General features: G+C 29.2%; 51 protein-coding genes and 4 tRNA genes. 11 read left to right on the top strand and 44 right to left on the bottom strand.

The window, feature by feature from the left end; genetic code table 11:
* Positions 1-31 precede the first annotated feature (31 nt).
* The 33 genes from uppS to ACTT9D_RS01805 form a co-directional block, all read right to left on the bottom strand.
* Complete coding sequence (gene uppS / locus ACTT9D_RS01965; protein ID WP_440930201.1) at positions 32-709, bottom strand: polyprenyl diphosphate synthase; 678 nt, start codon at positions 707-709, stop codon at positions 32-34.
* Complete coding sequence (gene frr / locus ACTT9D_RS01960) at positions 706-1,257, bottom strand: ribosome recycling factor (protein WP_440930200.1); 552 nt, start codon at positions 1,255-1,257, stop codon at positions 706-708. The genes uppS and frr overlap by 4 nt, the downstream gene beginning before the upstream one ends.
* Positions 1,257-2,108 carry a translation elongation factor Ts gene (gene tsf / locus ACTT9D_RS01955; protein WP_440930199.1) on the bottom strand — a complete coding sequence of 284 codons (852 nt, stop codon included), beginning with the start codon at positions 2,106-2,108 and terminating at the stop codon, positions 1,257-1,259. The genes frr and tsf overlap by 1 nt, the downstream gene beginning before the upstream one ends.
* Position 2,109: 1 nt before the next feature.
* Positions 2,110-2,913, bottom strand: coding sequence for a 30S ribosomal protein S2 (rpsB, locus tag ACTT9D_RS01950; protein WP_440930198.1), 804 nt, complete (start codon positions 2,911-2,913; stop codon positions 2,110-2,112).
* 126 nt (positions 2,914-3,039) lie between these two features.
* The gene (gene dnaE, locus ACTT9D_RS01945; RefSeq protein WP_440930197.1) at positions 3,040-6,459 is read right to left on the bottom strand and encodes a DNA polymerase III subunit alpha; all 3,420 of its coding nucleotides are present in this window, start codon (positions 6,457-6,459) and stop codon (positions 3,040-3,042) included.
* Entirely contained in the window at positions 6,446-7,129 is a 684-nt protein-coding gene (locus ACTT9D_RS01940) for an ABC transporter ATP-binding protein (protein ID WP_440930196.1), read from the bottom strand. The genes dnaE and ACTT9D_RS01940 overlap by 14 nt, the downstream gene beginning before the upstream one ends.
* Entirely contained in the window at positions 7,122-8,354 is a 1,233-nt protein-coding gene (locus ACTT9D_RS01935) for a lipoprotein-releasing ABC transporter permease subunit (protein ID WP_440930195.1), read from the bottom strand. The genes ACTT9D_RS01940 and ACTT9D_RS01935 overlap by 8 nt, the downstream gene beginning before the upstream one ends.
* Positions 8,351-9,685, bottom strand: a complete 1,335-nt coding sequence (gene proS, locus ACTT9D_RS01930; protein ID WP_440930194.1) for a proline--tRNA ligase — start codon at positions 9,683-9,685, stop codon at positions 8,351-8,353. The genes ACTT9D_RS01935 and proS overlap by 4 nt, the downstream gene beginning before the upstream one ends.
* A 1-nt stretch (position 9,686) precedes the next feature.
* A complete protein-coding gene (locus ACTT9D_RS01925; RefSeq protein WP_440930193.1) occupies positions 9,687-9,932 on the bottom strand; it encodes a DUF1467 family protein in 246 nt (81 codons plus the stop codon).
* Complete coding sequence (locus ACTT9D_RS01920; RefSeq protein ID WP_440930192.1) at positions 9,932-11,590, bottom strand: ribonuclease J; 1,659 nt, start codon at positions 11,588-11,590, stop codon at positions 9,932-9,934. Before ACTT9D_RS01920 ends, ACTT9D_RS01925 begins: the two co-directional genes overlap by 1 nt.
* Before the next feature lies 1 nt (position 11,591).
* Positions 11,592-12,332, bottom strand: coding sequence for a type III pantothenate kinase (locus tag ACTT9D_RS01915; RefSeq protein WP_440930191.1), 741 nt, complete (start codon positions 12,330-12,332; stop codon positions 11,592-11,594).
* Positions 12,316-12,867 carry a biotin--[acetyl-CoA-carboxylase] ligase gene (locus ACTT9D_RS01910; RefSeq protein WP_440930190.1) on the bottom strand — a complete coding sequence of 184 codons (552 nt, stop codon included), beginning with the start codon at positions 12,865-12,867 and terminating at the stop codon, positions 12,316-12,318. Before ACTT9D_RS01910 ends, ACTT9D_RS01915 begins: the two co-directional genes overlap by 17 nt.
* On the bottom strand, positions 12,867-14,285 hold the full coding sequence (nuoN, locus tag ACTT9D_RS01905; protein WP_440930189.1) for an NADH-quinone oxidoreductase subunit NuoN: 1,419 nt from the start codon (positions 14,283-14,285) through the stop codon (positions 12,867-12,869). Before nuoN ends, ACTT9D_RS01910 begins: the two co-directional genes overlap by 1 nt.
* Position 14,286: 1 nt before the next feature.
* A complete protein-coding gene (locus tag ACTT9D_RS01900) occupies positions 14,287-15,762 on the bottom strand; it encodes an NADH-quinone oxidoreductase subunit M (protein WP_440930188.1) in 1,476 nt (491 codons plus the stop codon).
* A 3-nt stretch (positions 15,763-15,765) separates the two neighbouring features.
* Entirely contained in the window at positions 15,766-17,676 is a 1,911-nt protein-coding gene (nuoL, locus tag ACTT9D_RS01895) for an NADH-quinone oxidoreductase subunit L (protein WP_440930187.1), read from the bottom strand.
* A 4-nt stretch (positions 17,677-17,680) separates the two neighbouring features.
* On the bottom strand, positions 17,681-17,992 hold the full coding sequence (gene nuoK / locus ACTT9D_RS01890; protein ID WP_014953148.1) for an NADH-quinone oxidoreductase subunit NuoK: 312 nt from the start codon (positions 17,990-17,992) through the stop codon (positions 17,681-17,683).
* Positions 17,985-18,617, bottom strand: a complete 633-nt coding sequence (locus ACTT9D_RS01885; protein WP_440930186.1) for an NADH-quinone oxidoreductase subunit J — start codon at positions 18,615-18,617, stop codon at positions 17,985-17,987. The genes nuoK and ACTT9D_RS01885 overlap by 8 nt, the downstream gene beginning before the upstream one ends.
* 1 nt (position 18,618) lies before the next feature.
* The gene (gene nuoI, locus ACTT9D_RS01880) at positions 18,619-19,104 is read right to left on the bottom strand and encodes an NADH-quinone oxidoreductase subunit NuoI (RefSeq protein WP_440930185.1); all 486 of its coding nucleotides are present in this window, start codon (positions 19,102-19,104) and stop codon (positions 18,619-18,621) included.
* Positions 19,105-19,106: 2 nt separating this feature from the next.
* Positions 19,107-20,105, bottom strand: coding sequence for an NADH-quinone oxidoreductase subunit NuoH (nuoH, locus tag ACTT9D_RS01875; protein ID WP_440930184.1), 999 nt, complete (start codon positions 20,103-20,105; stop codon positions 19,107-19,109).
* A 3-nt stretch (positions 20,106-20,108) separates the two neighbouring features.
* A complete protein-coding gene (nuoG, locus tag ACTT9D_RS01870; protein WP_440930183.1) occupies positions 20,109-22,148 on the bottom strand; it encodes an NADH-quinone oxidoreductase subunit NuoG in 2,040 nt (679 codons plus the stop codon).
* Positions 22,141-23,472, bottom strand: coding sequence for an NADH-quinone oxidoreductase subunit NuoF (nuoF, locus tag ACTT9D_RS01865; protein ID WP_440930182.1), 1,332 nt, complete (start codon positions 23,470-23,472; stop codon positions 22,141-22,143). The genes nuoG and nuoF overlap by 8 nt, the downstream gene beginning before the upstream one ends.
* Positions 23,465-24,073, bottom strand: coding sequence for an NADH-quinone oxidoreductase subunit NuoE (gene nuoE, locus ACTT9D_RS01860; protein WP_440930181.1), 609 nt, complete (start codon positions 24,071-24,073; stop codon positions 23,465-23,467). The genes nuoF and nuoE overlap by 8 nt, the downstream gene beginning before the upstream one ends.
* Positions 24,070-25,245 carry an NADH-quinone oxidoreductase subunit D gene (locus tag ACTT9D_RS01855; protein ID WP_440930180.1) on the bottom strand — a complete coding sequence of 392 codons (1,176 nt, stop codon included), beginning with the start codon at positions 25,243-25,245 and terminating at the stop codon, positions 24,070-24,072. The genes nuoE and ACTT9D_RS01855 overlap by 4 nt, the downstream gene beginning before the upstream one ends.
* The gene (locus ACTT9D_RS01850; RefSeq protein ID WP_440930179.1) at positions 25,229-25,834 is read right to left on the bottom strand and encodes an NADH-quinone oxidoreductase subunit C; all 606 of its coding nucleotides are present in this window, start codon (positions 25,832-25,834) and stop codon (positions 25,229-25,231) included. Before ACTT9D_RS01850 ends, ACTT9D_RS01855 begins: the two co-directional genes overlap by 17 nt.
* Complete coding sequence (locus ACTT9D_RS01845; protein ID WP_440930178.1) at positions 25,834-26,349, bottom strand: NuoB/complex I 20 kDa subunit family protein; 516 nt, start codon at positions 26,347-26,349, stop codon at positions 25,834-25,836. Before ACTT9D_RS01845 ends, ACTT9D_RS01850 begins: the two co-directional genes overlap by 1 nt.
* A 3-nt stretch (positions 26,350-26,352) precedes the next feature.
* Positions 26,353-26,721: an NADH-quinone oxidoreductase subunit A gene (locus ACTT9D_RS01840; RefSeq protein ID WP_014953138.1), complete on the bottom strand. Its 369-nt coding sequence runs from the start codon at positions 26,719-26,721 to the stop codon at positions 26,353-26,355.
* Positions 26,722-26,833: 112 nt separating this feature from the next.
* Positions 26,834-26,910: transfer RNA gene (locus ACTT9D_RS01835), tRNA-Asp, on the bottom strand.
* 13 nt (positions 26,911-26,923) lie between these two features.
* A tRNA-Val gene (locus ACTT9D_RS01830) sits at positions 26,924-26,999 on the bottom strand.
* A gap of 48 nt (positions 27,000-27,047) precedes the next feature.
* A complete protein-coding gene (gene lon / locus ACTT9D_RS01825; protein ID WP_440930177.1) occupies positions 27,048-29,426 on the bottom strand; it encodes an endopeptidase La in 2,379 nt (792 codons plus the stop codon).
* A 57-nt stretch (positions 29,427-29,483) separates the two neighbouring features.
* Positions 29,484-30,752: an ATP-dependent Clp protease ATP-binding subunit ClpX gene (gene clpX / locus ACTT9D_RS01820; RefSeq protein ID WP_440930176.1), complete on the bottom strand. Its 1,269-nt coding sequence runs from the start codon at positions 30,750-30,752 to the stop codon at positions 29,484-29,486.
* Between the two features lie 92 nt (positions 30,753-30,844).
* Positions 30,845-31,456: an ATP-dependent Clp endopeptidase proteolytic subunit ClpP gene (gene clpP / locus ACTT9D_RS01815; protein ID WP_440930175.1), complete on the bottom strand. Its 612-nt coding sequence runs from the start codon at positions 31,454-31,456 to the stop codon at positions 30,845-30,847.
* A 32-nt stretch (positions 31,457-31,488) separates the two neighbouring features.
* Entirely contained in the window at positions 31,489-32,937 is a 1,449-nt protein-coding gene (gene tig, locus ACTT9D_RS01810) for a trigger factor (RefSeq protein ID WP_440930174.1), read from the bottom strand.
* A gap of 10 nt (positions 32,938-32,947) precedes the next feature.
* A tRNA-Leu gene (locus ACTT9D_RS01805) sits at positions 32,948-33,032 on the bottom strand.
* 103 nt (positions 33,033-33,135) lie between these two features.
* Between ACTT9D_RS01805 and ACTT9D_RS01800 the strand changes: the two genes are divergently transcribed.
* From ACTT9D_RS01800 to ACTT9D_RS01790, 3 genes are read left to right on the top strand one after another with little or no spacing between them, the layout of a single operon-like run.
* Entirely contained in the window at positions 33,136-33,387 is a 252-nt protein-coding gene (locus ACTT9D_RS01800; RefSeq protein ID WP_014953133.1) for a DUF1289 domain-containing protein, read from the top strand.
* A complete protein-coding gene (locus tag ACTT9D_RS01795; protein WP_014953132.1) occupies positions 33,380-33,550 on the top strand; it encodes a hypothetical protein in 171 nt (56 codons plus the stop codon). The genes ACTT9D_RS01800 and ACTT9D_RS01795 overlap by 8 nt, the downstream gene beginning before the upstream one ends.
* Positions 33,551-33,593: 43 nt before the next feature.
* A complete protein-coding gene (locus tag ACTT9D_RS01790) occupies positions 33,594-33,968 on the top strand; it encodes a hypothetical protein (protein ID WP_440930173.1) in 375 nt (124 codons plus the stop codon).
* A gap of 126 nt (positions 33,969-34,094) precedes the next feature.
* On the opposite strand, the gene ACTT9D_RS01785 is transcribed toward ACTT9D_RS01790, so the two are convergent.
* Positions 34,095-34,652 (bottom strand): histidine phosphatase family protein, encoded by a 558-nt coding sequence (locus tag ACTT9D_RS01785; protein WP_440930172.1) that lies wholly within the window; start codon positions 34,650-34,652, stop codon positions 34,095-34,097.
* Positions 34,653-34,654: 2 nt separating this feature from the next.
* On the opposite strand from ACTT9D_RS01785, the gene ACTT9D_RS01780 reads away from it, so the two are divergent.
* Positions 34,655-35,335, top strand: coding sequence for a uracil-DNA glycosylase (locus tag ACTT9D_RS01780; protein WP_440930171.1), 681 nt, complete (start codon positions 34,655-34,657; stop codon positions 35,333-35,335).
* On the opposite strand, the gene ACTT9D_RS01775 is transcribed toward ACTT9D_RS01780, so the two are convergent.
* Positions 35,325-35,747, bottom strand: a complete 423-nt coding sequence (locus ACTT9D_RS01775) for a YbgC/FadM family acyl-CoA thioesterase (RefSeq protein ID WP_440930170.1) — start codon at positions 35,745-35,747, stop codon at positions 35,325-35,327. The two genes, ACTT9D_RS01780 and ACTT9D_RS01775, sit on opposite strands and share 11 nt — an antisense overlap.
* Positions 35,748-35,803: 56 nt before the next feature.
* On the opposite strand from ACTT9D_RS01775, the gene ACTT9D_RS01770 reads away from it, so the two are divergent.
* Positions 35,804-35,944 (top strand): hypothetical protein, encoded by a 141-nt coding sequence (locus tag ACTT9D_RS01770; protein ID WP_440930169.1) that lies wholly within the window; start codon positions 35,804-35,806, stop codon positions 35,942-35,944.
* A gap of 1 nt (position 35,945) precedes the next feature.
* Here the strand turns inward: ACTT9D_RS01770 and ACTT9D_RS01765 are convergent, their stop codons facing one another.
* The 6 genes from ACTT9D_RS01765 to ACTT9D_RS01740 form a co-directional block, all read right to left on the bottom strand.
* Positions 35,946-36,596: a DUF3047 domain-containing protein gene (locus tag ACTT9D_RS01765; protein WP_440930168.1), complete on the bottom strand. Its 651-nt coding sequence runs from the start codon at positions 36,594-36,596 to the stop codon at positions 35,946-35,948.
* A gap of 210 nt (positions 36,597-36,806) precedes the next feature.
* A complete protein-coding gene (locus ACTT9D_RS01760; protein ID WP_440930167.1) occupies positions 36,807-37,811 on the bottom strand; it encodes an alcohol dehydrogenase catalytic domain-containing protein in 1,005 nt (334 codons plus the stop codon).
* A gap of 1 nt (position 37,812) precedes the next feature.
* Positions 37,813-39,267, bottom strand: a complete 1,455-nt coding sequence (locus ACTT9D_RS01755; protein WP_440930166.1) for a cytosine permease — start codon at positions 39,265-39,267, stop codon at positions 37,813-37,815.
* 21 nt (positions 39,268-39,288) lie between these two features.
* Complete coding sequence (locus ACTT9D_RS01750) at positions 39,289-40,623, bottom strand: TRAP transporter large permease (RefSeq protein WP_440930165.1); 1,335 nt, start codon at positions 40,621-40,623, stop codon at positions 39,289-39,291.
* The gene (locus ACTT9D_RS01745; protein ID WP_440930164.1) at positions 40,624-41,238 is read right to left on the bottom strand and encodes a TRAP transporter small permease subunit; all 615 of its coding nucleotides are present in this window, start codon (positions 41,236-41,238) and stop codon (positions 40,624-40,626) included.
* A gap of 71 nt (positions 41,239-41,309) precedes the next feature.
* The gene (locus ACTT9D_RS01740; RefSeq protein ID WP_014953120.1) at positions 41,310-42,407 is read right to left on the bottom strand and encodes a TRAP transporter substrate-binding protein; all 1,098 of its coding nucleotides are present in this window, start codon (positions 42,405-42,407) and stop codon (positions 41,310-41,312) included.
* 151 nt (positions 42,408-42,558) lie between these two features.
* On the opposite strand from ACTT9D_RS01740, the gene ACTT9D_RS01735 reads away from it, so the two are divergent.
* Genes ACTT9D_RS01735 through ACTT9D_RS01710 form a run of 6 tightly spaced genes read left to right on the top strand, consistent with a single transcriptional unit; the run spans position 42,559 to position 47,844 of the window.
* On the top strand, positions 42,559-44,154 hold the full coding sequence (locus ACTT9D_RS01735) for a GMC family oxidoreductase (RefSeq protein WP_440930163.1): 1,596 nt from the start codon (positions 42,559-42,561) through the stop codon (positions 44,152-44,154).
* Positions 44,154-44,750 carry a TerC family protein gene (locus tag ACTT9D_RS01730; protein ID WP_440930162.1) on the top strand — a complete coding sequence of 199 codons (597 nt, stop codon included), beginning with the start codon at positions 44,154-44,156 and terminating at the stop codon, positions 44,748-44,750. Before ACTT9D_RS01735 ends, ACTT9D_RS01730 begins: the two co-directional genes overlap by 1 nt.
* On the top strand, positions 44,743-45,507 hold the full coding sequence (locus ACTT9D_RS01725) for an SDR family NAD(P)-dependent oxidoreductase (protein WP_440930161.1): 765 nt from the start codon (positions 44,743-44,745) through the stop codon (positions 45,505-45,507). Before ACTT9D_RS01730 ends, ACTT9D_RS01725 begins: the two co-directional genes overlap by 8 nt.
* Positions 45,507-46,271 carry an SDR family NAD(P)-dependent oxidoreductase gene (locus ACTT9D_RS01720; RefSeq protein ID WP_440930160.1) on the top strand — a complete coding sequence of 255 codons (765 nt, stop codon included), beginning with the start codon at positions 45,507-45,509 and terminating at the stop codon, positions 46,269-46,271. The genes ACTT9D_RS01725 and ACTT9D_RS01720 overlap by 1 nt, the downstream gene beginning before the upstream one ends.
* Positions 46,272-47,060 carry a M23 family metallopeptidase gene (locus tag ACTT9D_RS01715; protein WP_440930159.1) on the top strand — a complete coding sequence of 263 codons (789 nt, stop codon included), beginning with the start codon at positions 46,272-46,274 and terminating at the stop codon, positions 47,058-47,060. It begins immediately after the preceding gene.
* Between the two features lie 10 nt (positions 47,061-47,070).
* Positions 47,071-47,844 (top strand): fumarylacetoacetate hydrolase, encoded by a 774-nt coding sequence (locus ACTT9D_RS01710; RefSeq protein WP_440930158.1) that lies wholly within the window; start codon positions 47,071-47,073, stop codon positions 47,842-47,844.
* Here the strand turns inward: ACTT9D_RS01710 and ACTT9D_RS01705 are convergent, their stop codons facing one another.
* The 3 genes from ACTT9D_RS01705 to ACTT9D_RS01695 all read right to left on the bottom strand — a co-directional run bounded on the left by ACTT9D_RS01705 (position 47,845) and on the right by ACTT9D_RS01695 (position 49,280).
* Positions 47,845-48,408, bottom strand: a complete 564-nt coding sequence (locus ACTT9D_RS01705; protein ID WP_440930157.1) for a class I SAM-dependent methyltransferase — start codon at positions 48,406-48,408, stop codon at positions 47,845-47,847.
* Positions 48,409-48,415: 7 nt separating this feature from the next.
* Positions 48,416-49,186: an NAD kinase gene (locus tag ACTT9D_RS01700; protein WP_440930156.1), complete on the bottom strand. Its 771-nt coding sequence runs from the start codon at positions 49,184-49,186 to the stop codon at positions 48,416-48,418.
* An 8-nt stretch (positions 49,187-49,194) separates the two neighbouring features.
* Positions 49,195-49,280 (bottom strand) — tRNA-Leu (locus ACTT9D_RS01695).
* Positions 49,281-49,385: the final 105 nt, after the last annotated feature.

Here is a 49,385-nt window from a genome sequence, read left to right as displayed (position 1 = left end):
GTGATAAATCTTAAGCTAAATTCTTTACTCATTATATATTTCCAAAATTTCTTTTTAATTTTTTAAATTTTTCTAAAATTTTTTTAAAATCATGTTCTGTAAAGTCTGGCCATAATTTTTTTTCAAAAAAGATTTCAGTATATGCTATCTGCCACAATAAAAAATTACTTAGTCTTTTCGTGTCTCCTGTTCTGATTAATATATCAGGATCTGGTATATTTTTTGTAAACAAATTATTTTGAATATTTTCTTCTGAAATTTTTAATTTTTGATTATTCAATTTTGATACTGCGTTTATTATTTCGTTTTTTGATCCATAATTCAAAGCAAGATTTATTTGCATAACATTATTTTTGGAAGTTTTAGTCTCAGTTTTATTAAGTAGAAATTTTATACTTTTCGAAAAAGCTTTTTTGTCACCAATTATCTTGAGTTTTATCTTATTTTTAACCAAGATCTCAATTTTGTTTTTTAAGAAATTTTCAAGTAAACCGAATAAAAAATCAATTTCATTTTTTGGTCTTTTCCAATTTTCTGTCGAAAATGTATAAAGAGTTAAATGTCTAATTTTTTGTTTTACAGACTCTATAATTATTTTCTCAACAGTTTTTAATCCTGCTTTATGACCAGCATTTCTACTACTTTTATTTCTTAAACCCCATCTGCCATTTCCATCCATAATAATGGCAACATGATTAATTGGGTTCATATCGTCATTATTTCTTTTTCTTTAGCGGAGACTTTTTCATCAACAACTTTTATATGATTATCAGTTATTGTTTGTATATTTTTTTCATTAGATTTTTCCTCATCTTCACTAATCTCTTTTGACTTTAAAAGTTTTTTTAATTCCTCATTAGCTTCTCGACGAATATTTCTTATAGAAACTTTACATTTTTCACCCATTGATTTAATCATTTTTTTAAGCTCTGTTCTTCTTTCTTCATTAAGCTCAGGAACCGGCAATCTTACTAACTGACCATCAATTTGAGGATTTAAACCTAGTTCAGATTTTTTTATTGCTGCGTCAACCAATGGAACATTATTAACATCCCAAACTTGAATATTTATCATTCTTGGTTCAGGTGTAGTGATGCTCGCAAGTTGATTTATTGGCATTTGTTGACCATAAACATCAACTTTAACAAGATCTAGCATGGAAGCATTGGCTCTACCTGTTCTTAAAGACGCAAGTTCTTTTACAAAAACATCAATAGTTTTGTCCATTTTAGAACTGTACGATTTTTCTTCAAACATTATTCACCAATTTTTATTCTTGAAAATTCTTTTATCTTTAAATCAGCAATACCTAAATCTTTAATTACATCTTGAACTTTTTTCTTTGGTTCCATAACCCAAGCTTGAGTCAATAATGAATTTTCTTCTTTAAATTTGTTCATTTTACCAATACTAATTTTTTTTGCAATGTCATCAGGTTTTCCTGAATTTTTTAGTTCTTCGGTAACTAATTCTTGTTCTTTATCAATTATAGATTGATCCAACGAACTAGCGTCCAATGCTAAAGGATTTGATGCAGCAATATGCATTGATAATTGTTTTCCAAATGTTTTTAAAGAATCTGATTTATCAGTTGTTTCTAGAGAAACTAATACTGCAAGCTTTGACAAATTGTCCTTAACAACTGTATGTAAATAATGAAAATTAGTTGATCCACTATTATTGATAGTTTTTAACTTCCCAATAGTAATTTTTTCACCAATTTTAGCAACTAAGGCAACTAGGTTATCTGCAACTGTTTGGCCATTTTTCATTTGAGATGAATTTAATTCATCAATGTTCGAATTTTTATCATTATTCATCTCACTTAATTCTTTTACGAAATTTATGAAATCTTCATTTTTAGCAACAAAGTCTGTTTCACAATTAACCTCTATTGCTGATATTTTGTTTTCATCGCCAGAAACTGCAACAACACCTTCTTTTGCATCTCTAGACATTTTCTTTGAAGCTTTAGAAATTCCTTTAACTCTTAAAATTTCAACGGCTTTATCTAAATCTCCACCAGATTCTTTAATTGCTAAATTACAATCTTTAAATCCAGCACCAGTTGCTTCTCTAAGTTTTTTTACTTTTTCTATATCACTCATATTAGTTTAAGGTTTCCTTTTTATCTTTTGCAAACTTTTCGTTAAGCTTTTCTCTATCTAGCTCTTGTAAAGTTTTTTCATTTTTTTTTGTTTCTACTTTAGGTTTTTCTTGTACAGGTATTGAAGATTTTGCATTAATAATTGTTTCCTTAATTAGATTACAATACAAATCAATTGATCTTCTAGCATCATCATTACCTGGAATTGGGAAATCAATTCCATCAGGATTTGAATTACTATCTAATATCGCAATAATTGGAATTCCTAATTTAACTGACTCTTGAATTGCTAGAGATTCATAATTTGTATCAATTATAAACACAAGATCAGGAACTTTCTTCATCTCAGCAATACCACCTAAAGATCTTTGTAATTTATCTTTCATTACGCTCATTTTAAGTAATTCTTTTTTTGTAAATCCTCTGTTTTCAGATGTTAGATCTGTTTCTAATTTTTTTAGTTTTTTAATTGAATTTGATATAGTTCCCCAATTAGTTAGCATTCCACCCAGCCATCTATAATTTACGAAATATTGATCTGTTTCTTTTGCTACTTCTGCAATTGCTTCTGAAGCTTGTTTTTTAGTTGAAACAAATAAAATTTTTCCATTATTTGCTATGGTTGAATAAACTTTTTCTAAAGCAACTTTTGTAAGTTCTAGTGTTTGAGTAAGATCAATAATGTGTATTGAATCTCTTTTCCCAAAAATATATTTTTTCATTTTAGGGTTCCATCTTAAGGTTTTATGACCTAAGTGAACTCCAGCTTCTAATAATTGTTGTATTGATAAGTTAGGTATTTTCATATTTATTCCCGGTTAAGCCACCACAGTAATTGCCACTAAAGGACCGGAGGTGTAAAACCAAATACTGTGTGCGTATTGTTAATTTAGACTTTTATTACAATAAAATTCTTAATAAACAAGTATTTTTTAATTGATTTCTGCTTGAATTTGTTGATTTTTAATCAAATTTAAAGTTTTACGATCAAGCTTTCTTGGATTTTCTAGTTTAAAAAACATTTTGTTTTCACCATTATAAAATTCTATATTAACAATTGTTTTTCCATTTTCTGTTAATACATTTGAAATTTTTTCAAGTTGATTTGATGAAGTAATTTTAAATAAAACTTCTAAAATAGGTTTATTAATTAAATCTTTTAGGGAAGCAATTTTTTGTATATTAATTCGTTTTGTCTTGTTTTCATCATTTGAAATTGTTTTTACTAAAGTAAGCAATAACGAATTTCCTTCTTTTAGAATCTCTCTATTTAATTCTAAAGTATCTGAAAAAATGAATAATTCGAACACGCTATTTAAATCAGTTAATTTGATTACACCATAAGGTGTCCCTTTTGCGGTCTTTCTTTCTGTAAGCTTTAATAAGGTTGCTGAAATATTAGATTCTTTTGATAAATCATTATTTGAAAATTCCTGGTAATTAGTAATGTTATAATCATCAAATATATCCTTAAATTGATTTAAAGGATGATCGGAAATAAAAAAACCAACGGCTTCAAATTCTTTTGAAAGTCTCTCTTCAAATTTCCAATCATCAATTTTTAAAATTAACTCTTCATCATTTTTTGATAATTCATCTCCAAATAAATCAATTTGATTAGCAATCTTATTTTCATATAAATTTTTTGATTTAAGTATTAAATTTGGAATAGAATTAAATAAAGCTTGTCTATTATTATCCAAGCTATCAAAGGCACCTGCTTTAACAAGTCCTTCAAGTTGTAACTTATTTATATCTTTTGGGTCTACTCTATTTACAAAATCATTTATCGAAACAAACTTACCATTCATTTCTCTTTCCTTTACAATATTTGATATTGCTTCATATCCAACAGCTTTTATTGATCCTAATGCATAGTAAAATTTATCATCAATAGTTCTAAAATCAGCAAAACATTCATTTATGTCCGGACGAATAATTTCAACTTTCAGCCTTCTTAATTCTTCATAGAATTCACTTAATTTATTTTGGTTAGATAAATCCATTGTCATTGATGCAGCAATAAATTCTTTAGGAAAATATGTTTTTAAATATGCTGTTTGATAAGAAATAATGGCATAGGCAGCTGCATGACTTTTATTAAATCCATATTCAGCAAATGGTTCAATTTTTAAAAAAATACCAGCTGCAACATCTTTGCTTATCCCATTATTAACAGCTCCATTAATAAAATTCTGTTTTTGTTTTTCTAGTTCTGCTCTTTTCTTTTTTCCCATTGCTCTTCTCAAAATATCTGCTTGTCCGGCAGTAAAACCTGATAATTTTTGAGCAATTTGCATTACTTGTTCTTGATAGATGATAACACCGTAAGTTGGTTTTAAAATATCTTCTAATAATGGATGTAAATAATCTGGAGTCTGTCTTCCATGCTTACAATCATTATATGTTGGTATGTTGCTCATTGGACCAGGTCTATATAGAGCAACTAGCGCAATGATATCCTCAATATGATTTGGTTTCATTTGTAAAAGAGCTTCACGCATTCCAGCACTTTCAATCTGAAATAACCCAACAGTTTTACCAGAAGATAATGAATCAAATACTTTTTGGTCATCATATTTAATTTGATCAATACTAAAATTCTTATCAATTTTTTTAATAAGTTTTTGTGTATTGTTTATTACTGTAAGTGTCTTTAAACCTAAGAAATCAAACTTTACTAAACCAGCATTTTCTGCAGAATACATATCAAATTGTGTTGATGGCAAAAGTAAATCTGCAGAACTATCTTTATATAATGGAACTACATCAGTGAGTTTTCTATCTGCTATTACAACACCCGCAGCATGTGTTGCAACATTTCTATTTAATCCCTCAATTTGTAAAGAAATTTCTGCTAATTTTTTTACTCTCGGATCTTCTTTAATCATTTTTTGTAATCTCGGTTCTCCAGCGATACATTCGGATAAAGTTTGTGGTCTTGACGGATCAAATGGTATCATTTTTGAGATGCTATCTACAAAACCATAAGGTAAACCAAGAACACGACCAACATCTCTTATTGCCATTCTTGCTTTAAGTTTACCGAATGTGATTATATGTGCTACGCTGTTTTGATATTTTTCAGTAAGATATTTAAACACTAAGTCTCTTTTTTCCTCACAAAAATCTATATCAAAATCAGGCATTGAAATTCTATCAGGATTTAAAAATCTCTCAAAAATTAAATTAAACTTAATAGGATCAACATCAGTTATTGATAGACACCAGGCCACTAGTGAACCAGCACCTGAGCCCCTACCTGGACCAACTGGTATATCATTTTGTTTTGCCCATTTGATATAATCAGAGACAATTAAAAAATAACTAGAGTATTTCATTTCAATGATAATGCTTAGTTCATGATCTAGTCTATCTTTATAATTTAAATATTTTTCATCTTTATTTAGTTCATTTTCATTTTTTAAAAAAACTTCTTTAAATTTAATTTTTAAACCTTCCATAGAATCTTTTTTTAATATTTCATCAGCACTACCATCTTTTTTAGAACTAATATCAGGCAATATTGGTTTTGATGAGGAGGGTTTAAAATTACATCTTAAAGGAAAATTATAATTATTTTCTAACGCTTCAGGTAAGTCAGAAAATAATTCTGACATTTCATTATCATTTTTTAAATAATGTTGATTTGAAAATTTAATTCGATTTTTTTCATTAACATAAGTTTTATTTCCAATACAAATTAAAGCATCATGAGCTTCATGCATATTTTTATCGATATAGAAAACTTCATGAGTGGCAATAATTGCAATTTCTTCTTTTAATGATTGATTAAGATTAAATTTTTCAAATCCTTTTTCATTTTCATCTTCATGTCTTTGTATTTCAATATAAAATCTATCTTTAAAATTTTTTTTTAGTAATTTATATAAATTTGAGATTTCAGAAAACTTTCCTTTGTCAAAAAGTTTACCAAATAATCCATTTATAGAACCAGAGAATATTGCTACACCTTCATTATTTTCTAATAAATCATCGAAATTAATATGAGGTTCGGACAAGTTATCATTTTCAAGAAATGATTTAGATGAAAGATAAATAATTCTTTTATAACCTTCTTCGTTCATAGCAAATAGGGGAAGCAATCCAAAAGTATCACCATATTTGATATAAATTTGTGTGCTTAGAATTGGTTGCGTCCCAACTTTAGAAACTTTTTCAGAAAATTCTAAAGCTCCACATAAATTTGAAGTATCACTTAAACCTAAGGATTTAATCTTGTTATCTTTACAAATCTTATCAATGTCATCAATTTTTACTGCGCCTTCACAAATTGAATATTGAGAATGTATTTTTAAATGATTAAAATTTTGTAATTTAATTTCTGGCATCAATGGTTCTTATATTACCATTAACCATTTCCAAGATGCAATCTGACTTATTTGCAAAATATCTATTGTGAGTTGCAAAAATAATAATTCTTTCTTTTGTTATTTGTTTAGTAAGTAACGAAAAAATTTCTTTAGCACTGTTTGAATCTAAACTTCCAGTAGGCTCATCAGCTAAAATAATCTTTGGTTTGTTGATCAAAGCTCTAGCTATAGCAACTCGTTGCATCTCACCACCAGATAATTCTGATGGATAATGATTTATTCTATTGGATAAACCAACTTCATTGATTATTTTTTTTGCTTTATTTTTAGCATCAAATTTATTTTCACCGCTTGCTAGATTTGCAAGATATACATTTTCTAATGAGGTAAAATCACTTAAGAGATTATTTTGTTGATAAATAATACCTATGTTTTCGGCTCTAAAAATATCATTTGTATTTTTATCATTATAATCAATGTTAATTTTATTGAATTTTAATATTCCATTATTAGGTCTATCAATCATAGATATAATATTTAGTAATGTTGATTTTCCTGATCCTGAGGGACCCATGAGAGAATAAATTTTACCTGCTTTAAATTTGTAAGATAAATTCTTTAAAACTGGAATTTTTCTATTTGTTGAAAAACTTTTCGAGATACTTTTTAATTCAACAATATTATTCATATTTTAATGATTTGATTGGATCTAATTTTGCAGCTTTCAAAGCTGGAAAAATGGATACGATTATAGTTATTAATATCGAACATAGTGCAATAAGAGTAATTGATGAAACATTTATTTCTGATGGCATTTTACTTAAGAAATAAATTTCTTCTGGAAAAAGACTGATATTGAATGTGTTACTTAAGAATTGTCTTAAATTTTCAACATATAATGAAAAAGTAACTCCAAGAAAAATTCCAAATATTGTAGCAGATGTGCCTATTAATATCCCAACTAGGAAAAAAATTTTAATAATTGATTTATTTTGAACACCTATTGATTTTAAAATACCAATATCTTTTGTTTTATTTTTAACAAGAATTGTTAAACCAGAAATTATATTAAAAGCAGCAACAATAATAATTAATGAAAGAATAATAAACATTACGTTCCTTTCAACTTTTAGTGCTGAAAATAAAGAACTATTCATATCAGCCCAACTATAGACAAACTCATCTTCAAAGATTCTTTGTGTAATTTCTTTTTGATTTTCAATATTTTGAGGATCTTTTAAAAATAATTCTAAATTTCTATCATCAGAAGAATAATTGAAAAATTCTTCTAAACTATTCAAATTTATAAATGCAACATTATTATCAAAATCTGCTAAGCCACTATCAAAAATTGAAGTTATAATAAAACTTTTTTGTCTAGGCAAACTTCCAATGATTGTGTCTAAAGAAGATGGAGACATAAGCACTACACTATCTCCAATTTCAAGATCTAATGAAAAACTCAGTTCTTTTCCTATTGAGATAGCATCTTTTTCTAAACTATTTTTAATGCCATTAAAATTTTCATTATTAATTATTTCAAGTTTTTCAAAATCTAATTTCGAATAACCTCTTAGTAAAATTCCTTTTGTAGTATCATTTTTTAAAATGACAGCTTCACCAGAATTGCTCTCTAGAGAATAATTTAAATTGTTTGAAACTTTTTTATTTTTTAACTTATTTGCGTCAATTTTTTTTGAGTACGGTTTAATTGTTAAATGAGAATTAAAGCCAATAATTTTATTAACTAATTCTGTTCTAAATCCATTCATTACAGACATCACAATGATAAGAACTGCTACACCAAGACCAATACCAATAAATGAAAAAACAGAAATTACGTTTAAGAAACCATCTTTTTTTCTGGATCTTAAAAACCTTAAAGTTACTTCTTTTTCTAATTGAGAAATCAATTTTTATTTTTTTCTTCTGATATAATCTTGATAATATCTGATACAGATATATTTTGTGTTTCTTTTCCAATTTCCTTAAATTCAAAAAGATTTCCATCAGATTTCTTACCAATTATTATTTGATAAGGAGATCCAATTAAATTCATCTTTTTAATTTTAGAAGATAAATTTTCATCAGTATCATCAATAATTACATCAATATTTTGTTTGTTTAATTCAGCCATTAAATTGTTAGCCTTTTCTAAACTTGATGAGTCATTTTTATTAATCATTGGAATTATTGCTACATCATATGGAGCTACTGATAATGGCCATTTCATAACCTCATTTTTATCATCGAATTTTGCTTCGATTATGGCACCTACAAGTCTTGAAACACCTATTCCATATGAGCCCATTTTTACAAAATCTTTTTTTCCACCAGGTAAATCAACTGAAGCACCCATAGGTTTTGAATATTTATCACCAAAATAAAATATATGACCAACCTCAATACCTTTGGTAATTAACCTATTTTCCTCCGTAACTTTATTTTCAAATTCTTCTTTATTAAATTTCTCATCAGTAACAGCATAAAATTGTTCATATTTTTTTCTTAATTCAATTAATGAATCTTTATTTATTGGAGTACCATCTCCACTTAGCTCAAAAATTCTTTTATCTGTAAAAATTTTACTTTCTCCCGTGTCAGCTAAAATAATAAATTCATGTGAAAGATTACCACCAATTGGTCCTGTATCAGCTGCCATTGGAATAGCCGTTAAATCAAGTCTTTTAAAAGTTTTTAGATAAGATAGAAAAAATTTATTGTATGAAAAAAATGCTTCATCATCGTTTATGTCAAAAGAATAGGCATCTTTCATATAAAATTCACGACCTCTCATAATACCAAACCTTGGTCTTATCTCGTCTCTAAATTTCCATTGTATATGATAAAGTAATTGAGGCAGTGATTTATAAGATTTTACTGAAGCTCGAAATATTTCTGTAACTAATTCTTCATTAGTTGGACCATACAACATTTCTCTTCCCTGTCTGTCCTTTATTCTTAACATTTCTTCACCATAGTCTTCATAACGTCCACTTTCTTTCCATATCTCACTAGATTGAATTGTGGGCATTAATATTTCTTGAACGCCAATTCTATTTTGTTCTTCTCTTACTATTTGTTCAATTTTTTTCATTACTTTAAAGCCTAAAGGCAACCAAGAATAAATACCTGCTGAAGATTGTTTAATCATCCCAACCCTTAACATTAGTTGATGTGATTTAATTTTGGCCTCTGATGGATTATTTTTTAAAATTGGAATAAATGATTTTGAAATGTGCATTTTAACTTATCATATTCCTTAAATTTAAATATTCAAACCTCATTAATACATAAAGAATTCCAAAAATTACTGATGTAATTAATGTGCAAAGAAAAAATTTTTTTAACATCTTTGGATTTTGAGGTGATCCAGGGTCTTCACCTTCCACTTCAATAGGTTTATTTCTATCTACATCAATTGGTAATATTGAAAAAAAAACGATCCACCAAATGATTACATATAAAATTGCAAGACCAGTTACGCTCATTAAATTTTAACTATATTAATATTTGTATAAGGTTTTTTACCAGTTTTTTCTTTTGAAAATTTTCTGCAAGCAATTTTAAGAGCATCAATCAAATTGTGTTCTTGTTGTTTACTTCCTAATTTAAAAGTTCTAGTTGTTCTTTCTATTTCATCTTCCATGCCATATATAAATTCCTCTTTTTCAAAAATTGGAAGACCCTTAAAAGATACTATAGGGTTATTATGTATATTTCCTTTTGGAGTAACCATAATTGTAATTTCTAAATATCCATTCGCACTTAAATTTTTTCTTTCTTTAATTGATTGACTGTCTTCCTCAACACTTACAGATCCATCAAGATACAATCTTCCACTTGGTGCTTTATCATAAACTTCTGGTTTATCTCCTGGAGCTAACTTTACTATATCACCATTCTCGACCTGAACAGGATATGGGACCTGCATTTCTTTTGCAAAATTAATATGTTCAATCATATGTCTGTGTTCTCCATGAACAGGGATAACACACTTTGGTTTTACCCAATCATACATATCCTTTAAGTCCTCTCGATTTGGATGACCTGATACGTGTATAAATTCACTTTCCTCCGAAATAACCTCAATACCATCTTTAACCAATTGATTATGAAGTTTATAAAGTTTCTTTTCGTTTCCAGGAATAATTTTTGATGAAAATATCACAGCATCTCCTTTTTCAATAAAAACGTCAGGATGAATGTAACTTGAGATCCTCATCATAGCACCCATGGGTTCTCCTTGGCTACCTGTGCAAAGATAAACCATTTTTTCTCTAGAAATGTTTTTTGCTTCTCTTGGATCAATTGGTTCAATTGTATTTTTCAAATATCCACATTGTCTTGCCGCTTTATAAATTCTATGCATTGATCTACCAACTAAAGAAATTTGTCTTCCAGTTTTTTCTGCACAATAAAAAGCTGTTTCCATTCTAGCGACGTTAGAAGCAAAAGATGTTATGATTATTCTTTTTTTTAATCTGCTCATTATATTCAACATATTTTTTCTAACATCTGCTTCAGATCCTGATCTTCCAGCGCTAAAAACATTTGTTGAATCACAAATCATTGCAAGAACACCCTCATCACCTATTTCTTTCAATCTTTTGGAATTAATATTGTCACCAATTAAAGGATTAGGATCAACTTTCCAATCTCCTGTATGTAAAACTACACCAGCTGGTGTTTTTATCTTAAGTCCATTAGGCTCTAAAATTGAGTGAGTTAAAGTAATATATTCAACCTCAAAAGGGTTTAAATCAACTTTTCCATTTAATTCTACAATCTGTAAGTCATTTGTAATATCAATATGTTTTTCTCTAAATTTTTCTCTTATTAAAACAGCTGTAAATGGTGTTGCATAAATTTTACATTTTAATTTTGGCCATAGATGTGAAATTGCTCCAATATGATCTTCGTGAGCATGAGTTAAAACTATTCCTAATAAATTATCTTTTCTTTCCTGAATAAAACCGGGGTCAGGATAAATCAAGTCAACACCTGGTATAGTATCATCAGCAAATGTTACTCCAATATCTACCATGATCCATTTATGATTACCTGGTTGACCATAACCAAATAAGTTCATGTTCATACCAATCTCACCAGAGCCGCCTAATGGGCAAAATAAAAATTCGTCTTTCATCCTATTTAATTAACCTTGAAGATCTAATAAGGCCATTAATTGTAATATTAATATCTTGTTTTACTTTTGTTTTAATTGAATTTTTAAACAATTCAGAAAATCCACCTGTTAATATAACTTGAAAAGATTTTCTGGTTTCTTTCTTAATTAAATTTATCACATTGTCAATTAATCCAGCATATCCCCAAAAAAAACCTGATCTTACAGCTGAAATAGTGTCTTTACCTATAACTTTGGATATTTTTGTTAAATTTATTTTTGGAATTAGAGATGCTTTATCAGAAAGAGTTTTAAGCGATAATTCAATACCAGGTGAAATGATTCCACCTTTATAATTATTACCAATTAATACATCAAATGTAGTTGCTGTGCCAAAATCTAAAATAATAAAATTCTTTCTTTTATCAACAAGACTAATTGCATTAGCTAATCTATCTGATCCTACTTGTTTATAATTGACATCAATTTTTAAGAAAGATTTTAAATTTAATTCTTTTAATTCATAGCATCTAGTTTGAGTTTTTTTTGAAATAAATTTCTTTATTTCTTTATATGTTTTAGGCACAACACTACAAAAAAGAATTTTTTTAATTTGATTGAAATCAATATGCTTAAAAAAAGAGTTCAATTCTCCTCTTTTAAATTTTTTACTCGATATAATAACTCTTTTAACAATCTTTAAGTTATCATTTATTAAGCAAATTTTTGTATCTGTATTTCCTATATCACCTAGTAATAACATTATAAGACTTATAGTACTTTGATAAAAATTTCTCAAAAGTTATTTTTAATTGGTTTTGAAACATTTTTTTATCAATTTTATGTTTGGTTAACTCTAATAAATTAGTTGTGGGATAATTCTTAATTTTTGGGCTTTTAATTAAATTCAATCCTATTCCTACAATCAAATAGTTTTGATCTAATTTTTCAATTTTTTCTTGTAAAATTCCACATATCTTTTTTTTTTCGATCAATAAATCATTTGGTGATTTAAATGATATTTTTTTCTTGTAGTACTTAGATATGACTTTCTTCACTAATAAACAATTTGTTTTAGTTAATTTGTTTATTGTAAAATTGATCTTCTCAAGTTTGTAAAATATAGTTAAAAAAATATTTCCCTTATATGAAATCCATTTTCTTCCATATTGTCCTTTTCCTTTTTTTTGTGTTTCTGTGATGATTATACCAAAATCAGTATTAGATTTTTTTAATATCCTTATTGCCGTTTGATTAGTGCTGTTAACTTTAACAAAATTAAATTGTTTTAGTTTCATTAAATAATATTAATTCTTGAAACTACATCAATTATTTGACTTGGGAAGATGAAGTAAATCAAAATCAATATTGTTGAAACTGTAAGAGAAAATTTTAACCAAAAGCTATGGTCTGAGTCATATTTTTCTTTTTCTTGATCAAAGTAAATTATTTTTATTATTCTCAAATAATAAAATGCTGCAATTACTGTTGATAGTAAACCTACTATAGCTAAAAAATACATTGATTGCTCAATTACTGCCATGAAGACATAGAACTTAGCAAAGAATCCTGCTAATGGTGGTATACCTGCTAGTGAAAATAGTATCACCAACAGTGATAGAGATAATAATGGATGATTTTTAGACAAGCCTGACAGATCATCTAATGTCTCATAATATTGATCATTTCTTTTTAACATTAAAAGACAAGAGAAAAGTCCCAAGTTCATTACAAAATAAATTGTTATATATATTACTGAACTTTGTATTCCTTCATTGGTTCCAGTTGTTAATCCAGCCAATGCATAACCAATATGACTAATTGAACTATAAGCTATTAGTCGTTTAATATTTTTTTGTCCAATAGCTGCTACTGCTCCAAAGACCATTGAGGCAATTGAAAGAAAAATTAATATCATTTGCCATTGATCGATCAGATTAATAAATGGTACATAAAGAAATCTAATAAATACAGTTAATGCTGCAATTTTAGGAACAATTGTAAAAAATAAGGTTACTGATGTTGGAGAACCCTCATAAACATCAGGTGCCCACATATGAAATGGTACTGCTGAAATTTTAAATGCAAGTCCAACTAAAATAAACACAATACCAAAGGTGAGAACATATTGGTCTGATTCTAAATTGTTAGCAATTATTTCAAAATTTGTTGATCCAGAAAAACCATAAATTAATGAACAGCCATACAATAAAAGACCTGAAGATAATGCGCTTAAAACAAAATATTTCAAACCTGCTTCAGAAGATTTTACTTCATCTCTGTTAAATGATGAAAGGACATATAATGATAATGATTGAAGCTCTAAACCAATATAAAATACAATTAAATCGTTCGAACTAATCATAACCATCATTCCTAAAACGGCACAAATTACTAATATTGGGTATTCAATCTTTAATATTTTAAAAGTCTTCAAATAATTTGAGGAAACAATTAGAGCCATTAATGCAGCAATAATCGTTATAAACTTCATAAATGATGCTAAATAATCAATTACAATACTTCCATTGAACAACAATATATTTTCAACAGTTAAAGTTTCATTAAAGATAATACCACCAGCAATTAGTAATATTATTAATGAAAAGTTGTGAATAAGTTTTGAGCTATCTTTTTTAAATACCCCTAAAATCAATAAAAACATTATAGCTAAGGATATAAATATTTCAGGTAATACTAAATTTAAGTTTTCCATATTAATTTATATTTAAGTTATACATATCTATTAAATTTTTAACAGAAACCTCAATAGTGTTCATTAAAGGTTCTGGATAAAATCCAAAAAACAAAGTTGGTATTGCTAATGATATTAAAATTACAATTTCTGATTTATTCAAATCTGTTAGTTTTTTTAATTCTTCATTAATTAATTTTCCAAAAACTACTCTTTTATATAACCAAAGCATATAAGCAGCTCCTAAGATTACACCTAAGCTTGCTAAAACTGCCACTAGGAAATTATCTTTAAACGCACCCATCAAAATCAAAAATTCTCCAATGAATCCACTTGTGCCTGGTAAACCTAAAGCAGCTAGAGTGAAAATCATAAATAATACTGCATATTTAGGAACTATAGTTACAATACCTCCATAAGTGCTTATTAATCTTGAGTGCATTCTGTCATAAACAACGCCCACACATAAAAAGAGTGCAGCAGAAACTAATCCATGACTTATCATTTGAATGATACTTCCTTCAATTCCTTGCTGTTGTATTGTGAATATTCCTAAAGTTACAAAACCCATATGAGCGACTGAGGAATATGCAATAAGTTTTTTCATATCTTCTTGCATTAGAGCAATTAATGATGTGAATATGATTGCAATAACACTTAAGGTATATATTAATGGTGTAAATGTTTCTGAAGCTTCAGGGAATAAACCTAGAGAAAATCTAATAAAGCCATATCCAGCCATTTTCAAAAGGATAGCTGCTAGTAAAACAGATCCAGCTGTTGGAGCTTCAACGTGAGCATCTGGAAGCCATGTATGAACTGGCCACATTGGGGTTTTAACAGCAAATGAACTGAAAAATGCTAACCATAATAAATTTTGATATTTAGCATCAATGCCTAGTTCATACAGTTTAACTACATCTGTTGTTCCATTTATCCAATAAATTGAAATTATTGCAACTAACATCAAGACAGAACCTAAAAGTGTATACAAGAAAAACTTAAATGCTGAATATACTCTTCTCGGTCCACCCCATATTCCAATGATTAAAAACATAGGAATTAATCCTGCTTCAAAAAATAGATAAAAAATAACTAAATCTAATGCACAAAATACACCTATCATAAAACTTTCCATGATAAGAATTGCTATTAGAAAATCTCTAAGTTTATTTTTGACTGTATTATTTACTGAAAGAATACAAAGTGGAGTAATAAAGGTTGTTAAAACAATGAATAATATTGAAATTCCATCAATACCGACTTTATAATTAATAAAGCCTTTAATCCATTGTCTATCTTCTACAAATTGAAAATCAGATGTTGTTGGATCAAATTGATACCATAGATAAATTGAAATTAAAAAATTAACTATTGATGTAAATAAAGCTACATATTTTATTGTTTGATTATTGTTCGGTTTATCTTTTGAAAAAAATAAAAATAGTGAGCCAATTGTTGGTAATAAAATTAATGATGAAAGGATAGGAAAATTCATTTTTTATTTTACAATCAATAAAGTTAATAAAGCAGAAAAACCTAATAACATTACAAATGCATACTGATATATAAATCCACTTTGAAATTTATTGGCTTTTTGTGAAAATCTTTTAATTAATGAGGAAATGCCATCAGGACCAAAGCCATCAATTATTTTAACATCACAAAATTTCCAAAGAAAAGTTCCTATTTTTTTTGAAGATTTGATAAACAGAAGTTCATATAATTCATCAAAATACCATTTGTTTTTTAAAAATTTATATAATGGCTGATTAACTTTTACTATATCGTCAACTATCTCTTTATTCTTAACAAATAAATAATACGAGATAGGTATTGATAAAGTTACTAAAATCGGTGTTAATAATAAAAACCATGTTGGTGGATGTTCTGAACTTAAAGGTTCTAAAAAAAATACAGAATTTTTCCAAAAACTATCAATACCATTACCAACAAATAAATCTTTAAATAGCATACCCGCAAAAATTGCCCCTATAGATAAAAGAACTAAGGGTATCAACATCACTAAAGGAGACTCGTGTGTCTCTGAAATTTTCATTTTCTTATTGTTGTATTCACCATGAAAGGTCTTAAAAATTAATCTCCATGAATAAATTGACGTTAAAAAAGCTGTAAAAATTCCTATTCCAGCAGCGTAGTACCCAACAGTATTATCTCTCAAATAAGCAAATTCAATAATCGCATCTTTTGAATAAAAACCAGATAAGAAAGGAAAACCTGTTAATGCAAGAGTACCAATGATCATCATTGCATAAGTGTAAGGTAAGTGTTTCCATACACCACCCATTTCATTTATGTCCTGCTCATCTTTAAATGCATGAATTACTGAGCCAGATCCTAAAAATAACAGAGCCTTAAAAAAAGCATGAGTAAATAAATGAAACATTGCAATATTATAAGCTCCAACACCTGTTGCAAAAAACATGTATCCAAGTTGGCTACAAGTTGAATAAGCGATAATTTTTTTTATATCTGTTTGAACAATAGCTACTGATGCAGCAAAAAGAGCTGTTGTCATTCCTACTATGGTAATCAAATTTAATGCTAATTCAGAATATTCATAAATAGGTGAGCATCTAACTACTAAAAAAACTCCTGCAGTAACCATGGTTGCTGCATGAATTAAAGCTGACACGGGTGTTGGTCCTTCCATTGCATCTGGTAACCAAGTATGTAATAATATTTGTGCAGACTTACCCATCGCACCTATAAATAAAAGTAAACAAATTAAATCGATTGCATTGATATCAAATCCTAAGAAGTTTAAATTTTTTTCTGTAATTGTGGGTATTTGTTCAAAAACTTCTGAATAATTAACAGTTCCAAATAGATAGAAAACTAAAAATATTCCTAAAGCAAAACCAAAATCACCTACTCTATTTACAACAAATGCTTTAATTGCTGCAGCGTTTGCTGACTCTTTTTTGAACCAAAAACCAATTAAAAAATAAGAACATAATCCAACCCCTTCCCAACCAAAAAATAATTGAATAAAGTTATCTGAAGTTACAAGCATCAACATAGCAAATGTAAACAAAGATAAGTAAGCCATAAATCTCGGTTTATGTGGATCATGAGACATGTATCCAATTGAGTAAATATGAACCAAGGCTGATACTGAAGTTACAACAACTAGCATTACTGCTGAAAGTGGGTCTATATTCATTGACCAATTAACATTTAACTCCCCAGAGTTAATCCATGTAGCAATTACAATATTTTCTTGGAAACCATCAACCATTACTTGATAAAAAACATAAACAGAGAACAATGCTGAAATTGATACTAATAAACTTGTTACAATTTCTGAATTTCTATCGCCTATAAATCTTCCAAAAAATCCTGAAATAATTGATGCAATTAAAGGAAGAAATATTATTGCTAATTCCATTTTATTATCCTTTTAATTTATCAATTTCTTCAACTCTAATTGTTCCAGAGTTTCTATAGTAAACAACAATAATTGCTAAACCAATTGCAGCTTCTGCAGCAGCAACTGTTAAAATAAAAAGTGTAAAGACCTGACCAGCAATATCATTTAAAAAAATTGAAAAAGACACTAAATTAATATTTACTGCTAATAGAATTAGCTCAATACTCATTAGTATTACGATAATGTTCTTTCTATTTAGAAAAATTCCAATTACACCAATTGAAAAAATTACAGCTCCAAGAGTTAAATAATGTCCTAGACCTATCTCAGCCATCTATTTTGACTCCTTTATTAGACTCTACTTCAACAACATCAACACCTTCAGATCTTTCTCTTGATATTTGTTTAAAATAACTTTGTTTTTTAACACCTGATCTTTGTCTAAATGTAAGCACAATGGCCCCTACCATTGCAACAAGTAGTATCATTCCACTTAATTGGAATATGTGAATATAATCTGTATACAGCACAGCTCCTAATGAATGAGTATTACTTACATCTTGAGAAACTGAAATGTTGCTTATTTCTAATAGGTCAGGTTTATATTTCCATCCACCAATAACTATGATTAACTCAAAAAATATAACTGTGCTTATAATCAATCCGATAGGTATATGACCTGAGTTTTCTTGGGAGGCAAACCATTGATTTTTCTGTTGTGCAACATTAAGCATCATCACAACAAATAAAAATAGTACAGCTACAGCTCCTACATAAACAATAAGCATTATCATGCCTAAAAATTCTGCACCAATCATAATAAATAGACAAGAAATACTAATAAAATCTAAGATTAAAAAAAAAACTGAGTGAACTGTATTTTTAGACACAGTTACCATTATTGCTGAAACAATTGCGATTATTGAAAATATATAAAAAAATATCGTATGAGCTAACATTTTATCTATATGGATTATCTGCTTTAATATTTGCAGCTAAAACATTCTCCCATCTGTCTCCATTTTCTAAAAGTTTTTCTTTAGTGTAATAGAGTTCCTCTCTAGTTTCTGTTGAAAATTCAAAATTTGGCCCCTGAACGATAGCATCAACGGGACATGCTTCTTCACATAAACCACAGTAAATACATTTCATCATATCTATGTCATATCTTGTGGTTTTTCTGCTTCCATCTTCTCTTTGAGCAGAGTCAATGGTAATTGCTTGAGCAGGACACACAGCTTCACATAATTTGCAAGCAATGCATCTTTCTTCTCCATTAGGATATCTTCTTAAAGCATGTTCACCTCTAAATCTTGGACTGATTTTTCCTTTTTCAAATGGATAGTTAATAGTTTTTTTGGAAGAGAATAATTCTTTAATAGCAATTAATAATCCAGATATAAAATCTATCATGAATATTGTTTTTAAAAATCTAGATAACTTCATAATTAATTTGTTGGTAAAAGGTTAAAATAAAATAAAAAACTAGCCGTTAATACAACATATATTAAGGACAATGGTAAAAATATTTTCCATCCTAATCTCATTAATTGATCATATCTGTATCTAGGAACTATTGCTTTTACTAAAGCAAACAATATGAATAGTAATAGAATTTTTAATATTAACCAAATTGCACCTGGAACTAAATTAAATGGGTAAATTTCAATAGGAGAAAGCCAACCACCTAAAAATAAAATTGAACCTAATGCACACATTAACAATATGTTAGCGTACTCACCCAACCAAAACATTGCGTACATCATGCCTGAGTATTCTGTTTGATAACCAGCAACTAATTCTGCTTCAGCTTCAGGTAAATCAAATGGAGGTCTATTAGTTTCTGCAAGTGCTGAAATAAAAAATATCACAAACATTGGAAATAATGGGATAACAAACCACATATTTTGTTGTGCAATTACAATATCATTCAAATTTAATGAACCAACACAAAGTAATACATTTATGATAATTACTCCTATGGAAACTTCATAGGAAACCATTTGAGCCGCAGATCTAATTGAACCTAAAAAAGGATATTTTGAATTTGAAGCCCAGCCACCCATAATTATTCCATAAACACCTAATGAAGAAACTGCAAAGATATAAAGAATGCCAACATTGATATCTGCTAATACTTGACTTTCGCTGAAAGGAATAACGGCCCAAGCAATTAATGCTAATGTCATAGTGACTATTGGAGCTAAAATAAAAATAACTTTATTTGAACTTGCAGGAATTATAATTTCTTTAAAAATGTATTTAAGCGCATCAGCTAAAGATTGAAGCAAGCCAAACGGTCCCACAACATTTGGTCCTCTTCTCTTTTGAACAAAAGCCCAAACCCTTCTATCGAGCCAAACAATCATTGCAACTGAAACTAATACTGGAACTAATAAAAATAGAATTTTATAAACTTCATTAAATAAAACATTAAAATATTCCATTTTTTATCCTTCAGTCCCTGTTTTTTTTATTTCTATTTTAGAATTGTTACACTCAACCATAGTTTTTGATGATCTAGCAATCACATTTGAGAAATAATAATCTTTTACTTTTATATTAATTGTATCATCAACAAAGTTATTTACTGAAATTTCAGAAGTTTTATTTTTTTCATTTTTAAGTTTTAAATAATTAAGCATGCTGCTTTCCAATTCATCTTTATCGTTAAAAAGTTTACGATTATTCATTTGCTCAGCTAAATTATTTATAATTTCCCAATCTTCCTTTGATTGATTAGGTGGATAGGAAGCTTTATATGCTTTTTGTATTCTACCTTCTAAATTTGTAAAATAACCTGATTGTTCTGTGTATGCTGAACCTGGTAAAATTACATCTGCTATCTCCGCACCTTTATCTCCATGACTTCCAATATAAATAACAAATTCGTTTGTTTTATTAAAACTTAAATTATCTTGGCCAACAAGAAATACAATTTCATACTGATTATTTTTTAAATTGTCTAAAATATTATTCTTAAAACATCCCTTTTCTAAATTAATTAAATCTAAATCAAGATTACCAACGGTTGAGGCATCACATGTTAAAATATTAAATGAATTCCAATTATCGTTAATTTTATTATTGTCTGTTAAAAATTTTTGTAATGAAGTTACTACATATTCAGAAGATTCAGATTTTAATAATGACTCTCCAATTATAATTAATGGATTTTGTGCATCTTTAATTAATTTTGAAACATCATGATTGTCTTCAATAATATTTTTAATTGTTAAAGTTTTTCCATCTAATTGAGTGTAAGGATAAGTTAAATCTCCAGCATCGTTTAATGATATTATTTTTGTATTATTATTTAAAAAGGCTTTTCTAATTCTTGCATTAACTATTGTTGCTTCAAATCTTGGATTTGCTCCAACTAAAAATATTAAATCTGACTCCTCTATTCCATTGATTGTTGAGTTAAATAAATAATTTTTTCTATCAGAATTATTTATATATTTATCTTCTGATCTTGTTTCGTAAGCTTTAGTTTCTAAAACTCTGTCAAAGAATTCTTTAAATATAAATGATGTTTCCATATTTGTTAAATCACCTACAAAGCCACAAACTTTTTCTTTTGAAGTATTTTTTAGTTTGCTGACAATTATCTTATTTACTTCATTCCAATTACTCTCTTCAAATTTTCCATTTTTCTTTATGTAGGGTTTGTCTAATCTTTGATTTAATAAACCATCACAAGCATATCTTGTTTTATCTGAAATCCATTCCTCATTAATATCCTCATTTATTAGTGGTAAAACTCTTTTTACTTCCCATCCATAAGTGTCTACTCTAATATTACTTCCTACAGCATCCATCACATCTATAGTTTCTGTTTTTTTAAGTTCCCAAGGTCTAGCTTCAAATACGTAAGGTTTAGAGGTAAGTGCTCCAACTGGACATAAGTCTACAACATTAGCTGATAATTCTGACTGCATTGATTGTTCTAAGTATGTTGTTATTTGCATATCCTCTCCTCTACCTATTGCTCCGATTTCTGGGACACCAGCAATTTCAGTTGCAAATCTCACACATCTCGTACAATGTATACATCTTGTCATTTGGGTTTTGATCAGAGGACCCATGTTTTTATCTGGCACTGATCTTTTATTTTCTTTAAATCTAGATTTATCAACACCGTAGAACATTGATTGATCTTGCAGATCGCATTCACCACCTTGATCACACACTGGACAGTCAAGCGGATGATTAACTAACAAAAATTCCATTACTCCTTTTCTTGCTTTTTCAACTTTAGGAGTGTTAGTTTTTATATTCATTCCTTCCGCTGCAGGCATTGCGCATGATGCAATAGGTTTAGGAGATTTTTCCATTTCAACTAAACACATTCTGCAATTTCCAGCTATCGAAAGTTTTTCGTGATAACAAAATCTTGGAATTTCTACACCTGCTTTTTCACAAGCTTGAAGAACTGTTAAACCTTCTTCAACTTCAACTTCAATATCATTAACTTTTAACTTAGGCATTTTTTTTATCCAATAAATGTTGATCAACTAAATATGGTATATCCTTGTTCTCTCTAATAATTGGATCAAACTTATTTCGTTTCTCGACTTCTTTTTTAAAGTGTCTTAATAATCCTTGGACTGGCCATGACGACCCTTCCCCAAAAGCACAAATAGTATGACCCTCAATTTGCTTTGTAACATCCATTAGCATATCAACCTCATCTCTAGATGCTTCCCCTTTAGCCATTCTTTCAAGCATTCTCCACATCCATCCAGAGCCTTCCCTGCAAGGTGTGCATTGACCACAACTTTCATGTTTGTAAAATCTAGCAATTCTTGCCATACATTTAATTATGTCTTGATCATTATTGATAACAACAATACCTGCTGTGCCTAATCCACTTTTTTCAGCCATTAATGAGTCAAAATCCATTGTGATTGTGTCACAAATATTTTTTGGTAATAAAGGCATTGATGAACCACCAGGAATTACAGCTTGTAAATTATCCCATCCACCAATAACACCACCTGCATGTGTTTCAATTAAATCTCTCAGAGAAATACCCATTTCTTCTTCAACATTACATGGGTTGTTCACATTACCTGATATACAAAATATTTTAGTACCAGTGTTTTTAGGTTTTCCGATATTTGCAAACCATTTTCCACCTCTTCTTAAAATCGTTGGAACAACTGCTATGGTTTCTACGTTATTAATAATTGTTGGACATCCGTACAATCCGATTAAAGCTGGAAACGGGGGTTTTAATCTTGGTTGACCTTTTTTTCCCTCTAAACTTTCCAATAATGCTGTTTCTTCACCACAAATATATGCACCTGCACCATAATGAATATAAATATCAAAATCCCATCCTGTTCCACTTGCATTTTTACCTATGACTTTATTTTCATAAGCTTCATCAATGGCTTTTTGTAACTTTTGTCCTTCATTATAATATTCACCTCTAATATAAACATAACAAGCATGAGCATTAACTGCAAAAGATGCAATCAGACAGCCTTCAATTAATTTATGGGGTTCAAATCTTAAAATATCTCTATCTTTACAAGTGCCAGGTTCAGACTCATCTGCATTAATAACTAAGTAATGTGGTCTTGAACCAACTTCTTTTGGTGCAAAAGACCATTTTAATCCTGTAGGAAATCCTGCACCACCTCTTCCTCTTAATTCTGAAGATTTAATTTCTTCTATTATCCATTCTCTTCCTTTGGCGCAAATTTCTTTTGTATTTGACCAATCACCTCTTTTCAGGGATGATTGATAATCAGCACCACTATCATTATATAAATTTTTAAATATTCTATCTTCGTCTCTAAGCATTTTTTACATCCAATAAAGTTTTTCTGTTATTTTCGGGTTCTGAATTCAATCTTCCTCTAAATGAACCATGTTTAGGTGTTTTACCTGCTATTATATCATCTAAAATTTTTAGAGCTTTTTCTTTATCTAAATCTTCATAGTAATTCTCATTTATTTGCATCATTGGAGCATTTATACAAGCTCCTAAACATTCTACTTCCATCCATGAACAATTTTTCTCTTTAACAAGTTCGTTTTCATTTTCTGATATTTTTTCTTTGCAAGCTTCTACAATTTTGTAAGCACCTCTAATCATGCAAGGTGTTGTAGTACATACTTGCACAAAATGTTTACCGACGGGAGAAAGATTATACATTGTATAAAATGTTGCTACCTCATAAACTTTTACATAAGGCATATCCAAAAGTTTACCAATATACTTCATTGCTGATAAAGGGATCCAATTATCATGTTGTTTCTGAGCTATGTAAAGTAAAGCCATTACCGCACTTTGTTGTTTTCCATTTGGGTACCTAGCAATTATCTTATTTGCTTCATCAAGACTTTCTTTTGTAAATTCAAAGTTTTCTGGTTGTTCTTTCGATATTCTTCTTAATGTCATCTATCTACCTCTCCAAATACGATATCAAGTGAACCAAGAATTGCAGGAACATCAGCCAGCATGTGCCCTCTAATTAAGTAATCCATTGATTGAAGATGAGAAAAACCTGGCGCTCTTATTTTACATTTATATGGTTTATTCGACCCGTCAGAAATTAAGTAAACCCCAAACTCACCTTTTGGAGCTTCAACTGCAGTATAAATTTCATCTTTTGGAACACGATAACCTTCAGTAAATAATTTAAAATGATGTATTAAAGCTTCCATTGATTGTTTCAAATCTTTTTTTGATGGAGGGCTTATTTTTCCATCTAAAGATTTTATTGGTCCTTTTTCCATTTTTGCTAAACACTGTTTTATAATTGATACACTCTCTTTCATTTCTTCAATTCTACATAAATATCTATCGTAACAATCACCATTTTTACCTACTGGTATTTTAAATTCTAATTGATCATAGCAATCATAAGGTTGAGATTTTCTTAAATCCCATGGAATACCAGAGCCCCTTATCATAACTCCGGTAAATGAATGATCCAAAGCGTCTTCTTTTGTAACTACGCCTATGTCAACATTTCTTTGTTTAAAAATCCTATTGTCAGTTAATAAATTTTCAAGATCATTAATAATTTTTGGAAACGTTTCACAAAATCTTGCAATATCTTCCTCTAAACCGTTCGGTAAATCCTGGTGTACACCACCAGCTCTGAAATAATTTGCATGTAATCTTGATCCTGAAGCTCTTTCATAAAAAGTCATTAATGTTTCTCTTTCTTCAAATCCCCACAACGAAGGTGTTAATGCTCCAACATCCAATGCTTGAGTTGTGACGTTTAAAATATGACTTAATATTCTGCCAATTTCACAGAAGATAACTCTTATGAATTGAGCTCTAATGGGTACCTCAATATCTAAGATTTTCTCAACTGCTAATGCAAATGCGTGTTCTTGGTTCATGGGAGCTACATAATCAAGACGATCAAAATATGGAACTGCTTGCATATAAGTTTTATTTTCAATTAATTTCTCTGTTCCTCTATGCAATAAACCAATATGTGGATCAGCTTTTTCTACAACCTCTCCATCTAATTCTAAAATTAATCTCAAAACACCATGCGCTGCTGGATGTTGTGGACCAAAATTTAAATTTAAATTCTTAATTTTTTTTGTCATTTTTTTCTGCTATTTCTTTAATATATCTTGTTCCTTCCCACGGACTTTTGTAATCAAAATTTCTAAAGTTTTGTTCTAATTTAACTGGTTCAATAACAACTTTTTTCTGATCTTCGCTATATCTTACTTCTGTATGACCTGTTAATGGAAAGTCTTTTCGTAAAGGATGTCCTTCAAAACCATAATCTGTAAGTATTCTTCTTAAATCAGGATGATCTTTAAAATTAATACCATACATATCAAAAATTTCTCTCTCCATCCAATTAGCCGAAGGAAAAACAGTTGTCAAAGATGGTATAATTTCATTCTCATTTATTAAATAACTTAAAATTATTCTCTGATTAAATTCATGACTTAAGAATAAGTAAACAACTTTAAATCTTTTAGAGCTTTCGGGATAATCAACTGCTGTTACATCAATTAATTGCCTGAATTTTGTGTCTTTATTTGTTTTCAAAAATAAAACTACGTCTAGGAGATCTTCTTTATCAATTTCAACATAAACTTGATTGTGTTTTATAATTGTTGAATTAATTTTTGTAGTTAATTCTGAATTAATTTTTTTTTCTAAGTCTATTGTGCTTAACATTATCTAGTAAATGAACCTTTGTTTCTAATTTTTTTTTGCAATTGCATCACACCATACAATAATGCTTCAGCTGATGGAGGACATCCAGGTACATACACGTCTACTGGAACAATTCTATCACAACCTCTGACTACCGAATATGAGTAATGATAATAGCCACCACCATTTGCACAGCTTCCCATAGAAATTACATACCTTGGTTCTGGCATTTGGTCATAGACTTTTCTCAAAGCTGGAGCCATTTTGTTTGTTAAAGTTCCAGCAACAATCATTACATCAGATTGTCTTGGTGATCCTCTTGGAGCAGCTCCAAATCTTTCAAGGTCATATCTTGGCATTGCTGTTTGCATCATCTCAACTGCACAACAAGCTAGACCAAAAGTCATCCAATGAAGAGATCCTGATCTGGACCAATTAATTAAATTGTCCAAAGAAGTGGTTATAAAACCATTTTTTCCAAAATCTTCTGCCAATTTTTTAAATTCTTCTGGTACTTGATCTATTTTGTTATTCATATTCTATTCCCAATCTAATGCACCTTTTTTCCATTCATAAATAAAACCGATTGTTAGAATAAATAAAAAAATCATCATTGACGTAAATCCCAAAATACCAATGCTACCAAGCGATACAGCCCAAGGGAATAAAAAAGCAATCTCCAAATCAAAGATTATGAAGAGTATTGCTACAAGATAAAATCTCACATCAAATTCCATTCTAGAATCTTCAAATGGTTCAAATCCACATTCGTATGCTGATAGTTTTTCAGGATCTGGATTTTTTGGTGAAAGTACAAAATTGACCAAAACAAATGCACAACTCAGTCCAAGCGCAATAATTAAAAATAATATTATTGGTAAATAATCTTTTAAAAATTCAGACAACATTGAAATCTATATATCATTTTTTTTTAGTTGATGAAGTGTAGATAGGTCACATTACAAGTATAACTTAACAACTATTTAATGTTGTTTTTATGAGTTTTTGGAAGAGTTAAAGTGGCGGGAGTGAAGGGACTCGAACCCTCGACCTATCGCGTGACAGGCGATCGCTCTAACCAACTGAGCTACACCCCCACTTTTAAGTTTTTGGTGGGCAGTAAAGGACTCGAACCTTTGACCCCCTCGGTGTAAACGAGATGCTCTACCAACTGAGCTAACCGCCCAAAAACCTGCTACTAATACATCAACGATTAGAAAATGTAAATTAATTATTATTGAATACTTGCTTGTGATTTATCATCTTTTTTAGATAAATCTACTTCTACCCACTCAGTTTTTTTCAGTTCTTTTGTAAGAGCAATTTTTAATACTTCATCAGCAAATTCAACAGGAGTGATCTTGATTTCATCAATTATTTTTTTAGGCATGTCTACTAAATCTTTTTCATTCTCTTTAGGAATTAAAACTTGTTTAATTCCTGCTCTATGAGCTGCTAATAATTTTTCTTTTAATCCTCCAATTGCCAATACTTGTCCTGTTAAAGTAACCTCACCAGTCATTGCCACATCTTTTCTTACTGGAATATTTGTAATTGATGATACAATTGAAGTTACCATACCAATACCAGCAGAAGGACCATCTTTTGGAGTTGCTCCTTCAGGTACATGGATATGAAAATCTTTTTTCTCAAATATAGGTGGAATAATTCCGTACTGTAGGCATTTTGATCTTACAAATGATTTTGCAGCTTTAACTGACTCTTGCATTACATCACCAAGCTTACCAGTAATTTGCATTCTTCCTTTGCCAGGCATAGTTACAGTTTCAATTTTTAATATTTCGCCACCATATTCTGTCCAAGCAAGTCCTGTTACAATACCTACTCTATCTTGCGATTCTAATTCTCCAAATTTGTATTTGGCTACACCAAGGAATTCTGAAAGATTTTTATTATTTATTTTCACTTGTTTTTCTTCACCGGCAACAACTTTCTTAACAACTTTTCTAGCTAATTTTGATATTTCTCTTTCTAGATTTCTAACACCTGACTCTTTAGTGTACCCTCTAATGACTTCTTTTATTAAATCATCTTCTAATTTCATCTCATTTTCTTTAACACCATTATCCTTAATTTGTTTTGGAAGAAGATATTTATCTGCGATACTAATTTTTTCATCTTCTGTGTATCCAGCTAATCTAATCACTTCCATTCTGTCTAATAATGGAGGAAGAATGTTTAATGTATTTGCTGTAGTAACAAACATTACATCTGACAAGTCATAATCGACTTCTAAATAATGATCATTAAAAGTAACGTTTTGTTCTGGGTCTAAAGCCTCTAGTAACGCTGAAGAAGGATCTCCTCTGTAATCATTTCCAATTTTATCTATTTCATCTAATAAAATTAAAGGATTTTTCGTCCCAGCCTTCTTCATCATTTGAATAATTTTTCCTGGTAAAGAACCTATGTAAGTTCTTCTATGACCTCTAATCTCTGCTTCGTCTCTCATACCACCGACAGATATTCTTACAAATTCTCTATTTGTGGCTTTAGCAATAGATTTTCCTAAAGAAGTTTTACCAACACCAGGAGGGCCAACTAAACACAAAATAGGACCTTTTATTTTTTCCATTCTTTTTTGAACAGCTAGAAATTCAACAATTCTTTCCTTAATTTTTTCTAAACCGTAATGATCTTTATCTAAGATATCTAATGCTTTAGCTAAATCTATATCTACTTCACTTTTTTTATGCCATGGTAGTTCAGTCATCCAGTCTAAGTAATTCCTAACAACTGTAGCCTCTGCAGACATAGGACTCATATTTTTTAGTTTTTTAAGTTCTTGAAGACATTTTTTTTCAACTTCTTTAGGCATTTTTGCCTTTAGAATTGCTTTATTCAAACTTGTGCTCTCATCTTTACCATCCTCAATTTCACCTAGTTCTTTTTGAATGGCTTTTAATTGTTCGTTTAAGTAATATTCTCTTTGAGTTTTCTCCATTTGGGTTTTGACTCTTCCTCTAATTCTTTTTTCAACACCAATAATGCTTGTTTCATTTTCCATGATCTTAATTATTGCATTTAATCTCTTCTTAATATCCACTGTTTCAAAAATCTGTTGTTTCTCCGAAATTGTAGCTGTTAAATGAGACGCAATATTATCAGCGATCTGAGAAGGTTCTTTTAATTGTTTAATAGTATTTATTGTTTCGTTAGAAATTTTTTTGTTTATAGATGTAAGTTTTTCTAATCTTCTTACTGCTGTAACTGCTAAAGGATACAAATCCTCATTTTTCTCGTTTAAATCACTAAAGTGAGAATAGTCACAAGTTATAAATTTTTCATTATCTTTAAAATCTAAAATTTTTACTCTTTTGATTCCTTCAACTAAAACTTTAACTGTACCATCAGGAAGTTTAAGTAATTGAAGAATATTTCCTTCACAACCATACATAAAAATATCAGTCTTTTTAGGGTCATCGATTTCTGAGTTTTTCTGTGTAACTAAAATAATTTTTTTGTCTTTTTTCATCACCTCATTAAGTGCTGAAATAGATTTATCTCTTCCAACAAATAATGGAATAACCATACTTGGAAACACAACAATGTCTCTTAGTGGCAACAGTGGTAATGAATGCTTTACTTCCATATCCTAAATATGGAGATTAAATTTGGATTTGCAATAGGTTTTTATTAGTTATTAAGACTAAGCGGCAGAAGTTTTGCCAGATTTTGACTTTGAGTCACTTTTGGCATGTACAATTATAGGCTGCGATTGTCCTTTTGCTGCACCAGAATCAACTATTACTTCCTCAACATTATCCATGCTCGGGAGATCATACATTGTTTTTAACAAGATATTTTCTAATATTGAACGTAAACCTCTTGCACCTGTTTTTTTTCTTATAGCTTTAAGGGCTATTTCCTTAAGCGCATTGTCTTTAAATATCAGTTTCGCACCATCTAACTTAAATAATTCTTGATATTGTTTTGTAAGTGAGTTTTTAGGTTCTTGTAAAATTTTGATTAAAGATTTCTCATCCAAATCTTCTAAAGTTGCAATCATAGGTAGTCTTCCAATAAACTCAGGTATCAAACCATATTTAAGTAAATCTTCAGGTTCTAAAGTTTTCATCCACTCACCAGTTTTCTTATCTTGAGTATTTTTAACATCTGCACCAAACCCAATCGAAGTACCTTTGTCTCTTTGTGAAATAATTTTATCTAAACCTGCAAAAGCTCCACCACAAATAAATAATATATTCGTTGTGTCTACTTGTAAAAATTCTTGCTGAGGATGTTTTCTTCCACCTTGAGGAGGAACGCTAGCGACAGTTCCTTCCATAATTTTTAATAATGCTTGTTGAACACCTTCACCTGATACATCTCTTGTAATTGATGGGTTTTCAGATTTTCTACTTATTTTATCTACCTCATCAATATAAACAATTCCTCTTTGTGCTTTTTCTACATTGTAATCTGCTGCTTGTAGTAATTTTAAAATAATATTTTCTACATCTTCACCAACATATCCAGCTTCAGTTAAAGTTGTTGCATCTGCCATAGTAAATGGGACATCTAAAATTCTTGCTAATGTTTGTGCTAGTAAAGTTTTTCCACATCCTGTTGGACCAACTAACAATATATTTGATTTTGAAAGCTCGACATTTTTACTTGTTTTGCTCTCGTAATTTAATCTTTTATAATGATTGTGTACCGCTACAGATAAAACTTTTTTAGCATGTGCTTGACCAATTACATAATCATCTAAAACTGTACAAATTTCTTTTGGCGAAGGTAAACCATCTTGATGTTTAACAAATGTATCTTTGCTCTCTTCTTTAATAATATCCATACATAGCTCAACACATTCATCACAAATGAAAACTGTTGGGCCAGCAATTAATTTTCTAACTTCATGTTGGCTCTTGCCACAAAAAGAGCAGTAAAGAATATTTTTATTATTTGTGTTCATAAATTTTTTTTTAACGAATCAATAAAAATACTTTATTATAAATAACTCTCTTAGATCAAGTTCTATTGATAGTTGATTCTATATGTTGTATATTAAGATCTTTTATTAACAACTTCGTCTATCAAACCAAATTGTTTTGCTGCATCTGCGGTCATAAAGTTATCTCTTTCCAAAGCAGACTTGATTTCATCCACAGATTTGCCAGTATGTTTTGAATAAATTTCGTTTAATCTTTTCTTGAGAGATAAAACTTCGTTAGCATGAATTTCTATATCTGTTGCTTGACCTTGAAAACCTGCTGATGGTTGATGAACCATAACTCTCGAATTAGGAAGTGAAAATCTTTTACCTTTGCTGCCCGCTGCTAACAAAAAAGATCCCATTGAAGCAGCTTGACCGATACATAATGTAGAAATTTCAGGTTTAATATATTGCATCGTATCGTAAATTCCTAAACCTGCAGTAACCAAACCACCAGGGCTATTAATATAAAGATAAATTTCTTTTTTTGGATCTTCAGCTTCTAAAAATAATAATTGAGCAGTAACTAATGATGCAACATTGTCATTAATCTGACCAGTTAAAAAAATAATTCTTTCCTTAAGAAGTCTAGAATAAATATCATAAGCACGCTCACCTTTACTAGATTGTTCCACTACCATTGGAACTAAGGTGTTCATGTGTTCAGATAAATTTGTTGTCATAAGTTGATTCTCTTTACTTATACAACTTGTGCTTACTTTTTGCTAACTTTTTTTGTTTTTGGCTTCGCTTTAGTTGTTTTTGCTGGAGCTTTTTTAGCAGGTGCTTTCTTTGGTACAGCTTTCTTAACTGGTGCTTTTTTTTCTGAGGATGCTTTTAGTTTTTCTTCTTTTGCTGAAGAAGATGTTTCAACTTTTTGACTTTCTTTTAATATTTTTTCAGCTTCCTCTTTACTTACTTCTTTTTTATTAGCTTTAGCTTTTTCTTTTATTAAGGAAATAATTTTTTCTTCGTAAACAGTTCCTCTTAAACTTGAAATTGCAGATGGGTTTTTTTGATAAAAATCCATGACCATTTTTTCTTGACCTGGCATCATTCTTACTTGTTTTTGAACTTCAGCTTGCAACTCTTGTTCAGTAACTTTAACCTGATTTTGTTCACCAAATTCGTTTAAGATTAAACCAACTTTAATTCTTTTTTTTGCAATATCTTCGAAATTTTTTCTACTTTTTTTAGCATCTTCTTCAGACATTCCTTGTGATAAAATTTTTACTTCCTCCTCAATTAAATTTTCAGGAATTTCATCAACTTTAAACTTTTCAATTTCTTTTAAAATTTGATTCTTTGATAATCTTTCTAAAGAATTTTTATATTCATCATTAATTTGTTTTGTAATTAATGTTTTCAAATCTGCTAAATCTTTAGCTCCTAAATTTTTTGCAAATTCATCATTAATTTCTACTGGCTCAGGTTTTTTAACTGCAGTAATTTTACATACAAATTTTGCTGTTTTATTAATTAAATCTTTTTCTGGAAAATTTTCAGGCAAAACAGCTTCAACTTTTTTTTCATCATCCTTCTTAACTCCAATTAACTGTTTATCAAATCCTTTTAAAAATAAATCTTTACCAAGAGTTAATTGTGTATTTTTACCCTCACTTCCTTTGAATTCTTTTCCATCTACTGTTGCTTTGTAATCAAAAACAACAAGATCTCCATCTTTTGATTTAACCTCTTTATCTACATCTTTAAAATTTGGTTGATTTTTTGCAATCTCTTGAATTCTTTTATCAGTTTCTTTCTCATCAATTTTAACAGTGTATTCATCAAATTTAATACTTTCTATATTTTTAACTTCTACTTTTGGAAGTTCTGTTACAGAAATTATATATTCAAGCTCTTTATCTTCACCGTAAGTTTTTAAATCTAATTTTGGTTGTCCAGCTGGTTTGATTTTATTTTGTTCTAAAGCTTTTGTAGATGTGTCTTTTAAAACTTTGTCTAAAACCTCACCAAACACTGCTTTACCAAATTGTCTTTTTAAAATTTCTTTAGGAACTTTACCTGGTCTAAATCCTTTTAAATTTACTGTGCCTTTAATTTCTTCATATTTTTCATCCATATATCCATCCATGGTTTTTTTATCGACGAATACTTTGATGTCTTTATTAAGACCTTTTTTATTTTCTACAGTAACTTTCATAATTTTTTAATGGTAGGGCGAAAAGGACTCGAACCTTCACATGTTGCCATATTGGTTCCTAAGACCAACGCGTCTACCAATTCCGCCATCGCCCCACAAATTTAGAGGGTTTATATATTATTGAAACTATTTGTCCAATGACAATTCTAATGAAAAACGTTATTTTTTTTATATAAATACCAACTATATTTATTAATTATGATTATCTCACCATGCATAAGTATATGTCGAACTGATCCGAAAACAGGTTATTGTTATGGGTGTGGAAGAAGCAATGATGAAAAAAAAATTTGGAAAGCAGAAGATACGACTGATGATTGGAAAGATAATAATATTAAGGAAATAAGATCAAGATTGACTGGTTGGCAACTTGAAAGTTTCAATGAATCATATGAATACAAAATTCAAAATGGTATATCTTTATTTAAAAAAAAATTACTAAATGAATAAATCTACAATTTTAATAATTGTTTATATAGCAGGATTAGTGTTTGGTGCATTAGTGCTAGATTTATGGAGCGCAAATACAAGTCCAAAAGCTTTAATAGGTATTATATGGACTGCTTTTCTATTAGTTGGTCTGTTCTTAGTTGAAAAAGATGAAAGACAATAAGTTTTTCATCTACTTATCTTTTATTACACTTTTTATATCCAAAGTGAGTATAGCAAATTCTGAAATTATTGAATTAAGTTCTTGTGACAACTTCAAGGATGGTTTTTTAAAAAATGAATATATTCTTGATTTGGAGAAACTCACTATGACAAGAAACTATGTATTTAATGAAAAAACTTATCAAAGATATAGAATAACCGATTTAAGCACAAAGAAGAAAAATACTATAGAAAGCTTTATATATATTGAAGGAGAAAATATATTAACTGATAGAATGGGTTATCCTCAATTTTTTACACAATTATTATTTAAAAAAGATAGCAAAGATATATTCATAAAAACTGTAATTAATAATGAAGAAGGTATTACCAAAATATCTTCTTGTAAAAATTTAGAGAGATATAAAAAAGAAAGCTAATTCTTTTTTTTATTTTTGGAAAATTTCGATTTCTTAGAATTAAATCTACTATTTGTAATATTACTTCTATGTTTTGCGTAGGCTTTTTTTTGCGCTTGTTTCATTGCACGTTTTGAAGACATAATCTTAGTAATTTATTTTAATACTTCCTACTTTATTAAATTTTTTATCAGAAACAACAATTTCTCCTGAGGAAGGTGCATAACCTAAAGTTTCGGTTATGACTACATAATGGGTTACTAAAACTAGATTTTTATTTCCATCCCAATTTTTGATATAACTTTTTAGATCTTTCATTTGTGGTTCACGGTTATGGGCAAATTTAGAACTAAAAAAAGAATTTAAAAAATTTACTGTTTTATAATCTTTAAAAGCAAGTTTGGCTGTATCTTTACATCTGCACCAATTACTGGAAAGTACCTCATCAATCGGTATTTCATTAGATAAAAAAAAATTTCCAATTTTTACTGATTGTTTTCTACCGTCATCATTTAGATTTCTTTGGGTATCACAATTGTTTATATTAAAATTTTCTGGATCTCCCCCGCCAGGAGCATAAGCATGTCTTATAAAAATTAGATTTCCACCTTTTTGTAAAATATTTATAGTTTGATCTTTATCATTTGCTTTTATTGAATTAGTAAAAGATAAAATAATTAATAATGTAATATAAAAAATTCTCATTAATGAACATTAAATTTAAAAATCTTAATAAAACAATAATTAAATGTAAAAAATGCCCACGACTAAACAAATTTATTAAAAAAATTGCTAAAGAAAAAAGACCTCAAAATATTAATGAGAAATATTGGGGTAAACCTGTTACAGGTTTTGGCAAAGATAATTCAAAATTAATGATTTTAGGTTTAGCACCTGCTGCTCATGGTGGAACAAGAACAGGAAGAGCATTTACTGGGGATAAATCAGGAGATGTATTATTTGAGTGTCTTTATGATGCTAAAATTTCAAATCAAAATTTTTCAAAAAATTTAAATGATGGATTAAAATTAAAATATACTTATGTGACAAATGTTTTGAAATGTGTGCCTCCTGAAGATAAACCCAAAATCAATGAACTCACAAATTGCTCTAATTATTTCAATTCAGAAATTGAAAATCTTAAAGCATTAAAAGTGATTGTAACACTTGGGAAAGTTGCTTTTGATAATTGTGTTAAGATTTATAAAGAAAAGTTTGATCAAATAGAAAATTTTAAATTTAAACACGGTAAAAAATATTTATTACCAGATGATAGAATTATTATTGCTTGTTATCACCCAAGTCCAAGAAATGTAAATACAAAAGTTGTCACAAGAAAAATGATTACTAATTTATTTGTTGAAGCTAAAAAAATAGCTAAGTTTTGATGCTGTCACAAAAATATGGTTTAAATTGTGAATAAATTTCATCTGGAATTTTAACTGGTTTTCCATTTTCATTTATAAAAACCAAGTGTATTTGCGCCTCAACAATTATTTCCTCATCTTTTGAAATAATCTGGTTCATAAAAAAAGAAGTTTTTGTAATTGATTTGACAAAAGATCTAATCTTTAACTCATCTTCAAGATTTGCAGATTTTTTATAATCAATATTGCATGATTTAACAATTATTAAAGAATTAAATTTTTCCTTAATTTTTTTATTACTATAACCTATAGAAAATAATGCTTCTGTTCTGGCTCGTTCTAAAAATTTTAAATAATTTGCATAATAAACTACCCCACCTGAGTCAGTGTCTTCATAATAAACTTTTATTTTATGAAAAAAATTTTCGTGCATGATTAATTATATCAAAAAATTAAACAAATTATACAAAGTAAGATATAGTCTCAGATATGAATGTATTTGTAGTTTGGTTAATTTTAGTCATTGCATGGAATTTTGGATATCCAAATGCTACACCTTTGGAGGATGTTATAATCGCTGTACTATTATCTTTCTTTTCAATTATATTAAAAAAAAAGTTTAAGATGTAGATTACTCTGCTGAGAAAAAAATATTCTGGTAATAAGCAACTGAGTTCAATTTAGAATTATCTGTGTCAGCCATTAGAGCTACACCATCTAAATTTTTAAGATCTAAATCATGTAATTGTTTAAATAGCTCTTTTACATTTGCTTTTGTACTAACCCATTCATTTAAATTTTCTTTTGTGGATGATAAGACATAGTCAATTGACTTACTAAAATATGGGCTTGGCCAAGATTTATTGACATCCTCATTACTTGAAAATACAAAATTTATAGCTCTATTAGATAGAGGTGTGGCACCAGTTTTTTTTACAACAAACATTCTAGCTGCAAAGTCATGGCCTTTTTTACTTCTTTCATCTATTCCAGATAAATCTTTTTCAACTTTCCAAGTTATGTTTAAAAATGGGGTCTTATCTAAATCTATTTCAATTTCTTTTCCTATTCCTGATCCACCATTTGAAGATACTGCTTTAAGAAAATTTCCATTTTCATTATTGCCTACAGAAAAAATAGTCTTGTTTTTTGCTCCTCTAACCTTTTTTTCTTCAAGATTAGACAGTTCATTTTCTGTAAATTCAAAAACTTTTACAACCTCTCCATAAGATTGAGTAGACAAAATAAATATACCAAAGACTAATAATATTTTTTTGAACATGAGATGCTTATATTTAAAATTTATTTTATTTCAACATTTAGACATAATTTAAACATTCAATATTCAATATTTTTTTCTAAATACAAGTTATGAAGACAATCTCAATTTTTATACTTTTAATTTACTGGTCAGTAATTCTTTTCGCACCTGTGGTGTCTAAAGATTTCAAATTAAGCAGAACTAAATATAGTAAAAATGAGACTTATTTTTCTATGGTAACAGAATAATTTTAGGTGCAACACATGTTCCATCATGGATCTGTTTAAACGCATCTCCACCATTTTTTAAGTCTCTAAATTCAATCCAATTTAATGGTCCAATCTCTTTTTTTGATAAAATTGATAATGTTTGCTCAAAATCTTTGTTTGTATAACAATAAGTACCAATAACAGTTACTTCTTGGAGTGTCATTTTTCTAAAATTAAAAGTACCAGCTGGTTGAGTAAGCCCTATATGAATAATTGAGCCACCTGGCTTCACCACTTCAATTGCTTGTTGTCTTGATATTTCAAGGCCCACTGTATCAAATATGATATCGAAGCTATTGCTTTGAATTTCTTTATGGTTAGGAGCAACAAATTTTGCATCTAAATACTTTGAACACTCAACTAATCTAAGCTTATTAGGGTCAGATAAAGTAATATTTTTGTTACTTTTAATTTTTGAGAGTATCAATCCACAAAGCAATCCAATAGCACCCCCACCTTGAATTAAAGTACGGCACTCAGATAATGGTTTTTTTAATGATTGTTCGCCAATTAAAACAGCATGTAATGAAACGGCTGTAGGTTCTGCAATAGGCGCATCATTTTTATCTAAACCATTGGGTATTTCAAAAATATTTTTATCAGGTGTTGAAACATATTCAGCAAACACCCCTTGTCTTTCTATAGGTTTGCTCATGCCCAAAATCATTCTCTCTGGACATAAATGTTCTCTCCCTGATGTACAGTACTCACATTTACCACAAGTAATTAGAGGATTTAAAACAACATCTTTGCCCTTGTATTTTCCATTTTGAACTTCACCACTTACTTCATGACCAAGTATTAATGGTGGAATTCTTCTTTCATCGTGACCGTGATAAGCATGCATATCAGATCCACAAATACCTGAGGCATGTACTTTTAAAATACTTTCCCCGTCAACTTCAATTGGATTTTGTTCTTCACGATAAACTAGTTCTTGAGTTCCAGTGTAAACTAATGCTTTCATATTATTTTTTTGCTAATAGATAATAGGTTAAAGAAGTTATAAATGCACCAATTATCCATGAAAAAGATTGAAGATACATCAAATTATAATTCCAAATAGTTGATGCGGCAAATACAAAACCTAAAATTAAACAATAAATTGCTTTAAGATGCCAACCGTTAGAATAATAATAAGTAGAATTTTTTTCTATTGAATAAATATCCTTGCTTACAAGTTCCTTATTTTTAACAAGATAATAATCAGTGATCATTAAACCAAATAATGGACCAAAAAAAGATCCAAAGGTATCAACAAAAGCTAAAATTCCTATTTGACTAAAAAGAGGTAGCCATAATATACCAATTAATAAACCTAAAATTGAAATTACATAACTGGAGCTTTGTAAATTTAATTTTTTTGGAAAAAAATTAATTAATGTAAATTGGCAAGGTATAAAATTTGCAACTAGATTTGTAGATGCGGAAGCAAATATTATGAATAATAAGGCTATTACCGTTAATTGAATATTATTAAATTTACCAATTATATCTGTTGGATTAGTAAGTATCTTAACGATGCTATTTGCATCATCTTTAAGAAAAATATCTGATCCAATAGTTATAAAAACAGCAAAAAAAGAAAATATAACCAAATTAATTAAAATTGATAAGTTTCCTCTACTCAATTCTTTTTCATTTTTTACATATTTTGAAAAATCACCAAAACTCAATATCACGATTGAAAAGTAAGCAAAAACTGTTCCAGCGACTGTTAGTAAAGGAATTGTATTTTGACTTGATAAAAAACCTCTAAAATTTAAACTTTCTAAAAAAACGTTTATTGTCAGTTTTATATCGCTTAAAAAAACAATTAAGAAAAATAATATTAAGCCAGAATAAACAGTTATAGCTGATAGTTTTATTATTTTTTTACTATATACGACACCATATCTAAAAAAATATGTTTGCAAAATAATTGTAATAATAATTGAAAACCAATCAATTATATTAAGACCAGAAAGAAAAATCAAAAATATATCTTTATTTAAAAACTCATTATCAATTGAAAAAAACAATATTCTTATCAAGTAGCTAAAAGTTTTAGACAAAAAATATGTTTGTATACCAAACATAAAAATTCCAACTAAAAATCTTAAAGCACCAAAATATTTAGCTCCTCGAAAACCAAGTGATGTTCTTAAAAGCACAACAAAAGGAATTCCATGAATTTGAGAAGGCTTACCTATCAAATTACAAAAAAACCAAACTAATATTGAACCAAGAATACATCCCAGGAAAACAACAGTAGTATTTAATTGGTATATTAAATAAAGAGATGCAATTAACGAGAAACCTATTACACTTTGAATATTTACTCCCCAGTAGCAAAAAAGGTCCTTCCAATTCCAAGATTTATCACTTGGATTTGTTGCTACAAGTTCCCAATTAATTAGTTCATTTTTATCTGAATTCGCCACAACTATTTATTAATCTAAAATTTATGATGCGTAAAGGACACTTGGAAGCCAAAGTACAATTTTTGGAAATATTATAATTAAAATTAATCCAATTACTTGAATTACCATAAATTGCATCATTCCATAATAAATATCTTTTAAATCCCATTCTGGGACTACTCCTTTTAAGAAATAAGCAGACAAAGCGACTGGAGGTGAGAGCCAGGCGGTTTGTAAATTGACGGCGACTAATATTGCAAACCATGTAAGATTGAAACCTAAAGCTTCAATTAAAGGTAAAATGATTGGAACTATAATCATAACAATTGGAACCCATTCCAATGGCCATCCTAATAAAAAAATTACAAGCATAACTATTGCTAAAATTAAATATTTATTCATTTCAAGACTTAATAAAAAGTCAGTAAGCAACATCGGAGTTCCTAATCTAGAAAAAACTGCACCAAAAAAGTTTGAAGCTGCAACTAAAACCATGATTAAAGCTGAAATTTCTAAAGTCTTTACTAGTGAATCTTGAAGTTTTTTTAATGTTAATTTTCTATATGCTATTGCTAACAATAATGAACCCATTGCACCACAACCTGCTGCCTCTGTTGGTGTTGCAAAACCAAACAAAATACTTCCAAGTGCAGCAAAAACTAATGCAGCTGGTGGAACAAGTCCTAAGAAAAATTCTATCCAAACATGTTTCATGCTAGTTGCTCTTAGTTCTGGTGGTAACACGGGACCTAATTTTGGATTAATAATACATCTAACTGTTGTGTAACCTGCATAAAGTACGGCAAGTAATACACCTGGTAAAATTGCTGCTGCAAATAAATCAGTAACTGGGATTTCCATTATTGGTCCCATTACTACAAGCATAATACTTGGTGGAATTAAAATTCCTAAAGTTCCACCAGCTGTAATAGTACCTGCAGCCAGTCTTACATCATAACCAGATCTATTCATGGATTTGGCAGCCATAATTCCAAGAATAGTTACGGATGCCCCTACTATTCCAGTAGCAGCTGCAAAAATTACAGATACAAATAAAACAGCGTAATAAAGAGATCCTCTTACTTTAGCTAAAATTAATTGAAATGCTGAAAATAATCTTTCCATCAATCCACACTGCTCCATCATAATACCCATAAAGACAAAGAGTGGGACGGCGGCCAATGTTTGTTCTGTCATGACCATAGAAAACTGTAAGGTCATTAAATAAAATACTAATTTTCCAAAACCTAAATATCCAAATACAAATCCTAAAAATATAAGCGTAAATGAAATTGGAAATCCTACAAATATAGAAAATAACATTACACCAATTAGTATAAAACCAAGTATGGCTGGATCTATAAACTCTGCTAACATCTATTCTTCATCTCCTGGCCATTTACCTTTTGTAGAAGCCCAATAACTTTTTAAAATCTCAGAAACACCTTGAACTAATAAAAATAATATTCCTAACCACAGACAAGCTTTTATCGGCCACATTAGCGGCATCCAAGCTGTGTCCATTCCTCTTTCTCCTCTCATAATAGACTCTTGAACGAACCCTGTTGTCATATAAAGAAAAACAATCAATCCTGGAAAATAAAATAATAGATATAACCAAAAGTCTATTAGACCTTGTGTTTTTGTTTTAAAATTTCTGTATAAAAAATCAGCTCTAATATGAACTCCTTTTGAAAGAGCATAACCTGCGCCTAACATGAATAAAGCTCCATACATAAATCTACTCATGTCATAAGCCCACATAGTTGGAGCGTTAAAAAGTTTTCTTGCTAGAACTTCATAAACCATTGCAAAAATTAATGGCATTGTTATCCAACAAACTATGTTTCCAACAATCTTATTTATTTTATCAATATTTAAGATTGTTGATGACATCCAACCTGGCATATCACTCGGCATTTTTCCTGAACCACCTCGCCTTTCAGCGATCATTTCATCAGTTATATCTAATTTATTTGGTTCCTCAGCCATAAGAATTTTATAAAAAAAACCAGAGCGGATTTTAAACCCGCTCTAGTTATTAATTATTTTTTATCTAAATACTACTTAAGAGTAGCAGCGTGAGCCATTCCTAGCTTCGCATTAGACATTTGAGATCCAGACCAGAAAGGTACTGCTATATCAGCAAATGCTTTTTGAGAGTCCCATACTTTTTTGAAGAAAGGATTCTTAGCAGCATTTGTTTCTAAACTTTTCTTAGCAGCAGCCATATATGCTGGGAAATAGTCAGCTGGAGTATCTTGTAAAATTACACCATGCTTAGTTGTTAACTCAGCAAGAGCTTTTCCATTTTCATATATTCTGTAACTCATTGATTTTGATAAAGAAGCGTTTGCAGCAACTTCTAAAGCTTTCTTCTCAATAGCAGACATTTTCTTATATTTGCTACCATTTAAATAGAAGTCAGCATTTACTACTACTTGGTGAAGACCTTGTAAGTAGTAATTTTTAAGAACTTTGTGTAAACCGAAAACCATGTCAGGCTTTGGACAACACCATTCAGCTGCATCAATTGTTCCTGCTTCAAGAGCTGGTAGAATATCTCCACCACCCATAGCAACAGATGCTACACCGATATCTTTATAAGTTTGACCAGGAATTCCCGGAGGAGTTCTGAACTTATATTTTCTAAAGTCAGCCATGCTATTAATCGGCTCTTTGAACCAACCTAAAGCTTCTGGACCAACTGGTTGTAACATGAAACCTTTGATGTCTCTTCCCATTTCGCTCCATAATTGGTCGTAAAGCTCTTTACCACCACCATATTGGAACCAAGATAAGAACGCTATGTTATCGATACCAACACCTGCACCTGCTACTGGCGAACCAAATAACATAGCAGCTGGGTGATCACCTGACCAATAGTGAGTCCATGCGAAACCACAATCAATCAAACCTTTATCAACAGCGTCTAGAGTTTCTTTTACACCAACAACTGCTCCAGCTGGCATAATTTCAAACTTAAGTGAACCTTGAGTTAGTTCAGTTACTGTGTCAGTAAAATCTTTTAACATTTTTACTTCATCAGCTTTTGCACTAATTACAGTTTGGCACTTAAGAGTTTGTGCAGAATTTGCTCCTGTAACTGTCATAACAGTTAAAAGAAGAGTTCCTACAACTAATGATATGATTTTTTTCATATTTATTTTTCCCTTTTAAGTTTTTATATATATAAAGCAATTAACCTCTCAAAAATTAATAATGACTACAAGTGAAAAATTGGCACAAATTAAAGATTAAAAAGATTCTAATGTAGAAATTTAGTTATTTATCACTATAAGTGTTCATTCAATGGACACTTTTGATTACATCATTCTTGGAGCTGGATCAGCAGGATGTGTTCTTGCTAATAGGTTGTCTGAAAATCCTAAAAACAAAGTTTTACTAATTGAAGCTGGTGGAAAAGATACATACCCATGGATACATATTCCTGTTGGCTATTATAAAACTATGCACAATCCCAAAACAGATTGGTGCTACAAAACAGAACCTGATGAAACAATGGAAGGTGTTTCTATTCCCTATCCTAGAGGTAAAACATTGGGAGGTAGTTCATCAATAAATGGTTTACTTTATATTAGAGGGCAAGAAGAAGACTATAATATTTGGAGACAATTAGGGAATTCTGGCTGGGGCTGGAATGATGTACTACCTTATTTTATTAAAGCAGAAAATCAAGAGCGTGGAGAAAATGAATTTCATGGTGTTGGTGGGCCTTTATCAGTGTCAGATATTAGAGTTAAACTTCCAATCTTAGATGTATTCAGAAATGCAGCTAAAGAAGCTGGCATCCCAAGTGTTAAAGATTTTAATACTGGAGACAATTTTGGTTGTGGATACTTTCAGGTTACTGAAAAAAATGGATTAAGATGTAGTACGGCTGTTGGGTACTTGAATCCAGTTAAACATAGAAAAAATTTAAAAATTGAAACTAATTGTCATGTAGAAAAAATAAATTTTGAGGGAAAAAAAGCTACAAGTGTTTCATATTGGAAAAAAGATAAATCATTTAATGTGAAATCTAATAAAGAAATAATCCTAAGTGCTGGGTCTATTGGCTCAACTCAATTATTGCAAGTTTCAGGAATTGGTGAGGCATCAAAATTAAAACAGCTTGGTATTGATGTTATTAATGATTTGGTAGGTGTAGGCAAGAATCTTCAAGATCATTTAATGTTTAGGCCAGTTTATAGAGTTAAAAATATTAAAACACTAAACAAAAAAATTAATAGTATTTTTGGTAAATTAATGATCGGAATGGAATATGTGTTTTTAAGAAAAGGTCCAATGACAATGGGTGCTAGTCAACTTTGTGCTTTTGCAAAAAGTGATAGCTCAAGAGCTACTCCAAATTTACAGTTTCATGTTCAACCGGTAAGTATGGATAAACTTGGTGCATCAGATCTTCATGATTTTGATGCTTTTACTCCAACAGTTGCAAATATTAGACCTACAAGCAGAGGTGAGATAAATATTTCAAGTAAGGATAGTAGAGAATATCCAAAAATAAAAATGAATTACTTATCTACAGACGATGACAGAAAAGTTGCGGCAGATGGATTAAGACTTGCAAGAAAAATTGTAATGGAAACTGAAGAATTTAAACAATATGAGCCAGAGGAACATAGACCAGGAATGCATTTAGAAGAAGATGAAGAACTTGTTAAAGCATCAAGTCATTTTGCTCAAACTATTTTTCACCCTGTTGGCACATGCAAAATGGGTAATGATGAAAGCTCTGTTGTTAATGATCAACTTAAAGTTCATGGAGTTGAAAATTTAAGAGTAATTGATGCATCTATAATGCCAAACATTACATCTGGAAATACAAACGCACCAACTATAATGATTGCAGAAAAAGGTGCTGATATGATACTAGGTAAATAATGTTAGCAGAATTTTTTTCACCAGAACAAATTGCAATTTTAAGTCAAATAATTTTCATTGATTTAGTATTAGCTGGAGATAATGCAATTATTATTGGAATGGTTGCATCTAAATTTCCACCAGATCAAAGAAAGAAAGTAATTTTTTGGGGTATAGGTGGTGCTGTAATTTTAAGAATTATCTTAACTCTTTTAACTGCTTACTTATTGCAAATAACAGGATTAAGATTAATCGGAGGATTGCTTTTACTATATATAGTCTACAAACTTTATGTGGATGTAATAAAAGGTGCAGAACAAGAAGAAGATATTAAAGTAGATAACTCAAGTTTTTTGAAAGCTATTTGGACTGTTTTGCTAGCAGATTTTACAATGAGTTTAGATAATGTTTTAGGTGTGGCTGGTGCTGCAGGTGATCATTATGGTTTACTTATTTTTGGTTTAGCTTTGTCGATAGTTTTAATGGCAACGGCTGCAAATTTGATATCTGGTTGGATTAAAAAATATAAATGGATTGCTTGGGCTGGTTTATTTGCAATTTTAATTGTTGCAGTTCAACTAATCTATACAGATATTAGAATAATATTTAATGTTTAAAAAAATTAATCTTAAAGGAAAAACAGCAATGGTTACTGGTGCTGGAAAAGGTATTGGTAAAGCTTGTGCAATAGCATTGGCAGAAGCTGGTGCAAAAGTAGTAATTATAAGTAGAACTCTCTCGGACTTAATCAAAGTTGAAAAGGAAATAAAAAAAACTAAAGGATCATGCTTAAAATTTGAGTGCGATGTAACTGATTTAGATAAATTTAAAAATATTTTAAATAAAATAAATAAATTAGACATTTTAGTTAACAATGCTGGAAATAATAGACCAGAGCATTTCACTAAAATTAAAAAAGACAATATGGAGTATTTAGTCGAACTAAATATGAAAGCTGCATTTAATGTTGCTCAACTTTGTTCAAAAAAAATGGTTCAACTAAAAAGTAGAAAAAAAGTCGGAGGATCAATAATAAACATGTCATCCCAACTTGGTAGAGTTGGGGCACCTATAAGAAGTGTATATAACATGACTAAATTCGGTCTAGAAGGGTTAACTAGAGGAATGGCTTTAGAACTTGGAAAATATAACATCAGAGTAAATAGTGTTTGTCCTACTTTTGTAGAAACACCCATGGTTAAAGCATTTTTTAAAGACAAAAAATTTAAAGCGCAGATGATTAAAAATATTCCTCTTGGAAGAGTGGCTCAAGAAAATGATGTATCGACCGCTGTAGCCTTTTTGGCAGCAGACAGCTCTAATTCAATTACAGGCACTTCTTTAATGGTTGATGGAGGTTGGACTGCACAATAATGAGTAAATTTCTTAAAGATATCAACCTTAAAAATAAAGTTGCTGTCGTAACTGGGGCAACGAAAGGAATTGGAAGAGCAACAGCAATTGCATTACATCAAGTTGGTGCAAATATTGTTGCAATTGGTAGAAATCAAAGAGAATTAAATACTTTAAGAAAAAAACTAAAAACAAAAATTAAGATATTTTCTTGTGATGTCAATGATTATGAAAAAATTAAAAAAATTATCTACGGATTAAATAGAGTTGATATTTTAGTCAATAATGCAGGAACTAATCTTCCAGAACCTTTCTTAAATGTAAAAAAAACATCATTAGAAACATTATTAAATGTGAATACAAAATCTGCATTTAATATGGCTAAACTCTGTACAGATAAGATGCTTAAAATGAGAAATAGAAAAAAAATTGGTGGAAGTATTATACATACATCATCAATGTTTGGATTGGTTGGAGGACCTAACAGAACAGTTTATAGTATGACTAAATTTGGTTTAGAAGGTTTAACTAAAGGTATGTCTATTGACTTAGCTTCATCCAACATTAGAGTGAATAGTGTCTGCCCCACTTTTGTGGCAACTCCTAGAGCAAAAAAATATTTAGCTAATAAATCTTTTAAAAAATATGCATTATCAAATATTCCACTAGGAAGAATTGCTACTGAAAGTGATGTTGCTACTGCTATTACTTTTTTAGCCTCAGATGCTGCATCAATGATTACGGGAACTTCAATAATTATAGATGGGGGATGGACAGCTAAGTAAATGAAAAAAATATTATTCTTTTTATTTTTATTTTACACTTATCCTTCATATTCAATTGAGTTTAATGGAAAGTTTATCCAAGGTCACTTCATTACAGGAAAAACAGAACCTGGTTCTAAAATTATAGTAGGAAAGAAAGAAGTTAAAGTTTCAAAGGATGGTTTTTTTGTTTTTGGGTTAGATAGAGATAGAAAAAATGATGTTTTAATCACAAAAATTTCAAATGGAAAAAAAGAAAAAATAATTAAAAAAGTTTTTAAGAGAAAATATAACATTCAAAGAATAGATGGTTTGCCAGAAAATAAGGTAACTCCTCCTGAGTCAGTTTATAAAAGAATAAAATCTGAAAATAATAAAATTGGTGAAGCAAGGGCTATTAATTCGAATTTAACATTTTTTAAAAATCAATTTATTATGCCAGTTGAAGGAATAATTAGTGGAGTTTATGGAAGTCAAAGAATACTAAATGGCAAACCTAAATGGCCTCATTATGGTATTGATATAGCTGCAAAAAAAGGAACAAAAATAAAATCCTCTGCGTCTGGAGTTGTTACGATGGCTGAACCAGATTTATATTATACGGGAGGAACAATTATCATGGATCATGGTCATGGCATTTCAACGATATACTCTCATTTAGAAACATTAAATGTAAGTGTTGGAGACGAAATTAATCAAGGTGATATAATTGGAACAGTTGGATCAACTGGAAGATCAACAGGTCCTCATTTAGATTTTAGAATTAATTGGTTTCAAACAAGACTTGATCCAATGTCAGTATTGAATTAAGAAAATATATATGAAAACTTTAATTGAAAAAACTTCTGATAAATTAGTTAATGCTTTTATAAAAAATAAAATAATTTCACCATTACCATTAAAATTTACAAAAAAATTAAAAGACGCAGAAAAATTTAGAAAACTATGTGAGAGTAAAGTTAAAGACACAATAATTGGTTTTAAAGCAGCAGGAACAGGTTTTCCTTTAATGAAAAAATTTGGAGAAAAAGAGCCCTTCTACGCATCAATATTTAAGAGAAATTTTGATAAATCAGGAAAGAAAATTAAAATTAATAACTCTACTTTAGGCATAGAGCTTGAAGTTTGTTATTTAGTAAAAAAAGAGTTTTTTAAATCTAAAGATAACATTACAATGAAAAATATCTCAAAATACATTTCTCATATGGCTCCATGTATTGAGGTGATTGGTTATAGGCAAAGAAAAAAAGGTGTAACAGGATTTGGAGACTTGTGTAGTGACTTTGGAGCAAACGTCAAATTTTTAATAGGAAAAAAAATTAAATACAAAAGAATTAATATTGGAAACTTAAAAACAAACATCCAAAATAAAAAATTCAAACAATCTGTAGATGGAAACACTAATACTGTTTATGTAAATCCATTAAACTCGTTAAGATTTGTTCTTAATAAAATTAAAAAAGATAAAATAAATTTAGACAAAAATTTTTATGTTTTTACAGGTTCAACAGTTGGAGTGGTACCGATACTTGGAAAAGGCCTTTATGTTGGCAAAATTCATAAATTAGGTTCTGTCAAAGCACTTATCAATTAGCTAAAAAGATAATAAAACTTGCTCATTGGTCTCATTAATTATTCTTAAATTATTTTTTTTCATATAATCAATTGATAAATTAGTTTTGCTACCTTTATCATCTAGCAAAACTAAGGAGTTTTTATGTAAATATTTATAAGCAATAGTAATCTCTTTTAATTGATGATCTGAAGCTTGTTTAAAATGGCCGTCTAATGAGTCTAGATAAAGAAAATCAATTTCTTTGTCATAATTTTTTAAAAAATTTAAGCTGTCATCTACAATAAATTTTACAAAATCTTTATTTTTCTTATTTATAAGCTTTTTTGCATTTTCTATATTTTTTTTTTCAATATCACACGAGGTTAAGTAGCCATTCATAAATTTTACATAATCAGAAAATATCATGGTGCTCATTCCATCTTTCCAGTTTATTTTTGTAAAAAAAAAAAATTTTACTTTTCCTCGAGCAACACCAGTTTCAACAAAATTCTTTAAATTCCTTTTCTGAGCTTCAATTAATGCAAATTTAAATGAGGAAAATCTTATATTTTTTTCATGATTATAATTTTTAAGAAAATCCATAAGAAAATTATTTTGTTTCTCTTTTTAATTGTTCAATTTTGATTTTTTTTTGAAGACTTCTATTTTTATCATATAACAAATTAAATTTGATTTTTTTGTTTGATTTAATTGAAACAACTTTTGCATTTCTTATTTCAATATTATCTGCAACTGCCATAATAGGTCTTTTAGAAGGATTAAGATTTTTTATAACAATTTTAGATTTATCACTTACAATTTTTGCATTCCACCTTCTGGGACTAAAAGTGCTTATTGGTGCAATTGAAAGCTTTTTTGAATTCAAACTCAAAATTGGTCCGTGAACTGACAAATTATAAGCAGTGCTTCCAGCTGGTGTTGAAACAAGAACTCCATCGGATACAAGTTTCTTTATAATATAATTTGAATCTTTTTTGATTGATATTGAAGCAGTTTGTCTACTTTGTCTTAAAATTGAAACTTCATTAATTGCTAAATATTTTTTTAAGATATCTTTTTTATTTTTAACAATCATTTCTAAAGGTGAAATAGATATTACTTTTGAACTTTTAAGATTTTTATATAAATTTTCCAATGAAAATTTATTCATAAGAAAACCATAGTTGCCTGAATTTATTCCATAAAAACGTAACTTTTTATTATTATTTTTTTTTAAGGTTTGAAGCATAAACCCATCGCCACCAATAACTATTGCAATATTTTTAAATTCATTTTTAAAATTCTTAATTTTTTTTAAGATTGAATTTCTTAATTTTAAAGACTTTGAATTTTTGTCAGAGATAACTAACAGTTTAGTCATAATTTCAGTGGTGCCCTCGGCCAGACTCGAACTGGCACTCCGCAAGCTGCAAGGATTTTAAGTCCTTTGTGTCTACCAATTTCACCACTAGGGCATTAATGAATTTCATGAGTTTTTACGCTATTTTTTATAATTGAACAAGATTAATAAGTAAATTTTTTATAATAATTCATTTTAAATCATTTTTAATAAATTAATA

This window comes from Candidatus Pelagibacter sp. (assembly GCF_052049815.1).
Classification (GTDB): Bacteria; Pseudomonadota; Alphaproteobacteria; order Pelagibacterales; family Pelagibacteraceae; genus Pelagibacter.
Note: the sequence above shows the minus strand (reverse complement) of the source record. Positions and strands in the feature narration are given on the sequence as shown.

Excerpts from the sequence above, each read along its gene's own strand:
- uppS (WP_440930201.1), bottom strand. The coding sequence starts at position 709 with ATGAACCCAATTAATCATGTTGCCATTATTATGGATGGAAATGGCAGA.
- frr (WP_440930200.1), bottom strand. The coding sequence starts at position 1,257 with ATGTTTGAAGAAAAATCGTACAGTTCTAAAATGGACAAAACTATTGAT.
- tsf (WP_440930199.1), bottom strand. The coding sequence starts at position 2,108 with ATGAGTGATATAGAAAAAGTAAAAAAACTTAGAGAAGCAACTGGTGCT.
- rpsB (WP_440930198.1), bottom strand. The coding sequence starts at position 2,913 with ATGAAAATACCTAACTTATCAATACAACAATTATTAGAAGCTGGAGTT.
- dnaE (WP_440930197.1), bottom strand. The coding sequence starts at position 6,459 with ATGCCAGAAATTAAATTACAAAATTTTAATCATTTAAAAATACATTCT.
- ACTT9D_RS01940 (WP_440930196.1), bottom strand. The coding sequence starts at position 7,129 with ATGAATAATATTGTTGAATTAAAAAGTATCTCGAAAAGTTTTTCAACA.
- proS (WP_440930194.1), bottom strand. The coding sequence starts at position 9,685 with ATGCACATTTCAAAATCATTTATTCCAATTTTAAAAAATAATCCATCA.
- ACTT9D_RS01925 (WP_440930193.1), bottom strand. The coding sequence starts at position 9,932 with ATGAGCGTAACTGGTCTTGCAATTTTATATGTAATCATTTGGTGGATC.
- ACTT9D_RS01920 (WP_440930192.1), bottom strand. The coding sequence starts at position 11,590 with ATGAAAGACGAATTTTTATTTTGCCCATTAGGCGGCTCTGGTGAGATT.
- ACTT9D_RS01915 (WP_440930191.1), bottom strand. The coding sequence starts at position 12,332 with ATGTTATTACTAGGTGATATAGGAAATACAGATACAAAAATTTGCTTA.
- ACTT9D_RS01910 (WP_440930190.1), bottom strand. The coding sequence starts at position 12,867 with ATGAAACTAAAACAATTTAATTTTGTTAAAGTTAACAGCACTAATCAA.
- nuoN (WP_440930189.1), bottom strand. The coding sequence starts at position 14,285 with ATGGAAAACTTAAATTTAGTATTACCTGAAATATTTATATCCTTAGCT.
- ACTT9D_RS01900 (WP_440930188.1), bottom strand. The coding sequence starts at position 15,762 with ATGAATTTTCCTATCCTTTCATCATTAATTTTATTACCAACAATTGGC.
- nuoL (WP_440930187.1), bottom strand. The coding sequence starts at position 17,676 with ATGGAATTAGCAATAATATTTCTTCCTTTAATTGCATCAATTATTTCA.
- nuoK (WP_014953148.1), bottom strand. The coding sequence starts at position 17,992 with ATGGCTGAGATAGGTCTAGGACATTATTTAACTCTTGGAGCTGTAATT.
- ACTT9D_RS01885 (WP_440930186.1), bottom strand. The coding sequence starts at position 18,617 with ATGTTAGCTCATACGATATTTTTTTATATATTTTCAATAATCGCAATT.
- nuoI (WP_440930185.1), bottom strand. The coding sequence starts at position 19,104 with ATGAAGTTATCTAGATTTTTAAAAACAATATTCATGATAGATTTTATA.
- nuoH (WP_440930184.1), bottom strand. The coding sequence starts at position 20,105 with ATGGAATATTTTAATGTTTTATTTAATGAAGTTTATAAAATTCTATTT.
- nuoG (WP_440930183.1), bottom strand. The coding sequence starts at position 22,148 with ATGCCTAAGTTAAAAGTTAATGATATTGAAGTTGAAGTTGAAGAAGGT.
- nuoF (WP_440930182.1), bottom strand. The coding sequence starts at position 23,472 with ATGCTTAGAGACGAAGATAGAATATTTAAAAATTTATATAATGATAGT.
- nuoE (WP_440930181.1), bottom strand. The coding sequence starts at position 24,073 with ATGACATTAAGAAGAATATCGAAAGAACAACCAGAAAACTTTGAATTT.
- ACTT9D_RS01855 (WP_440930180.1), bottom strand. The coding sequence starts at position 25,245 with ATGACAAAAAAAATTAAGAATTTAAATTTAAATTTTGGTCCACAACAT.
- ACTT9D_RS01850 (WP_440930179.1), bottom strand. The coding sequence starts at position 25,834 with ATGTTAAGCACAATAGACTTAGAAAAAAAAATTAATTCAGAATTAACT.
- ACTT9D_RS01845 (WP_440930178.1), bottom strand. The coding sequence starts at position 26,349 with ATGAATAACAAAATAGATCAAGTACCAGAAGAATTTAAAAAATTGGCA.
- ACTT9D_RS01840 (WP_014953138.1), bottom strand. The coding sequence starts at position 26,721 with ATGTTGTCTGAATTTTTAAAAGATTATTTACCAATAATATTATTTTTA.
- lon (WP_440930177.1), bottom strand. The coding sequence starts at position 29,426 with ATGGAAGTAAAGCATTCATTACCACTGTTGCCACTAAGAGACATTGTT.
- clpX (WP_440930176.1), bottom strand. The coding sequence starts at position 30,752 with ATGAACACAAATAATAAAAATATTCTTTACTGCTCTTTTTGTGGCAAG.
- clpP (WP_440930175.1), bottom strand. The coding sequence starts at position 31,456 with ATGACAACAAATTTATCTGAACACATGAACACCTTAGTTCCAATGGTA.
- tig (WP_440930174.1), bottom strand. The coding sequence starts at position 32,937 with ATGAAAGTTACTGTAGAAAATAAAAAAGGTCTTAATAAAGACATCAAA.
- ACTT9D_RS01800 (WP_014953133.1), top strand. The coding sequence starts at position 33,136 with ATGATTATCTCACCATGCATAAGTATATGTCGAACTGATCCGAAAACA.
- ACTT9D_RS01795 (WP_014953132.1), top strand. The coding sequence starts at position 33,380 with ATGAATAAATCTACAATTTTAATAATTGTTTATATAGCAGGATTAGTG.
- ACTT9D_RS01785 (WP_440930172.1), bottom strand. The coding sequence starts at position 34,652 with ATGAGAATTTTTTATATTACATTATTAATTATTTTATCTTTTACTAAT.
- ACTT9D_RS01780 (WP_440930171.1), top strand. The coding sequence starts at position 34,655 with ATGAACATTAAATTTAAAAATCTTAATAAAACAATAATTAAATGTAAA.
- ACTT9D_RS01775 (WP_440930170.1), bottom strand. The coding sequence starts at position 35,747 with ATGCACGAAAATTTTTTTCATAAAATAAAAGTTTATTATGAAGACACT.
- ACTT9D_RS01770 (WP_440930169.1), top strand. The coding sequence starts at position 35,804 with ATGAATGTATTTGTAGTTTGGTTAATTTTAGTCATTGCATGGAATTTT.
- ACTT9D_RS01765 (WP_440930168.1), bottom strand. The coding sequence starts at position 36,596 with ATGTTCAAAAAAATATTATTAGTCTTTGGTATATTTATTTTGTCTACT.
- ACTT9D_RS01760 (WP_440930167.1), bottom strand. The coding sequence starts at position 37,811 with ATGAAAGCATTAGTTTACACTGGAACTCAAGAACTAGTTTATCGTGAA.
- ACTT9D_RS01750 (WP_440930165.1), bottom strand. The coding sequence starts at position 40,623 with ATGTTAGCAGAGTTTATAGATCCAGCCATACTTGGTTTTATACTAATT.
- ACTT9D_RS01745 (WP_440930164.1), bottom strand. The coding sequence starts at position 41,238 with ATGGCTGAGGAACCAAATAAATTAGATATAACTGATGAAATGATCGCT.
- ACTT9D_RS01740 (WP_014953120.1), bottom strand. The coding sequence starts at position 42,407 with ATGAAAAAAATCATATCATTAGTTGTAGGAACTCTTCTTTTAACTGTT.
- ACTT9D_RS01735 (WP_440930163.1), top strand. The coding sequence starts at position 42,559 with ATGGACACTTTTGATTACATCATTCTTGGAGCTGGATCAGCAGGATGT.
- ACTT9D_RS01730 (WP_440930162.1), top strand. The coding sequence starts at position 44,154 with ATGTTAGCAGAATTTTTTTCACCAGAACAAATTGCAATTTTAAGTCAA.
- ACTT9D_RS01725 (WP_440930161.1), top strand. The coding sequence starts at position 44,743 with ATGTTTAAAAAAATTAATCTTAAAGGAAAAACAGCAATGGTTACTGGT.
- ACTT9D_RS01720 (WP_440930160.1), top strand. The coding sequence starts at position 45,507 with ATGAGTAAATTTCTTAAAGATATCAACCTTAAAAATAAAGTTGCTGTC.
- ACTT9D_RS01715 (WP_440930159.1), top strand. The coding sequence starts at position 46,272 with ATGAAAAAAATATTATTCTTTTTATTTTTATTTTACACTTATCCTTCA.
- ACTT9D_RS01710 (WP_440930158.1), top strand. The coding sequence starts at position 47,071 with ATGAAAACTTTAATTGAAAAAACTTCTGATAAATTAGTTAATGCTTTT.
- ACTT9D_RS01705 (WP_440930157.1), bottom strand. The coding sequence starts at position 48,408 with ATGGATTTTCTTAAAAATTATAATCATGAAAAAAATATAAGATTTTCC.
- ACTT9D_RS01700 (WP_440930156.1), bottom strand. The coding sequence starts at position 49,186 with ATGACTAAACTGTTAGTTATCTCTGACAAAAATTCAAAGTCTTTAAAA.